Annotated in this window: 50 protein-coding genes, 1 other RNA gene and 1 riboswitch; of the genes, 22 read left to right on the plus strand and 29 right to left on the minus strand. The window is 62.4% G+C overall.

Annotated elements, in window-relative coordinates; translation table 11 throughout:
- Positions 1-94: 94 nt before the first annotated feature.
- The 7 genes from ASG77_RS21745 to ASG77_RS07360 all read right to left on the minus strand — a co-directional run bounded on the left by ASG77_RS21745 (position 95) and on the right by ASG77_RS07360 (position 7,736).
- Positions 95-805 (minus strand): hypothetical protein, encoded by a 711-nt coding sequence (locus ASG77_RS21745; protein ID WP_156380216.1) that lies wholly within the window; start codon positions 803-805, stop codon positions 95-97.
- 129 nt (positions 806-934) lie between these two features.
- Positions 935-2,359, minus strand: a complete 1,425-nt coding sequence (locus ASG77_RS07350; protein ID WP_156380217.1) for a hypothetical protein — start codon at positions 2,357-2,359, stop codon at positions 935-937.
- Positions 2,360-3,415: 1,056 nt separating this feature from the next.
- Entirely contained in the window at positions 3,416-5,059 is a 1,644-nt protein-coding gene (locus tag ASG77_RS21175) for a DUF5906 domain-containing protein (protein ID WP_162254921.1), read from the minus strand.
- Between the two features lie 209 nt (positions 5,060-5,268).
- Entirely contained in the window at positions 5,269-5,508 is a 240-nt protein-coding gene (locus tag ASG77_RS21750) for a hypothetical protein (protein ID WP_156380219.1), read from the minus strand.
- The gene (locus tag ASG77_RS07355; RefSeq protein WP_056343233.1) at positions 5,509-5,787 is read right to left on the minus strand and encodes a hypothetical protein; all 279 of its coding nucleotides are present in this window, start codon (positions 5,785-5,787) and stop codon (positions 5,509-5,511) included.
- Positions 5,787-6,149 carry a hypothetical protein gene (locus tag ASG77_RS21755; protein WP_156380220.1) on the minus strand — a complete coding sequence of 121 codons (363 nt, stop codon included), beginning with the start codon at positions 6,147-6,149 and terminating at the stop codon, positions 5,787-5,789. The genes ASG77_RS07355 and ASG77_RS21755 overlap by 1 nt, the downstream gene beginning before the upstream one ends.
- Positions 6,150-6,299: 150 nt before the next feature.
- Positions 6,300-7,736 carry a recombinase family protein gene (locus tag ASG77_RS07360; RefSeq protein WP_162254922.1) on the minus strand — a complete coding sequence of 479 codons (1,437 nt, stop codon included), beginning with the start codon at positions 7,734-7,736 and terminating at the stop codon, positions 6,300-6,302.
- Positions 7,737-7,903: 167 nt separating this feature from the next.
- Between ASG77_RS07360 and ASG77_RS07370 the strand changes: the two genes are divergently transcribed.
- The 10 genes from ASG77_RS07370 (at position 7,904) to ASG77_RS07410 (ending at position 15,966) form a co-directional block, all read left to right on the plus strand.
- Entirely contained in the window at positions 7,904-8,326 is a 423-nt protein-coding gene (locus ASG77_RS07370; protein WP_056343356.1) for a TadE family protein, read from the plus strand.
- Between the two features lie 73 nt (positions 8,327-8,399).
- Positions 8,400-8,792, plus strand: a complete 393-nt coding sequence (locus ASG77_RS07375) for a hypothetical protein (protein WP_056343240.1) — start codon at positions 8,400-8,402, stop codon at positions 8,790-8,792.
- Between the two features lie 76 nt (positions 8,793-8,868).
- Positions 8,869-9,282, plus strand: a complete 414-nt coding sequence (locus ASG77_RS07380; protein WP_056343242.1) for a pilus assembly protein TadG-related protein — start codon at positions 8,869-8,871, stop codon at positions 9,280-9,282.
- A gap of 52 nt (positions 9,283-9,334) precedes the next feature.
- Complete coding sequence (prfB, locus tag ASG77_RS07385; protein ID WP_056343245.1) at positions 9,335-10,450, plus strand: peptide chain release factor 2; 1,116 nt, start codon at positions 9,335-9,337, stop codon at positions 10,448-10,450.
- Positions 10,451-10,629: 179 nt separating this feature from the next.
- Entirely contained in the window at positions 10,630-11,424 is a 795-nt protein-coding gene (gene ftsE, locus ASG77_RS07390) for a cell division ATP-binding protein FtsE (protein WP_056343249.1), read from the plus strand.
- On the plus strand, positions 11,421-12,335 hold the full coding sequence (gene ftsX / locus ASG77_RS07395) for a permease-like cell division protein FtsX (protein ID WP_056343252.1): 915 nt from the start codon (positions 11,421-11,423) through the stop codon (positions 12,333-12,335). The genes ftsE and ftsX overlap by 4 nt, the downstream gene beginning before the upstream one ends.
- A gap of 27 nt (positions 12,336-12,362) precedes the next feature.
- Positions 12,363-13,769, plus strand: a complete 1,407-nt coding sequence (locus ASG77_RS07400) for a peptidoglycan DD-metalloendopeptidase family protein (protein WP_056343255.1) — start codon at positions 12,363-12,365, stop codon at positions 13,767-13,769.
- 87 nt (positions 13,770-13,856) lie between these two features.
- The gene (gene smpB / locus ASG77_RS07405; RefSeq protein ID WP_056343258.1) at positions 13,857-14,327 is read left to right on the plus strand and encodes an SsrA-binding protein SmpB; all 471 of its coding nucleotides are present in this window, start codon (positions 13,857-13,859) and stop codon (positions 14,325-14,327) included.
- A gap of 87 nt (positions 14,328-14,414) precedes the next feature.
- Positions 14,415-14,783, plus strand: a transfer-messenger RNA (tmRNA) gene (gene ssrA / locus ASG77_RS21180).
- A 202-nt stretch (positions 14,784-14,985) separates the two neighbouring features.
- Entirely contained in the window at positions 14,986-15,966 is a 981-nt protein-coding gene (locus ASG77_RS07410; RefSeq protein ID WP_056343261.1) for a S1C family serine protease, read from the plus strand.
- Between the two features lie 4 nt (positions 15,967-15,970).
- On the opposite strand, the gene ASG77_RS22205 is transcribed toward ASG77_RS07410, so the two are convergent.
- From ASG77_RS22205 to ASG77_RS07460, 11 genes are all read right to left on the minus strand, one after another.
- Positions 15,971-16,108 carry a hypothetical protein gene (locus tag ASG77_RS22205; protein WP_167349845.1) on the minus strand — a complete coding sequence of 46 codons (138 nt, stop codon included), beginning with the start codon at positions 16,106-16,108 and terminating at the stop codon, positions 15,971-15,973.
- Positions 16,109-16,189: 81 nt separating this feature from the next.
- Positions 16,190-16,558: a hypothetical protein gene (locus ASG77_RS07415; RefSeq protein ID WP_056343264.1), complete on the minus strand. Its 369-nt coding sequence runs from the start codon at positions 16,556-16,558 to the stop codon at positions 16,190-16,192.
- 43 nt (positions 16,559-16,601) lie between these two features.
- Positions 16,602-16,997 carry a fluoride efflux transporter FluC gene (locus ASG77_RS07420; RefSeq protein WP_056343266.1) on the minus strand — a complete coding sequence of 132 codons (396 nt, stop codon included), beginning with the start codon at positions 16,995-16,997 and terminating at the stop codon, positions 16,602-16,604.
- Complete coding sequence (locus tag ASG77_RS07425) at positions 16,997-17,431, minus strand: fluoride efflux transporter FluC (protein WP_056343270.1); 435 nt, start codon at positions 17,429-17,431, stop codon at positions 16,997-16,999. The genes ASG77_RS07420 and ASG77_RS07425 overlap by 1 nt, the downstream gene beginning before the upstream one ends.
- A complete protein-coding gene (locus tag ASG77_RS07430) occupies positions 17,432-18,145 on the minus strand; it encodes a metal-dependent transcriptional regulator (protein WP_056343273.1) in 714 nt (237 codons plus the stop codon).
- Between the two features lie 31 nt (positions 18,146-18,176).
- Positions 18,177-18,935, minus strand: a complete 759-nt coding sequence (locus ASG77_RS07435; protein WP_056343277.1) for a class I SAM-dependent methyltransferase — start codon at positions 18,933-18,935, stop codon at positions 18,177-18,179.
- Positions 18,936-19,041: 106 nt separating this feature from the next.
- Entirely contained in the window at positions 19,042-20,481 is a 1,440-nt protein-coding gene (locus ASG77_RS07440) for an aminotransferase class V-fold PLP-dependent enzyme (protein ID WP_056343279.1), read from the minus strand.
- 35 nt (positions 20,482-20,516) lie between these two features.
- Positions 20,517-20,630, minus strand: a riboswitch (SAM riboswitch).
- 156 nt (positions 20,631-20,786) lie between these two features.
- Positions 20,787-21,599 carry a histidinol-phosphatase gene (hisN, locus tag ASG77_RS07445; RefSeq protein WP_056343282.1) on the minus strand — a complete coding sequence of 271 codons (813 nt, stop codon included), beginning with the start codon at positions 21,597-21,599 and terminating at the stop codon, positions 20,787-20,789.
- 54 nt (positions 21,600-21,653) lie between these two features.
- Positions 21,654-22,769 carry a ribosome small subunit-dependent GTPase A gene (gene rsgA / locus ASG77_RS07450; protein WP_056343286.1) on the minus strand — a complete coding sequence of 372 codons (1,116 nt, stop codon included), beginning with the start codon at positions 22,767-22,769 and terminating at the stop codon, positions 21,654-21,656.
- Positions 22,753-24,153 (minus strand): 3-phosphoshikimate 1-carboxyvinyltransferase, encoded by a 1,401-nt coding sequence (gene aroA / locus ASG77_RS07455; protein ID WP_056343289.1) that lies wholly within the window; start codon positions 24,151-24,153, stop codon positions 22,753-22,755. Before aroA ends, rsgA begins: the two co-directional genes overlap by 17 nt.
- A 6-nt stretch (positions 24,154-24,159) precedes the next feature.
- On the minus strand, positions 24,160-24,696 hold the full coding sequence (locus tag ASG77_RS07460) for a DoxX family protein (RefSeq protein WP_056343291.1): 537 nt from the start codon (positions 24,694-24,696) through the stop codon (positions 24,160-24,162).
- 313 nt (positions 24,697-25,009) lie between these two features.
- Between ASG77_RS07460 and ASG77_RS07465 the strand changes: the two genes are divergently transcribed.
- Complete coding sequence (locus ASG77_RS07465; protein WP_082575889.1) at positions 25,010-25,819, plus strand: sigma-70 family RNA polymerase sigma factor; 810 nt, start codon at positions 25,010-25,012, stop codon at positions 25,817-25,819.
- Positions 25,816-26,076 carry a mycothiol system anti-sigma-R factor gene (gene rsrA / locus ASG77_RS07470; RefSeq protein ID WP_056343299.1) on the plus strand — a complete coding sequence of 87 codons (261 nt, stop codon included), beginning with the start codon at positions 25,816-25,818 and terminating at the stop codon, positions 26,074-26,076. The genes ASG77_RS07465 and rsrA overlap by 4 nt, the downstream gene beginning before the upstream one ends.
- A 180-nt stretch (positions 26,077-26,256) precedes the next feature.
- Here rsrA and ASG77_RS23000 read toward each other — a convergent pair whose 3' ends face one another.
- From ASG77_RS23000 to ASG77_RS07490, 5 genes are all read right to left on the minus strand, one after another.
- Positions 26,257-26,331, minus strand: a complete 75-nt coding sequence (locus ASG77_RS23000) for a 50S ribosomal protein bL37 (protein WP_104061284.1) — start codon at positions 26,329-26,331, stop codon at positions 26,257-26,259.
- A 141-nt stretch (positions 26,332-26,472) separates the two neighbouring features.
- Positions 26,473-27,084 (minus strand): PadR family transcriptional regulator, encoded by a 612-nt coding sequence (locus tag ASG77_RS07475; protein ID WP_056343302.1) that lies wholly within the window; start codon positions 27,082-27,084, stop codon positions 26,473-26,475.
- A complete protein-coding gene (locus ASG77_RS07480) occupies positions 27,084-27,926 on the minus strand; it encodes a DUF4097 family beta strand repeat-containing protein (RefSeq protein ID WP_056343305.1) in 843 nt (280 codons plus the stop codon). Before ASG77_RS07480 ends, ASG77_RS07475 begins: the two co-directional genes overlap by 1 nt.
- A 102-nt stretch (positions 27,927-28,028) precedes the next feature.
- On the minus strand, positions 28,029-28,628 hold the full coding sequence (locus tag ASG77_RS07485) for a GDSL-type esterase/lipase family protein (RefSeq protein ID WP_156380222.1): 600 nt from the start codon (positions 28,626-28,628) through the stop codon (positions 28,029-28,031).
- A gap of 121 nt (positions 28,629-28,749) precedes the next feature.
- Positions 28,750-32,550: a multifunctional oxoglutarate decarboxylase/oxoglutarate dehydrogenase thiamine pyrophosphate-binding subunit/dihydrolipoyllysine-residue succinyltransferase subunit gene (locus tag ASG77_RS07490; RefSeq protein ID WP_056343313.1), complete on the minus strand. Its 3,801-nt coding sequence runs from the start codon at positions 32,548-32,550 to the stop codon at positions 28,750-28,752.
- A gap of 500 nt (positions 32,551-33,050) precedes the next feature.
- Here ASG77_RS07490 and ASG77_RS07495 point away from each other — a divergent pair, with 500 nt between their 5' ends.
- From ASG77_RS07495 to ASG77_RS07515, 5 genes are all read left to right on the plus strand, one after another.
- A complete protein-coding gene (locus tag ASG77_RS07495; RefSeq protein ID WP_056343316.1) occupies positions 33,051-34,385 on the plus strand; it encodes a hemolysin family protein in 1,335 nt (444 codons plus the stop codon).
- On the plus strand, positions 34,382-35,452 hold the full coding sequence (locus tag ASG77_RS07500; protein WP_056343319.1) for a hemolysin family protein: 1,071 nt from the start codon (positions 34,382-34,384) through the stop codon (positions 35,450-35,452). The genes ASG77_RS07495 and ASG77_RS07500 overlap by 4 nt, the downstream gene beginning before the upstream one ends.
- Before the next feature lie 116 nt (positions 35,453-35,568).
- Positions 35,569-36,573 carry a metal ABC transporter solute-binding protein, Zn/Mn family gene (locus ASG77_RS07505; protein ID WP_056343321.1) on the plus strand — a complete coding sequence of 335 codons (1,005 nt, stop codon included), beginning with the start codon at positions 35,569-35,571 and terminating at the stop codon, positions 36,571-36,573.
- Positions 36,570-37,385, plus strand: a complete 816-nt coding sequence (locus ASG77_RS07510) for a metal ABC transporter ATP-binding protein (protein WP_056343324.1) — start codon at positions 36,570-36,572, stop codon at positions 37,383-37,385. Before ASG77_RS07505 ends, ASG77_RS07510 begins: the two co-directional genes overlap by 4 nt.
- Positions 37,385-38,260: a metal ABC transporter permease gene (locus tag ASG77_RS07515; protein ID WP_056343327.1), complete on the plus strand. Its 876-nt coding sequence runs from the start codon at positions 37,385-37,387 to the stop codon at positions 38,258-38,260. The genes ASG77_RS07510 and ASG77_RS07515 overlap by 1 nt, the downstream gene beginning before the upstream one ends.
- 41 nt (positions 38,261-38,301) lie before the next feature.
- Here the strand turns inward: ASG77_RS07515 and ASG77_RS07520 are convergent, their stop codons facing one another.
- A complete protein-coding gene (locus ASG77_RS07520; protein ID WP_056343330.1) occupies positions 38,302-38,784 on the minus strand; it encodes a Fur family transcriptional regulator in 483 nt (160 codons plus the stop codon).
- A 110-nt stretch (positions 38,785-38,894) separates the two neighbouring features.
- Between ASG77_RS07520 and ASG77_RS07525 the strand changes: the two genes are divergently transcribed.
- Positions 38,895-39,551: an MBL fold metallo-hydrolase gene (locus tag ASG77_RS07525; protein ID WP_056343332.1), complete on the plus strand. Its 657-nt coding sequence runs from the start codon at positions 38,895-38,897 to the stop codon at positions 39,549-39,551.
- 4 nt (positions 39,552-39,555) lie between these two features.
- On the opposite strand, the gene ASG77_RS07530 is transcribed toward ASG77_RS07525, so the two are convergent.
- A complete protein-coding gene (locus ASG77_RS07530; protein WP_056343335.1) occupies positions 39,556-40,635 on the minus strand; it encodes a PLP-dependent cysteine synthase family protein in 1,080 nt (359 codons plus the stop codon).
- A gap of 110 nt (positions 40,636-40,745) precedes the next feature.
- On the opposite strand from ASG77_RS07530, the gene ASG77_RS07535 reads away from it, so the two are divergent.
- The 3 genes from ASG77_RS07535 to ASG77_RS07545 are packed head-to-tail and all read left to right on the plus strand — an operon-like array spanning position 40,746 to position 43,246.
- Entirely contained in the window at positions 40,746-41,633 is an 888-nt protein-coding gene (locus tag ASG77_RS07535) for a sulfurtransferase (protein ID WP_056343338.1), read from the plus strand.
- 42 nt (positions 41,634-41,675) lie between these two features.
- The gene (locus ASG77_RS07540) at positions 41,676-42,821 is read left to right on the plus strand and encodes an NAD(P)-dependent alcohol dehydrogenase (RefSeq protein ID WP_056343340.1); all 1,146 of its coding nucleotides are present in this window, start codon (positions 41,676-41,678) and stop codon (positions 42,819-42,821) included.
- Positions 42,818-43,246 carry an HIT family protein gene (locus ASG77_RS07545; RefSeq protein WP_056343343.1) on the plus strand — a complete coding sequence of 143 codons (429 nt, stop codon included), beginning with the start codon at positions 42,818-42,820 and terminating at the stop codon, positions 43,244-43,246. The genes ASG77_RS07540 and ASG77_RS07545 overlap by 4 nt, the downstream gene beginning before the upstream one ends.
- A gap of 8 nt (positions 43,247-43,254) precedes the next feature.
- Here ASG77_RS07545 and hrpA read toward each other — a convergent pair whose 3' ends face one another.
- Positions 43,255-47,208, minus strand: coding sequence for an ATP-dependent RNA helicase HrpA (hrpA, locus tag ASG77_RS07550; protein ID WP_056343346.1), 3,954 nt, complete (start codon positions 47,206-47,208; stop codon positions 43,255-43,257).
- Positions 47,209-47,433: 225 nt separating this feature from the next.
- The gene (locus ASG77_RS22210) at positions 47,434-47,601 is read right to left on the minus strand and encodes a hypothetical protein (protein ID WP_200950692.1); all 168 of its coding nucleotides are present in this window, start codon (positions 47,599-47,601) and stop codon (positions 47,434-47,436) included.
- A gap of 81 nt (positions 47,602-47,682) precedes the next feature.
- On the opposite strand from ASG77_RS22210, the gene ASG77_RS07555 reads away from it, so the two are divergent.
- A complete protein-coding gene (locus ASG77_RS07555; protein ID WP_056343347.1) occupies positions 47,683-48,651 on the plus strand; it encodes a GlxA family transcriptional regulator in 969 nt (322 codons plus the stop codon).
- A 12-nt stretch (positions 48,652-48,663) separates the two neighbouring features.
- Here the strand turns inward: ASG77_RS07555 and ASG77_RS07560 are convergent, their stop codons facing one another.
- Both ASG77_RS07560 and ASG77_RS07565 read right to left on the minus strand, forming a co-directional pair.
- Entirely contained in the window at positions 48,664-48,987 is a 324-nt protein-coding gene (locus ASG77_RS07560; protein ID WP_056343351.1) for a protealysin inhibitor emfourin, read from the minus strand.
- 60 nt (positions 48,988-49,047) lie between these two features.
- A complete protein-coding gene (locus ASG77_RS07565; RefSeq protein ID WP_056343354.1) occupies positions 49,048-50,106 on the minus strand; it encodes a M4 family metallopeptidase in 1,059 nt (352 codons plus the stop codon).
- Positions 50,107-50,399 lie beyond the last annotated feature (293 nt).

Raw genomic sequence — 50,399 nt, forward strand, 5'->3', positions numbered from 1 at the left:
GCCAGTGGCTCCCAGGCACACCACCACTGGCTCTCTTCCGCACGATCGGTGGCTCTGAAGCGCAAGATTGGGTGGCTCTCAAGGCATCAAATACTCACTTGGACTGGAGGGCGCTTGTGAGGCTCACAATGGCGTCGTCAATCTCCTGTTCAGTAGGAGATACATCCTCAGTCTCAGCAACAATGATTACTGGCTCTGGTGTGGCCGTGCGGTTGTTGATTGTCTGCGTGATGTTTCGGTACTGACGTACTGAGTCCCTGGCAACTTCTAAGAAGCCGGCTGGCAGAAGTGAAGGAATGTAAATGAACTTGCCTGTAGGAGTGTCTTTGCCTTCGACGAGAATGTCACCCTTGGAACTAACGGACCATAACCAAATAGGCACGTGGCTGAATGACTGGACATAACCATTCGCATCACGTTCTACTTCAACAACAGCGTGGTTATAGAAGATGAGGTCCTGAATGATCGAAGCTGTTCTCTTCTGTGGAGTAATCGCACCCTGGGTACGGTTGAGTAATGGCAGCTCAAACGCATTTCCTTCGTTATCCGTAGCAACGAGTGGTAAGCGTGAACCCACAGAAGAGAAGATTTGAATACCGCGAGCGACTGCTGGAACAGTTAATGCGGTGCCTGCATCGACCGGGAAAAGACTTGTGTCTACATCCGGAAAGACGGCTAAGGCAAGAGTTGATGGTGAGAAAAGATTTGTGAAAGGTGTTACTGGGTAACCCGTAGCTGCGTTATAGCTGAGCTTACTAAAAATTCCCAATGTGACTCCATGACAAATAGTGATTGTTATCATCATTCGTCATTTGGAACGTGGGAACCGAAGCAGCTTATGGATTAAATCGGTTCCCACGCTAATGGTTTTCGTCGCATGTCAGTGTTACTAAACCATTAATTCAATTATATCTTGTTATTTAGTAAGGACTGTTTATAGAAGAATAACCTGGCGCTTCTTGTAGGCACCTGAATGGCTCTTTCCGGCTGCTAGGAACAAAGCATTAGAAGCGGCAATCAACGGTGAGATATCCGTACTGGACTGTCTACGTCCGAAGAGACGGCTATCTGAGACGTAGCGGAATGCAACCTCAGCTGCGGCAGTGTCCAAGGATGGGTCCTTTGCATGGACCAAGGCATGATCTGAAATGTGAGAAGTCATGAGCGCGACACCACTCGAAACTTCCTTCATCGTCATTGCACGGAGACCCTGCTTAGGGACCTGCTTCATTCTCTGGATCGTTTGGAAGACCGAAAGGTTATTACCGATTGAATCAAAGCCAACTTCAAGTCCCTTTTGGCTGGTCAAAAGCTTGCCCAAGTACATTGGCATCCAGCTGAAAGAGGCTTTGTGCTGGAGAACCTGCACGTGAGGTTGTCCGTCTGAGGTGTACCAAGCAACCGCAACAGCTGCTGAGGAACCATCCTGGGCAATATCGAAGGCCACAGCGTAGTTATCTTTAGGCAGTTCAAGCAGATTCTCTACCTGTGTTGCTAGCCAGTCCTCTTCAGGGATTGCTCTAATGGATGCGGCTACAGGATCAAGGCACAAGAACTCTCGGCTAAAGGACAACAGTCCCTGAGTTTCGAAAGCCTTACGAAGGAAGCTGAGCTTGACCAGTCCTGAGCTCAGACCAGGGTAAATCTCCCACCACAACGATTCATCTGTTGCGTCCTGGTCTGGTCGCATCGAGTAATCGAGGATTCCGAGCTCGTCTGTACCTTTACGGCCTGCTTGTAGGTAGTCCCAGAGGATGCCATCTCGCACCTTTGGGGGAGTACCAGTGATGATTATCTGCGCGTTTGGTCTGGTAGCGAGTACAGGAAGGGCGCCGGCGACCAAGTCTTCAGACGTTTTAGGGTCCAGTTCTCCAGCTTCATCGATCAGAATGCAGTCGGCGTAGCTGCCTCGGAAGCCATCAGCGAGAGGTTTAGTGCACTTCCACTGACTCCCGTTCTCAAAGACAATGCGAATATTTCCGTTTGATTTGTAAAACTTGAATGGGCGTGAGTTCTCATCAGGCCATGTGCTTTCCAAAGTGCTGCCGAGCTCGGCGAGGAACTGTGACGCCATGGAACCGTTTTGGGCAGTTGAGATAATTCGGTAACCAGGGATCGTGAGACAGCGGCCTAACAGTGTTGCCTGGATGCTTGAAGTCTTTGTAGCTCGACGACCCATCATGATCACGGCCGCGGGATAAAGCGGAGTGCCGTCTTCATTTTTGGCTTCAAGGAGGCTCGCGACCTGCTCACCCTGGGGGAAGAGAAAGATGTTCATCTTCTCGGCTGCCATATGGGCCGCAGAGATGTCCGTTTCTGGTACGGCTGAGAAGTATCTAGGTTCGGCTCTATACGTCATCAGAGGTGCCTTCAGACGCTTCTAGAGGGAGATTCTGTGGGGCAGCAGCCGGGGTATTGGTCGCTTCCTCAGAAAAACTAAGTTGAGGTCGCTCGACTCGCTGAATTATTTTTGATTCAGCTTTGACTGCTGCCTTACGTTGGTTGCTGAGTACCGCTCCGGCTTTATGATTACAACTTGCGTGAGCGGGTAGGACACTGCGGTCCTGGTCTTCAGCTGAGATACCCAGCTGGTCTGCTACTACTCGGGATATGGGATGGTCTGCTTCCCACTTCATATCCTTGGTTACTACTCGGCCGCATCTATAACACGGTGCTGGAAGCATTGCCTCAACAGTCTTACGTGCGGATGCTGCGCGCTTACTGGTATACGTACTGTAATTACTGGGTGACATAACGATGCCTATCTAATTCAGCGTCGTTATGTCGTCGTGCGTTTCTCCTGTCGCTTCAGGTTGCACATCGTGTGCGGGTACTACTTATTGATTGTCTTAAGGTACATCAATACGATGATCTGCAGTCCTATGATCCACAACATTATCTGTATGTGGTCCGGCATTGTTATCAGGTAGATGATCAACTGCATGTCTACCTCGTATCTGTTTCACATTATGTATCTCCCGTATGATTTCTTGTGCGAGATATAGGCCTGCTGTTATTATTATGTACTCCACTTATTTTACCGTTCCATTGGTCTTGGCATGATCAGGGTAGTTGATCACAAACCCCATCCATATGATTTGTAGCTGTGCCTTGATCAATGCTTCTTTTGTCGCTCTTAGTTCTTCCATGATGACTCCTGTTTGAGATGTGTATGATAAGCATCTTTTGTCTAGAGTCATTTAAGTCTTTTTTAGTGGAGTGCCAAAGTGCCAACTTTTTTCAGTTAAGCTACACCATATATATATGTAATCTAATAGGTACTTTGTTATTTATGTATTTATTTATTAAATACTTGGCACTTTGGCACTTTTCTTATCTTTATCCCTTTATTTGTAAGGAATTTGAGAGTGCCATCTTTCAAAATAGTTGTCACTTGCTAGGCACTTTAGTGCCATTAATTTGAGTTTCCAACAGGAACTTTGATATACCCATTGGCTGCAAATTTATCTGCATCAAGTGCATGCTCACACCAGGTGCCAGTTTTGGCACTTTTAGTGACCTTCCAGATGTATCTCTTACCATCAGACTTGGCATTGATTTTGTCTTCAGGTGTGCAGAGGTATCTATTGATTTCCTTCTTCCACTTGATTGTGGAGATGCTGTGTTTCTCATTCTGCTTCTCCATCCAGTTAGAGAAGCTGGCATATGCATCCTTAGGTTCAACCCAAGTGTTAGCTGGCCCATCCTCATTCATGTGGAAGCATCCACACTCTAGGACTTCAAGTAACCAAGTAATAGGAAGTGAGTCACTATTGGCATTGTCCAGACCTCTAGCTCTTACTGAGTCAGGGACAATGATTGCACCCTGGTCTCGGTATCTCTTAGCTCCCTCAAGAATCCAGAGAAGTATACCCACACCCTCAGTATTGAAGAGTTCATCTTCTAGACTGTCTACTGTTCCTTCAGCACCAGGGACAAACACATGATTGAATTTGATGATGTTTACTCGGTTCACGATGGCATCATCTTTGGTCTGAATCTTTGGAACATGGTTAGCTCCGATATGTAGTACACACTGAGCTCTCCATTCAATAGCATTCTTATTCTTCTCCTGTGTGGAGACTAAACCACCACCACCAGCAAGGTTCTTGAAGAATGAATCATCTGTCTTTGACTCATAGGGTTCTTCAAGATAAAGGAATCTTTTGCCTCTGGCCTTGAACTGATCAAAGTTAGTTCCTTGCTTTAGGACTATGGCACCTGCGGGGAGTGATCCTGCATAGTGACCAAAGACCTTCTCAAGTGTTCTGAGGTATGTAGATTTACCAGTGTTACTGATACCAACCAGGGTAGGAATGTTCTTGGCCTTGCCTTGTCCCATGAGTGCAGCACCAGCACAGGTCTGCAAGTATTCATGCTCGTCTTCAAGACCAGGCAACCACTCGGCTAAGGACTGTAACCATCTGACAGGCTTCTTGTTTTCTAAGGTATCTCCATCTTTAAGAGCAACAGCAAGGTGCTTGGTTACTGGTCTCTTAGGATCAGGAGCTTCTAAATCAAATCCTGGTGTACTGAGGTCAATCACTTGTCCATCTGAAAAGACTATGTAGTCCTTGTCCTGGTCATAGTGGTTGTCCTGTACATCTACTTCAGTCTTGAGGTTGGCAACTAAGCTCTTGTAACCTGATGTTTTAGATAATGAATCTCTAAACCACTTGTAGTCCTTGAGCTTAAAGTTCATATCTTTTCGGATCTTTTCACTATCTTCAATTTTGATTATTGTCTCGAGTATCTGAATAGCTGCAACAGTGGCATCATAATAATCTTTAATGATCTTGATAACTAATCCATCTCCTGTGCAAGGCATGTGGACAACACCATTCCAGAAGTACCATTGCTCAAGGTTTTTATCATAAGTTAAATAGTTCTTGAACATCCTTGCAATAGCTCTTGCAGCCCAGACCTCAGACTTAGGTAGATGCTTTAGTCCATGATTGAAGTCAGTTTCTTTACCTTGTTTATCAATTAGATGGTACGCCCACGTACTGATTGGAAGCTTCTTGTTAGCCTGCTCCAAGGCTTGTGTTTCTGGATTCATATTAGCCATTATCGGCCTTTCACATCGTATTATTTTATAGGATATAATTATCCTATAGTTGTTTTCGTATCGCAAGGGTCTTCTTTCGAACTTTCTACCCCCTGATATGTTGCCTTCTTATCCTCTCCAAGGTGAATATAGTGATCTAATCAATCACAACCCCCGGAAAAGCCCTCGTTTGTTACGGCGAGGGCTTTTCTATGCCCCAATTACTTTTCCCCTAGTATTACTAGCTTAGTACAACTCTCGGCAATACTCTTATCTACTTTGTGTTCATACTTTGAGTATTCATCATTGCCGTATTTGATGATATATCTAAGAGTTTTATCAGCAACACATTCTTTATACTGCTTATCATTAAAACCGGTGGGTTCTTCTTGAACCTTCTCTACTGGAGCACAGCCTGTAAGGAGTAGCCCCGCGATTGCCAATACAATGAACTTCTTCATTTACTTTTCTTCCTCTTCTTTCGGCTTACGGACTTGATGGAGTTTAGTAGAATAACCATCGGTGAAGATTAATGTCTCGCCACCATCTTCGTCTTCCCTTACTTCCACGAGTGGGAGTAGATCGGACTTTCTAGTCTTTAACAACTTCTCCGGCTCTATCTCGCTAAGTTCTTTCTTGAGGTCTTTTAGTAGCTCTTGTGTGACTTTGGTATCTTCAATTAATTTGGCAAGCTTCGCTTCTTCAAAATCAATTCGTTCTTGGATTGGTTCGTAACTCATTATTTGTTGTCCTGTTCTTTGAGGAATTTTTCATAGTTCACTTGTGCTACTGCGATTCTGTCGTGCTGTACTTCTAATTCACGTTGGTGACGAGCTGCCATTTTGTCTAAGCCAACTATTAGCTGTGAGATATTTCCTTTAATCCCAGCTTCAACTCGATCCGTTATGTCTTTTGGTGCTTTTAGTGTGCCAAGCTTTTTATATGATTCCTTGAGTTTGACAATTCGTGCATGATGACCTTCAACTTCACGTATGTGACGTGCTTTCATTCGGTCTAGACCAGTGATTAATTGAGTCACTCGTCCTCTAAGTATTGATTCTTTTGGCTTTGGTATTCCCACAAGCTGTCCTTTAAGTGCCATTTCAATTCTCCTGTTTATATAAGTTGTTTTGCTTATAAGTTAATATTATGCTACTAAAACAGATAAACCGTAAATGCACCTGTATTTTAGACATGAAAAAGCCCCCAAATCCCTTTGTTTATAAGGAATTCGAGGGCCTTTAGTTTTTACTTAGAAAGTTCTTAGCTTCTCCCCAAGCTCTGTTCTGGTCAGTTCTACAAGGTTTGAATCGAACCTTTTACCTTGCGTTCCCTTATGAATAACGATCTTGGAGTAGATAGCAGAGACGATCCGTCGCTTACGTTCAGTCGTAATGACATCCCATCGCTTCCTTACTTCCAGATTGAAGGCTTGCAGGCCTTGAGCTAACTCAAATATCGATTCACCCTTAGGATCCCAGACCAGTCCTGAGAATAGGTTCTCTGCTTCGTATTCCATAATCTGGGTACCAATTCCATGCATCTCACGTTCATGGTTGGCTTCCTTAGCTTTGATGATCGAAGGGCTCAGTGACTCTGTGAGAGCTTCTGTAATCCATTGCTCATGCTTATTAACCATCTGGATTCTGAGAGCTCGTAGGCCTGCTAATGCGTCACTGGTGCCTGCTGGATTGAGTAGAGCATCCGTCTCAGGAGTGAAGTCCATCAGGAAGTCATTCAGGATGAACTCTTCGAGCTTGTCCGCCTGCCTGCTGAGGTGTCCCGGAGTAACGCACTTATATGCCCGCGCTCCGCCCTGCCTTTGCCCTCTATACGAGATGTTCATCTTTCGCCCGCAAACCCCACATTCAGCTATGCCTGACAGCAGGTGTTGGAAGGAGGTTGTTCTGACCCCTCTAGCTCCAGTCCGCAGACTGTCTATATAGGTCTGAACCTGAGTCCACGTCTCTTCATCAAGGATCGGTTCCCATCCTTCAAGGGTGTAAGTCACGCCTTCATACGTTCGCTTACCTATCAACCGCTCAGACAGGAAGAAGTTTCTGACAGTTCCAGGAGTCCATTCACCCTGGGTCTGTGGAGTGAGAAGACCACGAGTGTTCCAGTCCTTGGCTGTGAGGAAGAACGTCGATGTTCCATCAGCTATCTTCTTGGCTGCTTCCCTGATAGCCGAAGCTTCAGCTTCTATCAGTGCACCTGTCTTACGGTCATTCCCGAAGACTGGGCGGGCGAAGTGCCAGAGACCTTTCTCAGCGTCAGCCTTACTCCTTAGCTTCTGCCTTGCTGCCTTCTGTTCACCCTCATAGGTGTTCCAAGCGGTGACGGTTCGAGCGACTGCCCTGCCTTGAGGGGTTGAGAGGTCCAGTGAGCCTGCCACAACTGAGTAGACAGTCATCTCTGTGTCTAGGACTCGTTCTAGGTCCTTGCTGATCCTCAACAGTCGGTCCTGATGCCAGACGACCACAGCTTTGGGCTTGTCTAGTAGCAACTGCTCAAAGGCTGGTCTGACCTTGCCTGAGGTAGCGGACAGGTCGTTGTCCTTATATACCGTGCCTAGTTGATGGTTGTGCTTCTCGGCCCAGGACTTGATGGCGGCTAGCTGGTTCTCAACAGCCATGCCGGCGCCTGTCTTGTCTTGGCTGATCCTCGCGTATACAGCAATCTTGTCCATAAGACAAATGTAGCACTGAAACATCCATACGTGGGTGATGATCACCTTAATGTCCGCAGTCTTGGTGGCGGCGTTGCTGGCTCTCGCCGGCCCGGCCCTCGAAACGATGTTCAACCAGGCCATGGACAAGGTCGGAAAGTAAGACCATGCAGGGTGCCGGCCAGTGCATGCCCAGCCGGGAACCGTGCCGGTCCAGAGACGGCGCCAATCCGGGCTGGCACACGAATGAACGTGGCTCCGCCGTAGTGGACTTCGTCATGGTTGGCGGGCTGCTCACCATGTTTTTCCTGGCGATAATCCAGCTCACGCTGGTTCTACACGTCCGCAACACACTGATCGACGCCGCCGCCTCAGGTGCACGCTATGGAACGCTCGCAGACCGGGGAGCGTCAGATGCCCAAGAACGGGCGGCGACCCTCATCGACACTGCCCTGAACGCTGAGTTCGGGCAGGACATCACAACTGCCGAAGTGACGTTCCAAGGCTTGCGGACCTTGGAAGTGACCATCAAGGCTCCCATGCCCGTCATCGGGCTGATCGGACCCCGCGACCTGCTGGAGGTGAAAGGCCATGCGGCCATCCAGCCATAACGCCTGGCGTTCCGGCCTCCGCCGAAAATGCCGAGAGGCACTTAGCGAGGGATCGAGGGAAGAGGGGAGCGCGGTGGTCGAATTCACGTTCCTCGCACTGCTCCTGATGGTCCCGCTCGTCTACTTCATCATCACCGTGGGCCAGATCCAGGGCGGGTCCTTTGCCGTGGTCGGCGCCGCTGACCAGGCCGCGAAGGTGTTCGTGGCCCAGCCGGATGCACCGTCGGCGCAGGCGGCCGCCGAACAGGCGGCCCTCATCGCCCTCGCGGACTTCGGTCACGATGCCGGGCAGGCACGCGTATCCACCCGCTGCGACCCTGCCGACTGCCAGGCTGCGGGCACGGCCGTCACCGTCACCGTCAACCTCACTGTGACGCTGCCCTTCGTGCCGTTCAACGAGGACTTCAGGCTCAAGGCCAGCGAAGTCGAGGCCTCGTCCACGCAACTGGTGGGCAGGTTCCGGTGACCCGAAGGTGACGCACAAAGCGATACCCAAAGAGATCCCCGAAGCCACGCCCAGCGATTCAGGTGAGGACGGACAGATGATCGTCATGATCGTCGGCTACGTCGCCCTGGCACTGCTGGTGGTCACGGTGGTCATCGGCATCTCCAGCGTCTACCTCGAACACAAGCGGCTGTTGTCACTGGCCGACGGCGCCTCGCTGGCCGCCGCCGGCAGCTACACGTTGGGCGAGGTCGGGGGAGAGGGCGGAAGTCCCTCAGCCGTACTGGGTTCTGGCCGCGTCCGCACCGTCGCGGCCGACTTTATCGCCCGGAGCCCCTCGTCGGTCAGGTTCGATGGGCTAGCCGTTTCAGCGGCGACCGGCAGCCCTGACGGGTCCACCGCCGTCGTGGTTCTCAGCGCAGTTGTCCACCCGCCGATGGTGAACTTTCTGGTGCCTGATGGCATCAGGATTGAAGCGGCCTCCACGGCCCGTTCCAGGCTCACCCGATGAGCGGAAACAGGGAAGTCCGGCACTCTGCCGGATAGCGTAGGCTTAAACAACCATGGCCAATATTGATTTTTCCGCAGAAATCCGCGCTCTTCGCGCCACCTACACCTCCATCGAGCAAGTCAGCGATGTTGAGGCTCTGAAGGAAGACATCGCCGAACTGAGCGAACGTGCCGGCGAACCGGACCTGTGGGATGACCCCGCCGCGGCGCAGAAGATCACCTCCCGCCTGTCGCACCGCCAGACCGAGCTGGAGCGGCTGAACAAGCTGGTGTCGCGGATCGATGACCTGGAAGTGCTGGTGGAGCTTGGCCAGGACGAGGACGACGCCGATTCCATGGGCGAAGCCGCAACGGAGCTGGAGTCCATCCGGAAAGCCCTGAAGGAACTCGAAGTGGTGACCTTGCTTTCCGGTGAGTACGACGAACGTGAAGCCGTGGTGTCCATCAGGGCAGGAGCCGGCGGCGTTGACGCTGCAGACTTCGCCGAAATGCTGATGCGTATGTACCTGCGCTGGGCCGAACGCCACGGGTACCCCACCACCGTCATGGACACCTCCTACGCCGAGGAGGCGGGACTGAAGTCCGCAACGTTCGAAGTCAAGGCACCGTATGCGTTCGGCACTCTCAGCGTCGAAGCCGGAACCCACCGCCTGGTGCGGATCAGCCCGTTCGACAACCAGGGCCGCCGCCAGACGTCCTTCGCCGCCGTCGAGGTCATTCCTCTTATCGAGTCAACGGACTCCATCGACATCCCGGACAACGAGATCCGGGTGGACGTGTTCAGGTCCTCCGGCCCCGGCGGGCAGTCCGTTAACACTACAGACTCCGCCGTGCGCCTCACCCACATCCCCACCGGCACGGTGGTGTCCATGCAGAACGAAAAGTCGCAGCTCCAGAACCGGGCAGCAGCCCTGCGGGTCCTGCAGTCCCGGCTCCTTCTCCTGAAGAAGGAGCAGGAGGACGCCGAAAAGAAGGCGTTCGCCGGCGATGTCAAGGCATCCTGGGGCGATCAGATGCGCTCCTACGTCCTGAACCCGTACCAGATGGTCAAGGATCTCCGTACCGAACACGAGGTGGGCAACACCTCCGCGGTATTCGACGGCGAAATTGACGACTTCATCGACGCCGGGATCCGCTGGCGCACCGACAACCGGAACGCCGCAAAGTAAGCACCTGCTGCGCCTGCCCGGTAGGCCTGATCGCGCGACACACCCCCGAAGCCCCCAAAAACCGGCCAAAAGACTGTGTATGGTCGAGGAGCCGGAGCTCAACTTCCCCCAAACGAATGCCCGTGCGCCGGCTGCAGATCTGGGCTGTATCAGCCCTGCCCTGCAGGGTAATTAGGGCCATGATCCGATTCGAAAATGTCACCAAGGTCTACGACCAGACGGCCCGGCCTGCGCTGGACGATGTCAGCCTTGAGATTGACCGTGGTGAATTTGCCTTCCTCGTCGGCGCTTCCGGATCCGGAAAGTCCACCTTCCTGCGGCTCGTGCTGAAGGAAGACCGGGCCTCCTCGGGCGCAGTGTACGTCGCCGGGCAAAACGTCGCCAAGATCTCCAGCTGGCGCGTGCCCAGGCTCCGCCGCGGCATCGGCGTGGTCTTCCAGGACTTCCGGCTCCTTCCGCAGAAGAGCGTGTTCGCCAACGTAGCCTTCGCGATGCAGGTCATCGGCAAGAGCCGCAGCGTCATCCGCGACACCGTCCCCGAAGTCCTGAAGACCGTGGGCCTGGAAGGCAAGGAAAACCGCCTTCCGCATGAGCTTTCCGGCGGCGAGCAGCAGCGTGTGGCCATCGCCCGTGCGGTAGTCAACCGCCCCGGCATCCTCCTCGCCGATGAACCCACCGGCAACCTGGACCCCACCACCTCCATGGGCATCATGGGCGTGCTGGACAAGATCAACCAGAACGGCACCACGGTGGTCATGGCCACGCACGACGACGACATCGTCAACGAGATGCGCAAGCGCGTTGTAGAGCTCAGGAACGGCATCGTCATCCGCGACGAGGCCAAAGCTTTGTATACCTCCATGATCCCCGTGGTGGGCCAGTCCCGCCGGCTCAGGGACGCCAGCGGCCGGGACGAATCCCAGCCGCCCGCATCAGGGGAACGCAATCCGGGCGTAGGGGAGGAGCAGCGATGAGGATCGCCTTTGTCCTCGGCGAAATCGGCAGCGGACTGCGCCGCAACGTTTCCATGGTGGTCTCGGTCATCCTGGTCACCTTTGTCTCACTGACATTCGTGGGTGCCGCAGGCATGCTGCAGCTCCAGATCAACCAGATGAAGGGCTACTGGTACGACAAAGTCCAGGTTGCCATCTTCCTCTGCAGTGACGGTTCGACGGCGGCCGGTTGCGCCACCGGGCCGGTCACGCCGGAGCAGCAGGACAACCTGCAGACCCTGCTCGAATCACCCGCCGTGGCCCAATACGTCAACGATTTCCAGTTCGAGTCCAAGGAAGACGCCTACAAGCACTTCAAGGAACAGTTCTCGAATTCTCCGATCGTGGATTCCGTCACGCCGGACCAGCTCCCTTCATCGTTCCGCATCAACATGAAGGATCCGGAAAAATACCAGATCATCAGCGAGACGTTCTCCTCGCAGCCGGGCGTCGAAACCGTCATTGACCAGCGCCAGCTGCTGGAGCGGCTCTTCTCGGCCATGAATGCCGCCTCCCTGGTTGCGGTCAGCATCGCCGGCGTGATGATTATCTGTGCCATTCTCCTGATCGCCACCACCATCCGGCTCTCGGCCTTCAGCCGCCGCCGCGAAACCGGGATCATGCGCCTGGTGGGCGCGTCCAAGATCGTGATCCAGCTGCCGTTCATCCTTGAAGGGGTGATTGCGGCGGTGATCGGCGCCGCCCTGGCATCCGGCACGCTGTGGGCGGTGGCGCACTTCTTCCTGGGCGAGTACCTGTCCAAGCAGTATCCGGATACGGCGTTTATCTCGCCGGGCCAGACGCTCATTCTTGCGCCGGCCTTGCTGATCCTTGGCGGATCTTTGGCAGGAATTTCGTCGCTCTTGACCTTACGCAGATATTTGAAGGTCTAGGCTGTGCAAACCGAACAAGGAATCCTGATGAACGAATTGCACCGAACTGCGCCCCGACACCGGGCCGAACGCCGGCGACCTGCGGGCCGCCGCGCCGGCCTGATCAGCGGCGTCCTGGCCCTGCTCCTCGCCGCCAGCATGGGTGCGTCAGCCCCGGTGGCGCACGCCGATGAGCTCGATGACAAGCGTGCCGCGCTCGAAGCTGAGGCGGCCCGGGTTCAGCAGTCCCTGGAATTCGTGGACTCCCGCATCGCGAAGGCCGCCGGCGACCTGGTGATCTATCAAGGCCAGCTGCCGGGCGCCCAGCAGGCACTCCTGGAGGCCCAGGGGCGCGTGGCCAGTGCGGTCAAGGAAGTCGAAGCCCTGACGGCGCGGGTTGACCTTGCACAGCAGAATAAGGCCAAAATCACCCAGCAGCTTGAGGCTGACAAGCAGAAGATCGCGGACACCAAGAAACTGATCGGCCAGATCGCCACACAGGCCTACAAGTCCGGAGGCGTGCCGTCGAACCTGACCCTCTTCTTCGGGGCAAACAACGGCGGCAGCCTGACCGACACCATGGACCTCGCAGACCAGGCCATGCGCAGCCAGAACGCCGCCATGGACAAGCTGTCCCAGCAAAGCGCCACCAATGTGAACTCGCAGGCCCGGCTCGAAGCCGTTGAGGCAGAAATCAGGGACCTCAAAGCCAAGGCAGACGCCGCCTTGGAACGGGAAAAGGCTGCCCGTGACGAGGCGGCTGCCAAGAAGGCCCAGGTTGACCAGCTAATCGCCGACACCGTGCGCCTTGATGCCGAACTCCAGGCAGCGAAACCAGGCATCCAGTCCCAAATGGCGGCGGTTGCAGCGAGCCAGAACTCCGTTGCCAACGAAATCGCCGAACGTGACCGCCGGCTCCGCGAGGCCTGGGAGGCCGAACAGCGCCGGCTGGCGGAGGCGGCCGCTGCCGCCGCACGGGCGCAGGGCCAGGCCGAGCAGCCGTACGCCCCGGTGACCGGATCGCCGTCGGCCTTTGGCCTGCGGTCCCCGTTCTCCGGTGACGTTCCGATCACGTCCGGCTTCGGCTGGCGGTCAACCCCGCCGGGAACCATCGATTTCTACGGGCAGGGCGGATATGTCCACACCGGCATCGACTTCGGCGCAGCCTGCGGCACCCCCGTCTACGCCGCGGCCGCCGGCGAGGTCTTCTCCTCAGGCTGGAACTCCGCTGACGGCGGCGGCTGGCGGGTGAAGCTCTCCCATGGAGTGGTGCAGGGCAACTCGCTGACCACCATCGTTTACCACAACAGCAGCATCGTGGTCTCCAACGGCCAGCAGGTTTCCGCCGGGCAGCTCATCGCCTACTCGGGCAGCACCGGCAACTCAACGGGCTGCCACGCGCACTTTGAAACCTGGCTCAACGGGGCCGCAGTCGACCCGATGCGCCTGCTGTAACGCCGGTCCGCACCTGCCGTACACTGGTATGACTCCGCGCAGGAACGGCCGGAGCCAACCAGGATCCACGAACTGAGGAGTTCCACCGTGCCCAAAGAAAGTGGCCGTAAAGTTGTGGCCACCAACCGCAAGGCCCGGCATGACTACCACGTGCTCGACACGTACGAGGCTGGCATCGCCCTGATGGGGACCGAAGTCAAGTCCCTGCGCGAAGGCCACGCCTCCATGGTGGACGGCTTCTGCACGTTCTACAACGACGAGCTGTGGATGGAGGGCATCCATATCCCCGAGTACAACCAGGGGAGCTGGACCAACCACTCCGCACGCCGCCGTCGGAAGCTTTTGCTGCACCGTGAGGAACTCAACAAGATCTCCGTGAAGATCCGGGAGTCCGGCTTCACAGTGGTGCCGCTGCAGCTGTACTTCCTCGATGGCCGGGCCAAGGTGGAGATAGGTGTCGCACGCGGTAAGCGGGAGTACGACAAACGCCAGACCCTGCGTGAGCAGCAGGACAACCGCGAAGCCCTTCGCGAGGTCCGGGAACGCAACCGCCGGTAGGAATGATTTCCGCCGGGCATGCGTTATGATAGGTAGTCCGGCAGGGATTTGTGCGTGCACAGCCCGGCCGGTTTGAAAACAAAATACGGGGATGATCGGTTTCGACGATGTTAGTCGCGACAGGTGAAGCGGGCCGAGGATGCAGAATTATCTCGTAAACGCTGTCTGCAAACCAATAAGTGCCAAATCAAACCGCACTGACTTCGCTCTCGCTGCCTAAGCAGTAAGACAGTCCGTCAGCCCGAGGTTGCTATTGCCCCGGATCCTGGCGTCATTTAGATAGCCACTGCTGCTTGCCTCCGTCATCGGGGCAAACGGGACTCTTAGATGACTGGGCCCGGATCAGCCACCTGTTTGCAGGAGGGCTGGGGCCGAGAAAATCCGACGCAAACTGCGCCCGGAGAAGCCCTGTTAACACAACATCGGACGGGGGTTCAATTCCCCCCATCTCCACATTTTGAATGTCGCAAGACATTGCCAGAAGGCCCGGACCCCGCATCCGGGTCTTCTGGCATTTAAGCGCCGTGTTGAGCCCTGTTCACCCACGGCGTAGCCGTTCCGGGACTACCGGGCGCCACCGTGTGGTTGTCCCCAGTAGGCTCCGGCGCAGCAGCAGATATGGAAGCCGGAGGCAGCAACACCAGCCAGGAGGTGCGCCATGGAACAGGCGCAGGAACCCAACATTGCAGCGGCCGACGACGGTCCGCTGGACTCGTATTCGGAGACCGTCATGCGCGTGGCTGAGACGGTCACCCCGCACGTTGCGGCCATTGAAATGACCGGCAACCGACGCAACGGCCGTTTCCACATGGGTGCCGGCTCGGCGGTGCTCTTCACGGAAGACGGCTACCTCCTCACCAATTCACACGTCGTAGCCGGCACACACCAAGGGCATGCCGCCTTTGCTGACGGCAGCAGGACCGATCTTGAACTGGTGGGGGCGGATCCTTTGTCCGACCTCGCCGTGGTCCACGGCAGGGCACCGAAAGTGGCCCCGGCGCAGTTCGGCGATGCCGAGACGTTGCGCGTGGGCCAGCTGGTCATTGCGGTGGGAAATCCGCTGGGCTTGGCCGGATCAGTTACAGCGGGTGTGGTCAGCGGCCTGGGCCGTGCCATTCCGGTGTGGTCCAGTGGCAACCGGCGCGTGATCGAGGACGTCATCCAAACCGACGCAGCACTCAATGCCGGCAGTTCCGGCGGAGCACTGGCCGATACGCGCGGCCGCATCGTGGGAATTAACACCGCAGTGGCCGGAGCGGGGCTGGGCCTGGCCGTGCCCATCAACACCACCACGCGGCGCATCATCTCAGCGCTGCTGAAGGACGGCCGTGTCAGGCGGGCTTATCTCGGCGTGGTCAGCACACCTTTCCGGCTCAATGCCAGCGCGGTGATCAGGACGGGACAACGGGACGGGCTGCGCGTGGTGGAGGTTCTGGCCGGTTCGCCTGCAGACCGCGGGGGCCTGCGGGCGGGTGACGTCATCCTGACAGCCGGAAGCCGCCCCGTCAGCAACGCCGAGAGCCTGCAGAAGCTGCTGTTCGCCGATGCGATCGGCCAGCCGCTGCCGATTCGAGTGCTGAGGGACGGCCAGGAAGTGGACATTGTGGCAGTGCCCGAAGAGATGGCCGGGAGCGGGTAAACCGCTACCGGCGCTTCTTCAGGTGCGCTACTGGGTCCTGCGGGCCTTCAACCGGGCTCTTGGCCTTCTTTTCCGCGCGTTTTTCCTTGATGGTTTTGACCGGCTTCTTGTGCAGCTGCTGGTGTGGTGACTTGTCCGGCATGGCGTGCTCCTTACAACGGGGGACGGGCTGCGTCCCACTTCGTAAAATACGCCTGTTCAGCCCCGAATGTAATGCCCCGGATCAGTCCGGAACTGCAACGTCCGCGATGCCCACGAAACGGGTCCCGACGCCGTCGAACTCGCTCCTGATGAGGCCCGGCCGCAGCGGCGGCACCTCATCCGGGGCATGGTGCTCGCACACCACATACGTGAATTCCGGCCACCATTTTTTGGGCCGGGCCGCTTCCTCGTAGCCGCAGACGGCACATTCCAGGTGCACCCAGACCGGACGCTTGCCGGTCCGGTTGGCCCGCGACTGGATCAACCATGCCGGTGGGTTGTCCAGGATTTCGCCCAGCTCCGCCTCGGTCAGTCGTTTCGGGATGCCATGGCGCTGGGCCATTTCCATCGGTACATCAAGGGCAATTGCCGCGTCGCGTCTGCTAATCATCAGAGTCAACGATACGGGACCGGGACAAACCTGTTTGAGTCCCTTACGACGCCAGTGCGATGCCCACAGCCGCCGCGGCAAATCCGGCGGCCAGGTTGGCGCCGATGTTCAGGGCGGCGGCACCGAACCGCGACTCGCTCAGGAGCCGCACCGTGGCGGTGGTCCAGGAGCTGAACGTGGTGAGCCCTCCCGCCAGGCCGGTGGCGACAGCGGTCTGCCACTCGGGGGCAAGGCCGAGCCGTCCGGTGATGCCGATGGACAGCCCGATGATCAGGCACCCCGTGACGTTGACTGTCAGCGTGGCCCACGGCCAGTGCCGCGGCCTGCCGCTCGGGCTGACGGCCGTGCGGTGCCCCTCGCGGTGGGCGAACCAGCTGTCGACGGCGAAGCGCAGCAGGGCGCCCGCCATGCCGAACACTCCCACCAGGACAGCGCCCATCACGGCGCTGTCCCCGCCCGGTCGCCCTGCAGCCGGTCGGTGAGCAGCCGTCCGGTCCGCCAGCCTCCGGCCGCGGCGCCCAGGCCCAGCAGCAGGGACAGACCCAGGTACGCAATCCACACGGGATGCCCGCCGGCCCTGGCCAGCTGGTCAATCGAGAAAACCACCGCCGAGAACGTGGTGAACGAGCCCAGAAGTCCTGGCCCGAGGCCGGCGCGGAGCCAGAACGCCGTCCGCGGCCGGGCCATCCAGACCGTGGTCAGGGTGGCCAGCACAAAACTTCCGGCGACGTTGATGCCCAGGGTGGTCCAAGGCATGGTCCCCGCGGATTCAGGAAACGCCAGGCCCAGTCCGTAGCGCAGTTCCGTACCCGCCAGACCGCCCACCGCCACGGCCAGCCAGGCCCGCCAATGCGGGGCGCGGGTGTTCGTCATTCAGCTGTCGCTGAGGGTGCAGCCGGTGTGGGGGAAGTCGCTGTGGACCCAGAGGGCAGCAGTGACTTCATCCGCGAGATCGTAGTCCCGCTTCCTGCCGGCGTTGCTGATCCGCACCACCAGCGCGCCGCCGAACGGCTTGCGGCCCACGACCTCCACCTCGGCGTCAAGATCGATTTCCTCGGCCGAAAGATACCGCAGCAGATCCGGGTTCTCGTCGCTGATGCGCGTGATCCGGCCGGTGTGCCCGGGATCGAGTTCGCCGAGCAGATGGGCTTCTGGCAGCAGCACCGTGCCGTCCGCAGCGGGGATCGGGTCGCCGTGCGGGTCGCGTTGCGGGTTGCCCAGTTTCGCCGCCATGCGCTCGATAAACGTGTCCGACACCGCATGCTCCAGCAATTCGGCTTCGTCGTGGACTTCGTCCCAGCTGTAGCCGAGCTCCTGCACGAGGTAAGTCTCAATAAGCCGGTGCCGGCGCACCATGGACAGAGCAAGCCGGACTCCGGAGTCCGTGAGGGTGATAGCGCTGTACGGCTTATGGTCCACCAGGCCCTGGTCCTTGAGCTTGCGGACCATTTCCGAGACCGAGGAATTGGCCACCCCCAGGCGCTGCGCGAGCTGGGAGGACGTAATTGGTTTGTCCTGCCACTCCGTGAAGCCGTAGATGACCTTGACGTAGTCCTCGATCGAGGAGGAGGGCGCGCTGGTCTTCACGCCTCCAAGCCTACCCGGTGGTCCGCGCCCGTCACGCCTTCGTGGCCCGCCACGTCAGTGTCAGGTACGGCAGGCTGATGTCCTCTTCCACGGCGTGCCCCAAGTGCTCGTGAAGGTACCAGTCCAGGTTGGCCAGGACTTTGCTGCGCGTGGCTTCGCTGGCCCGCAGGTAATAGCTGCGGGACTTCGTCAGCTCCATGATGTCCGCCGTGCTGAGGCTGTCCTCCCACCGCGTCACATGGCTCTCGAGGCCTTCAAACTCCGGCCCCACCACCGGGCGGAACCCGGGCTTGTAGACGTCGCCCGCGTGCATGATGCGGGACAACCGGTGGACCCACGGCACGGATGTGTCCAGCTGGTTCCAGATCAGCCCCAGCGTTCCGCCGGGACGCAGGATCCGCGCCAGTTCGGTGCTCGCCGGCAGCGGATCGCACCAATGCCAGGCCTGCGCAACGCTCACGACGTCGAATGAGGAGTCCGCGAGGCCGGTAGCCTCTGCCGTCCCTTGGGTCGCTAAGGCCGCAGGGTAGTGGGCCTGCAGCTGGTCAAGCATGTCCGGCGACGGGTCCACGGCGGAAACCGCCAAGCCTCGTTCCAGGAGAAGGGCGGTGAATTTGCCGGTCCCGGCGCCCACGTCCACAGCGTCACTGGCCCCGGCAGGGATCAGCCAGTCCGCTGATTCGGCCGGGTAACCAGGGCGTACACGCTGGTAATGTTCGCCGCCGTCCTGGAAACTCTGTCCGAGTTCCAGGCGGCGTCCGTGCTCAAGCCTGGGGCCATCCCGTGCCACGTGCGGTCTCCTTCAACTGTGCCCATCGGTATCCTTCGAATTTACCGCATGGGCCGGCGCCCGGTGGGCAGCCGTCAGGTCAGGAGCCAGGGGACGAAAGCGTCAGTCAGTCGTCAAGGCACGGAGCCGCACCGGCAGTGCCCGGGGTATTGGGAGCCCAGTGCGGGTAGATGCGGGTGTCGTTGGCCGGGACCCAACGGCCCGCGTCCACCACGTAGTCCCAGCCGAGCCCCGTGCGGCGGAGTTGCTCCAGGCCGGCAAGGAGCCGCTGGGCATCCTCCAGGCGGGAGCCCACGCCGAAGCTGGCCCGCAATGAACCGGAGGGAAGGCCGAGACGTTTAAGCAGCGGGTGCGCGCAGAACCGGCCGTCCCGGAGGCCGACGCCGTGCTCGGCCGACAGATAGGCGGCCACGAGACCGGCGTCGTACCCTGCCACGGAGAAGTTCACTACGCCGATGGTGCCCGTCTCGGCGTCCGTATCCGAGAAGATCTGGTGCACAGTGACGCCGTCGATCTTCCCGAGCCCGTCCACCAGGAATGACCTGATGGCCGCTTCGTGGGCGTGCCAGCGGTCGTGGTCCAGGGACGCGATGACCTGGGTGGCGCGCGCCAGGGTAGCCGCGCCGAGGACGTTGGGGGAGCCGCCCTCGTGCCGGGCCGGACCGGTGGCCCAGCTGACGCCGTCGAGCCTGGCCTCGCGGACGGCGCCGCCGCCGGCCAGGTGGGGAGTTCCGGCGTCGAGCCAGTCGGTCCGGCCCACCAGGACCCCGGAGCCGAAGGGCGCGTAGAGCTTGTGGCCGGAGAAGGCGAGGTAGTCGACGTCGTCGGTGCTGATATTGATGCGCCGGTGCGGCGCCAACTGCGCGGCGTCCACCACGATCCGCGCCCCGTACTCATGGGCGAGTGCGGCCAAGGCCTTGACTGGGAGGATCTCGCCCGTGACGTTGGAGGCGCCCGTAACCGCGAGGAGGCTCACGTTGCCCTGCTCAAGTTCGGCGCGGAGGACCTCAAGGGTCCCCACGATGGTGTCCGCGGCGACGACGCTGCGGTGCGGGACGCCCTGCCACGGCAGGAGGTTGGCGTGGTGCTCGATGTCCAGGTAGAGGACATCGCCGTTGGGCCGTCCGTCCGTCGCCGGCAGGCAGCCCGCCAGCAGGTTCAGCGAGTCGGTGGTGTTCCGGGTGAAGATGACGGAGTCGTCCGGGCGTCCGCCCACAAAGTCGCGCACGATGTTCCGGGCGTTCTCATAGACGGAGGTGCTGATCTGCGAGGCAAAGCCGGCGCCGCGGTGGACGCTGGCGTAGAAGGGCAGGATCTCGTTGAGGTAGGCGGACACCACGGAGAGGGCAGGAGCGGATGCGCCGTAGTCCAGGTTTGCGTAGCGGACATGGCCGCCCTGGATCAGCGGTGCCTGGATTTCCGCGCCGGTGACGGCCGAAAGGGGGCGCCCGGCGTTGGCGGCGGCCTCGGTGAACAGCACAGCGGCGGTGGCGGGGGCGGCGTTGTTGGGAGAAACACTGTTGGGGGAGACGGTGGCAGTTGTCACGGAGACCTCACTCTAAAAGGACTCCCGGTAACGGGAATCCGCGCTTGCCGTGTCCGTTCCGGACCGGCCTGGTCGTCACCCGGGGCACCCCACCGCGAATGGAGGGTTGCCGGCCAGCAAACCGGGGTTTAGCGCTGGCACTCGTGACCTGTTAAGAGCGTAGAACATGCGCCGGGGCGAGAAGGAAGCCCGGCCCAATGTTAAGGGCTTTGTTACGTGCGTTTGAGGAAAGGAACATTTGTCGAAGATACGACGGCGGACGCCCCCATCAGGAGACGTCCGCCGTCGATAATTCGAAAAATGACCTAAAGGAGGTCGTCCAGATCCGGGTTCAGCCGTTTGAGGACCTCTGAGTGCAGGATGGAGTTCGTGGCCAGGGCGTTGCCGCCGAATGGCCCGTCCTCGCCCTCCAGGGAGGTGAAGCGGCCGCCGGCTTCCACGACGATGGGCACCAGGGCAGCCATGTCGTACAGGTTCAGTTCCGGCTCGCAGGCGATGTCCACGGACCCTTCGGCCACCATGCAGTAGGACCAGAAATCACCGTAGGCGCGCGTGCGCCACACGTCCTCGGTCAGGCCCAGGAATTCATCCAGGTTGCCGCGTTCCTTCCAGCCGCCCAGGCTGGAATAGGACAGGGAGGCATCCGAAAGTTTGGAGACGTCCGAGACCCGGAGCCGCGTTGCGGCGGCGAGGGACTTGCCCATGTACGCGCCGGAACCCTTGGCGGCCCACCAGCGCTTGCCCAGTGCGGGCGCGCTGACCACTCCCACCACGGGTTCGCCTTCGTCCACGAGGGCGATCAGGGTGGCCCAGACCGGGACGCCGCGGATAAAGTTCTTGGTGCCGTCGATGGGATCAATGATCCAGCGGCGGGAGCCGTGGCCGGAGCTGCCGAATTCCTCGCCCAGCACGGCGTCGCGCGGACGCGAGCGGGAGAGCTGGCCGCGGATGGCTTCCTCCGCGGCCTTGTCCGCGTCCGTGACCGGTGTCAGATCCGGCTTGGTCTCGATGCGGAGGTCCAATGCCTTGAATCGGCTCATGGTCTGGTCATCCACGGAATCGGCCAGCACATGGGCAAGGCGCAGGTCATCGTTGTAGCTCGAAGCGGGTTGGATCATGGTTACAAACTACCGTCTCAGGGCCGTAGGGTTGGGGACGTCGGCCTTAGACCGCTAGCCTATGCTGCCCAGTTCCTTGGTTTCCTGGCCCACCAGGCGGGGATCAGTGCCCAGCAGCCGCCGCAGTGACGCGAGCCGGGCCGGGCCGGTGGGGCCCGCTTGACCGGCAACCACCCAGGCATCCACTCCGCAGTTGACGGCCGCGGTGTTGTGCTTGCAGCCTCGCTCGCAGGCATCCGTGCCGGGCTCCAGGTCTGGGAAGGACCGCAGGATCCGGTCCGGGTCCACGTGGGCCAGCCCGAAGGAGCGGATGCCAGGGGTGTCGATGATCCAGCTGCCGGCGGGAGCTCCGGTCAGCTTCAGGGCAAGGGCCGACGACGACGTGTGGCGGCCGCGGCCCGTCACCGCGTTCACGCCGCCGGTAGCCCGTTCGGCCCCGGTGAGCGCATTGACCATGGTGGACTTGCCCACGCCGGAATGACCCAGCATCACCGAGACCTTGCCCTCGAGGTACGCGCGGAGCTGCGACACTGCGTTACTGTCCAGGCGGGCCGAGAGGCCGTCATCGGAGCGGGCATCGATGCCTGAGGCTTCGGAGTCCGACGTGCGGCTGATGATCACCGGGAAGTCCAGGTGTTCATAGTTGGACAGCAGTTCCGCGGGATCCTTGACATCCGCCTTGGTGACGAGCAGCAACGGCTCGATGCCGGCGTCGTAAGCGGCCACCAGGGCGCGGTCAATGAACCCGGTGCGCGGCTCCGGGTTTGCGGCGGCAACTACCACCACCAGCTGATCGGCGTTGGCCACCACCGCACGCTCGATCGGATCAGTGTCATCGGCGCTGCGGCGCAGCAGGGTCCTGCGGTCCTGGATCCGGACCAGCCGTGCCAGGGTGTCGGGCTCCCCGGAGACATCGCCTACAAGGGAGACGAAATCGCCGGCCACCACGGGGGAGCGGCGCAGTTCGCGGGCCCTCGCTGCGATGATGATCCGTTCGTCGCCCGAGTCCTCACCGACGACGGCGGTGTACCGGCCGCGGTCCACGGTGATGATGCGGCCCGTGACGGCGTCGTCGTGGCTGGGGCGGTCCTTGGTGCGCGGCCGGGAGCCTTTTTTGCTGGGCCGGATCCGGACATCGGACTCGTCCCAGGAATCAGTGCTGCGTGCCACCAGCGGGACCTTCCGTGGCGTCATTGGTAACCGCGCCCTGGGCCAGCATGGCGGCCCACATCTGAGGGAATTCCGGCATGGTCTTGGCCGTGGTGGCGATGTCCTGGACCTCGATGCCCGGGACGGCGAGGCCGAGGATGGCGCCGGCGGTGGCCATCCGGTGGTCCGCGTAGCTGTGGACGACGCCGGCGTGCAGCTTTGCCGGGCGGATCACCAGGCCGTCGCTGGTTTCCTCGGCGTCGCCACCGAGGCGGTTGATTTCGGTGACAAGCGCGGCCAGCCGGTCCGTTTCGTGGCCGCGCAGGTGCGCGATGCCGGTCAGCCGTGAAGGACCGCTGGCCAGGGCGCAGAGGGCCGCCACGGTGGGGGCGAGCTCGCTGGTTTCGTCAAAATCGGCACCCTTGATCTCTGGGCCGCCGGTGACGGTCAGGACGCCGTCAGCCAGGCTGACGTCCGCGCCCATGTCCGCCAGGATGCTGCGCCAGAGGTCTCCCACCTGGGTGGTGCCGGTGGGCCAGTCCGGGATCCGGACGGTGCCGCCGGAGGCCAGCGCGGCGGCCAGGAACGGGCCGGCGTTGGAAAGGTCCTGCTCGATGCGCTGGTCAAAGGCGCTGATGGGACCGGGTGCCACCACCCAGTGGTTCGGCACGGAATCGTCAACTGACACTCCCACGCCGCGGAGCACGGCAACGGTCATGTTGATGTGGTCCAGGCTCGGCACCGGCTTGCCCACGTGCTCCAGGTGGAGTCCGTCGGTAAACCGGGCGCCCACCAGCAGGAGGGCCGAGACGAACTGGGATGACGCGCTGGCGTCGATCACCAGGTGGCCGCCCCGGACTTCCCCGGTGCCCGCAACGGTGAACGGCAGCGACGAGGGGGTCCCGCCGTCGTCCGCGGTCAGGGCCACCCCGAGGGCCTTCAGGGCCTCGATGATGGTGCCCATGGGGCGCTTCCGGGCGTGAGGGTCGCCGTCGAACACGCTCACGCCGTTGCGCAGCGCCGCCAGCGGCGGAACAAAGCGCATCACTGTTCCGGCGAGGCCGCAATCGATGTGCGTCTTCGACGACGGCGCCTCCTGGCTCAGGGGCGTGACCTCAAGGTCCGGCCCGAAGGCGCCGTCGCCGGGCACCTCCGTGATGGTGGCCCCCAGCTGGCGGAGGGCCTCAATCATCAGGGCGGAGTCCCGGGAATGCAGGGGGGCACGGAGGCGGGACGGCCCGTCAGCCAGCGCGGCCAGGACCAGGAACCTGTTGGTCAGGGACTTTGAACCGGGCACCGTGACGGTGGCGTTGATGGGCCTGCTGGCGAAAGGTGCCGGCCAGTGCGGAACGGTGTCGGTGGAGCTGTGGGAGTGCGTGGCTGCGGGCGGGGTGGAACCGGTCATCCGTCCTTACGCCCCCGTTGCGTGTTCGACGGCGCGGCGCACGGCCTTGTCTGCCTTGTGAAGCTTTTGGCCGGTGGTCTTGCGGGCGCCGGCGGCGCTCTTCCGGGCGTCCGCGGCGAGGTGCTCGGCACGCCAGGCCAGGCCCGGCTTGCCGGCGGTGTCCACCGAGGCCAGCAAGGCGCCGCCGCTGAGGGAAATGTTCTTGAGCAGCTGGTTCCGGCGGGCTTCTCGGCCTTCCTTGGTGCTGATGTCTGCGCTGCGCCATTCCACAAAGGTGTTCAGGAGCGAGATGACGGTCAGCAATGTTGCCGAGAGGCGGCTGAACTTGCCCAGGCCGAACAGCACGCCGGCACCCACCTGCGTTCCGCCGATCACGCGTGCCAGCATCTTTTCGTCGGCCTGGAAGGGCAGCGACGCGGCTGCCTTCTGCAGGAGCGGCGAGAGCTGGGTGGCGGTGTCATCGGCGTTCTTCAGCTTGTCCAGTCCGGCGACGACGAAACTGGAAGCCAGCATGGGGCGGGCGAGAGTACGGACAAAGGACATGGGTTTCCTCCTGGCTGGACGAACCGCACCGAATGCGGCGGAGTCCGTTCTAGTCTTGCACTTTTGGGGAATATTTGCCTGCCGCCAGCGGTTATGGTTTGCGGGTCCGAACACCGGACGATTTGACTCATCATGGATTGCCCGGCAGGTATTTGCCTGGAACACCATGGCCTGACACAGACTGGAGTTGCCCTTGAGGTTACTGAAGGACGGGACGGAGCCCGCCGGACCCGTAGCACTGCAGACTCTGGAATCCGATTCTCCGGAGTACGGATCGCCGCGTTCCAAGGCCGTCACAGTAGACTTGAACGCAATGAGCACCCTGGATCCGGCCCTCGAGGCCATGTATGAGGCCTCCGAACGCGAAGCCAAAACAAGCAGCGACGCCAATCCTGGCAGCGATGCGCCGGCAGGCAGCGACGCGCAGCCTGCAGGGGATGTACCTGTGCCCGCTGAGACGGTGCCTGCCGCGCCTGCGCCCGCTGAGCAACCCGTGGATGTGGCCACCGAATCAGCGGAAGAACGCCGGGTCCGTTTTGAGCGTGATGCCATGCAGTACGTGGACCAGCTCTACTCGGCCGCCATGCGGATGGCCAGGAACCCCGCGGATGCGGAAGACCTGGTCCAGGAGGCCTACACCAAGGCTTTCTCAGCGTTCCACCAATACAAGCCCGGTACCAACCTCAAGGCGTGGCTGTACCGGATCCTGACCAACACGTACATCAACCTCTACCGCAAGCGGCAGCGCGAACCGCTGCAGTCGAACTCGGACACCATCGAGGACTGGCAGCTGGCCAGGGCGGAGTCGCACACGTCCCGTGGCCTGCGCTCGGCCGAGGCTGAGGCGCTGGACCACCTGCCGGACTCGGACGTCAAACGGGCGCTCCAGGCCATCCCCGAAGAGTTCCGGCTGGCCGTGTACTTCGCCGACGTCGAAGGCTTCGCGTACAAGGAAATCTCAGACATCATGAACACGCCCATCGGGACGGTGATGTCCCGGCTCCACCGCGGCCGGAAAATGTTGCGGGACATGCTGGCGGACTATGCCGCCGAACGAGGATTCAAAGGCGCCGTCGAATCACAGGACACGGCCGCGACCACAAAACAGGAGAACAGGAAATGAGCGACTGCCAGGGATTGGGCGACTGCGATGACGCCCGGATGCAACGCATCTACGAATACCTCGACGGGGCATTGACCCGCGAGGACATCACGGAAATCAAGACCCACCTTGATGAGTGCCCTGAGTGCACGGAGGAGTACGACCTGGAGTGTGTGATCCGCACCATGGTGAAGCGCTCGTGCACCGAGGCCGCTCCGGAGAACCTGAAGAACGCCATCCTGGACCGGATCCACGCGATCCGCCCGGTGGACGCCTGACGCAAGCGATACCCGCCAGGAAGTACACGTGGCCGCGTGGACGACTGACGGCGGGGATGCGTAACTGAGGGGATGCCCGCCAGCATTACTCCAGGCGCAAAGACCATCGTAAAGACGAAGGACCCCGGAAGCCGTCTGGCTTCCGGGGTCCTTCGCTTAAACCGTTTTCCAAGCTTTAGCTTAGGCGTTGGGGCGCTTCCCGTGGTTCGCGCCGCCACGCTTACGGTCACGACGTTTACGTGCACGCTTGCTCATAGCTGGCCTCCTTAAATGTTGGTACTCAAAAGAGCTGCCCTCAAGTCTCCCACACCATGGGACACGCCGCGAAACCGAAACGGGCTGTGACCGGGGGCAACACCGATCCGGCGGCGCAGTCCGTCGGCTCAGCCGGGCGGCTCAGCCGGGCAGTGAGTTCCGGATGGAGATGCGCGCCTGATCCAGCACGGTCCTGACAGTTTCCAGCGTGACGGCGCTGAGCGGTTGCCGGGTGGCCTGCAGCCGCAGTTCCACGCGCAGGTCGTCCCGGAACGCCTGCAGCAGCATCTCCGCTTCCTTCAGCTCCCGGAACCCTTCCGAAGACTGGCGGCCTGCTTTCCTGAAATCGGCGGCGCGTGCCGTGGAACGGGCCGCCTCGGCCGTGGCCGCCAGGTCTGCCCGCAACCCGCGCATGTTGGCGCGGATATCCGCCCGCAGGTTGTCCGCCAGCCGGCGGACGGACGCCGAAATGTCGTTTTCGACTCCGGCGAGTTCCTCCCGGCGCTTGTTGAGTTCGGCAAGCCCCGCCGCCGTGATGCGGTAGTTGGTGCGGCGGCCTTCTGATTCAGTGGCGACGAGCCCTTCTTCCTCCAGCTTCCCAAGCCGGGGATAGATGGTTCCCGCGCTGGGGGAGTAGGTGCCGCCGAACCGTTCGCTGAGGGCTTTGATCAGTTCATAGCCGTGTTTGGGCCCCGACTCCAGCAACGCGAGCAAGTACAGCCGGAGCGCACCATGGGCGAACACCGGAGGCATCAGTGCCCCGCTTCCGGGCTACTTGCGTCGTCATGGCGGGCCGGCTGGCCATGGAAGATGGACGTTTTTCCGGACACGGAGTTGGTCCGGACCAGCATCAGCTTGCCGTCCGGTCCGGCAATGGTTTCCACCTTGCCGCCGGGCTGCGAGTACTGCTGGTCATCAATCACCACAACGCCGCTGGCAGATTTCGCCACGATGTCCACCCCGACGTCGTGCGGCAGCCTGATGGTGAGGTCGCCGGAGACTGAATTGGCACCGAAGTCGTGGGTAAAGCCGAGCAAGTCAAAACTCATGTCGCCGCTGACCGTGTGAGCCCGGATGTTGCTGAACCGGCCGGATGCGGTGACCTCGCCGGAGACGCTCTTGGCGGTCAGGACGCCGTCGTGATTTCGCGCGATGACCTCGCCGCTGACGGTGTTGACGTGAAGTTCCCCGGACGTTCCGTCCGCCATTACGGAACCTGAGACGGTATTGAGCCGGGTGTGTCCGCTGATTCCGGAGACGAGGCCATCGCCGCTGACCGTACCGGCTTCCACGTCGACGCCGGCCGGCAGGGCAATACTGATAACCGCTGAGTTGTTGCTGTTGTGGTTGACGGTGCCCATCAGGTTCTTGAACCAGCCCTGGGGGCCGTGCAGCTGATGGCGGACCTCGAGCCGGCCGTCTGTCAGTGTCACCGACACGGGATCGCCCTGGACGTCGTTGATCTCCACGCGTGCGACGGCGTCGGAGTGGGTGACGACGTCGAACCGGCCGCGGACCATGCCCAACTTTAGAGACCTGACGTGGTCAACGTCGATGGTTTGCGGACCGGTGACGGTCCAGCTGTCCTCTGTCATGAAATCCTCCAAAACCGCGATATATCGTGACTGATAGTCCAAGTTATAACGGACCACCGGGAGCAGTCAAGATATATCGCGACTGGAAGGGGTTGGGGAAGCCTACTCGGGGGCGTCCATGCCCAGCCATTGGAACCAGCCACGGTGGAGGACCAGCCAGGCCATCAGGCCATAGCCAGCCTGCCCGGGCGTGCCGGTGTTGGCCGCAAGGTCCTGGCGCCACTGTTCGTGGTTCAGCAGCGGGGAGAACGTGTCCACATAGAGGTGCTTGCGCCTGGTGGTGACGTCAGCGAAGGCTGTGTTCAGATCGGCGAGCCGGCGGTTCTGTACCGGGTCCAGCGTGGGCGGAGGGCCCACCACAAACACCTCGATCCGGTTCTGCGTGGCCGTATCCAGGATGTTGGCCAGGTTCAGGCGGCTCCGGGCGGTGGAAAGGCCGAACTCGATGTCCCGGCCCGAGAGGCCGATGACCAGGCGGTTCTCGTGCTGGTCGCCGAACCGCCGCGCCGCCTCCTCCTGCCAGCGGGCAGCCAGCCCCTCCGTTCCTTCCTGGGGACAGGGGAGGGCATACGCTTCCATGACCATGCCGTCTTGCGGAGTGCGGGCCAACACGCGGCCCAGCCAGCCGAGGGCCCTGGGATCGCCCAGCCCGGCCAGCAGTTCATCTCCAACAGCTGCGATCCGCAGCTTCCTGTCTTCCACAAGTCCCTCTTTACGTCCGTGCCGATTCAGGCCAATCGGCGTGGCTATGATCCATCTTCATTAAACAGAACTGCCCGGCCGGAGTCTGGTATTTCGACGTCCGGCCGGGCAGCCACTGGGACTACTTCCGTGCAAATGCCTGCTTCAGCAGTGAATCCTGCTCAGCTGCGTGTCGCTTCATGGAGCCGGCCGCCGTGGACGCCGATGCGGGACGCGACACCAGGCGGACGCGCCGGTCCAGCGCATCCGGGAGGTTCAGGCCCATAAACGGCCACGGTCCCTGGTTGGCGGGCTCGTCCTGTGCCCAGACAACCTCCGCGTTCGGGTACTTGGCCAGTTCCGCTGCGATTTCCTCGTGTGGCAGCGGGTAGAGCTGCTCCACGCGGACAATCGCGGTGGTCTTGTCGCCGGTCTTCTGCCGGGTGGACAGGAGATCGTAGTACAGGCGGCCGGAGACCAGCAGTACGCGTTCGACGGCGTCTGCCGCCAGCTGCTCGTGGTCACCGATGACGGGGCGGAAGGCGCCGGTGGTGAAGTCCTCGACGGACGACGCGGCTGCCTTGAGGCGCAGCAGCTGCTTCGGCGTGAAGATGATCAGCGGCTTCCGCGGCCGGCTGTACGCCTGGCGGCGCAGCAGGTGGAAGTGTGATGCCGCCGTGGTGGGGTTGGCGACGATCATGTTCTCTTCGGCGCACATCAGCAGGAAGCGTTCGATGCGTGCCGACGAGTGGTCCGGGCCCTGGCCTTCGTAACCGTGCGGCAGCATCAGGACCAGGGAGGAGCGCTGGCCCCACTTCTGCTCGGCCGAGGAGATGAACTCATCGATGATGGTCTGCGCGCCGTTGACGAAGTCACCGAACTGCGCTTCCCACAGCACCAGGGCATCCGGGCGTTCCACCGAGTAGCCGTATTCGAAGCCCATGGCCGCGTATTCGGACAGCAGGGAGTCGTAGATCCACAGCTTCGCCTGGTCATCCGAGAGGTGGCCCAGGGGCAGCCACTCGCCGCCGTTGGCGCGGTCGTGGAACACTGCGTGGCGCTGCACAAACGTGCCGCGGCGCGAGTCCTGGCCGGCAAGCCGGACGGGAACGCCTTCCATGATCAGGGAACCGAAGGCCGCGATCTCGCCGAAGCCCCAGTCGATGCCGCCTTCGCGGGACATCTGCTCGCGCTTTTCGAGGAGCTGCTTGAGCTTGGCGTGGACGGTGAAGCCCTCGGGGATCTGGACGTGGGCCTTGCCGATGTGTGCCAGGGTCTCCGGCGAAATGGCAGTGGACGCCGGGGCGTTGGTGCCGAAGTCAGCCTGCTGGGCGATGGGACGCTCAATGTCGGAGACGGCGGCGGAGTCCGCGGTGATGATCGGGATAGGCGAGGTCTGGGCCGCGTGTGTTTCGGCGAAGACCCGCTCCAGCCGTTCCTGGTAGTCGCGGAGCAGCTGCTCCGCTTCTTCCTCGGTGATGTCGCCACGGCCGATGAGTGCCTCGGTGTACAGCTTGCGGACGGAGCGCTTGGCTTCGATCAGGTTGTACATCATGGGCTGGGTCATCGAGGGGTCGTCACCCTCGTTGTGGCCACGGCGGCGGTAGCACACCATATCGATCACAACGTCCTTGTGGAACCGCTGGCGGAACGCGTAGGCGAGCTGGGCGATGCGCACCACTGCCTCGGGATCGTCACCGTTCACGTGGAACACCGGTGCCTGGATCATCTTGGCGACGTCCGTGGAGTACGTGGACGATCGCGACGACGACGGAGCCGTGGTGAAGCCCACCTGGTTGTTGACCACCACGTGGATGGTGCCGCCGGTCCGGTAGCCGCGGAGCTGGGACAGGTTCAGTGTCTCGGCAACCACGCCCTGGCCTGCGAACGCAGCGTCGCCGTGGACCATCAGGGGCAGGACCGGGAAGGCCTCGCCCTGGTCCAGGCGGTCCTGCTTGGCGCGGACGATGCCTTCGAGCACCGAGTCCACGGCTTCGAGGTGGGACGGGTTGGCGGCGAGATAGACCTTGGTCTCGTTGCCGCTTTCCGAGGTGAACGTGCCTTCGGTGCCGAGGTGGTACTTCACGTCGCCGGAGCCCTGCACGGAGCGGGGATCCTGGGTGCCTTCGAATTCGCGGAACACCTGGGCGTAGGTCTTGCCGGCGATGTTGGTGAGGACGTTCAGGCGGCCGCGGTGGGCCATGCCGATTGCAACCTCGTCCAGTCCGTCGTCGGCGGCATCGGAAATGATGGCGTCCAGCAGCGGAATCAGGGATTCGCCGCCTTCCAGGGAGAAGCGCTTCTGGCCGACGAACTTGGTCTGCAGGAAGGTTTCAAACGCTTCGGCCGCGTTGAGGCGTGACACGATGCGCAGCTGCTCTTCGCGGCTCGGCTTCGAGTAGGGGTGCTCCAGCTGGTCCTGGAACCACTTGCGTTCCTCGGGCTCCTGGATGTGCATGTATTCGATGCCCGTGGTGCGGCAGTAGGCGTCACGGAGGACACCGAGGATGTCGCGGAACTTGAGCATCGGCGCGCCGCCGAAGCCGCCGGTGGGCCACTGTCGGTCCAGGTCCCAGAGGGTCAGCCCATAGGTGAGGACGTCAAGGTCCGGGTGCTTGCGCTGGACGTACTCCAGGGGATCGGTGTCAGCCATCAGGTGGCCGCGCACACGGTAGGAGTGGATCAGCTGCTGGATCCGGGCAACCTTGTTGATCTCGTCGGCAGGGTCCACCTGCAGGTCCGGGCTCCAGCGAACGGGCTCGTACGGGATGCGGAGGGACTCGAAGATTTCGTCGTAGAAGTTCTGGGCACCGAGCAGCAGCTGGTGCACAAGCTTCAGGAACTCGCCGCTGCCGGCTCCCTGGATGACGCGGTGGTCATAGGTGGACGTCAGCGTGAGGACCTTGCTGATGGCGTTCTGCGCAATGATCTTTTCGCTGGCGCCCTGGAACTCGGCCGGGTAGTCCAGCGCGCCGACGCCGATGATGGCAGCCTGCCCCTTGGACAGACGCGGCACGGAGTGAACAGTGCCGATGCCGCCAGGGTTTGTCAGGGACACCGTGGTGCCGGAGTGGTCATCAGCGGTCAGCTTGCCGGCGCGGGCACGCTTGATCAGATCTTCATAGGTGTGCCAGAACTCGGAGAAGTTGAGGGTCTCCGCCTTCTTGATGTTGGGCACCATGAGCAGGCGGGTGCCGTCCGGCTTGGGCATGTCAATGGCGATGCCGAAGTTGACGTGGGCCGGCTGGACAGCGCTGGGCTTGCCGTCAATTTCGTCGTAGTAGACGTTCATCGAGGGGAACTGGGCGAGTGCCCGGATCACGGCGTAGCCGATGAGGTGCGTGAAGGACACCTTGCCGCCGCGTGCACGGGCCAGGTTGGAGTTGATGACCACGCGGTTATCGATCAACAGCTTGGCCGGAATAGCCCGGACGCTGGTGGCCGTAGGGACCTCAAGGCTGGTGACCATGTTGGTGGCGATGGCCTTGGCCGGGCCTCGAAGAACGGAGACCACGTCCTCTTCCGGAGCCGTGGGTGCCTTGACGTTCTTGGGAAGCTGGGCGGGAATCGGCTGGGCGCCGGTTCCGGGCTCGGTCTTCTTCGCGCCATCGCGGGCGACCGTAGCGGGAGCTTTCTTTGCCGCCGCGGGGGCGGTGGCCGGTGCGGCGGGCTGTGCGGCCGGCGACGTTGCCGGTGCAGCAGTTGCAGAAGCCGGAGGCGCCGGCGGTACAGCCGGCATTTCGCGGGTTGCTGGGTGGGCCACGGCTACCGCCGTGCTTCCGTTGGAAGAAGAACCGCTGCCTGAATCGAAGGACTCGAAAAGGGGCCACCACTTGGTATCCACCGTGTTCTTGTCTTTCTGATACTGCTCGTACAGTTCGTCAACGAGCCACTCGTTTCCGCCAAATTCCTCTGGTAGACGGTGGCTAGGCTGCTCTGGCACTTGAAATACGCCTCTTCCATGAGTTTGATTTCTCTCTGGCCGCCACGGTGCCGCAGCACAACATTCGAACCAGTCTCTGCGTCCTGAACCCGGACCGTTGCCAGTCTAATGAGCATTCTGTGTTAACTGCCAATAACGGTGACCCAAATCATGGCGATGACGCGGAGATCACGGATTGTGGCGTCCGGAAACCGTCCCGGCGCGGGTGCGCCGTGACCTCAGTGCGGCCATCCGAAAGGCGCAATCTGCTCCTGTAGACTGAAATTCTTATGGACAGTAAATCTAGGTGCCGGCCTGGGGGCTGTCAGCGGAGCATGAAGTACAGCACCGCGCAGTCCACCCGCAGAGCCGGCAAACCCCGAACACGCGCCCATCATTCTCCGTCAGCCCACCCCGGCGGAGCCCCTATGGAAACAGCGTCGGCTTCGGCCGATCATCCTCCGCCGGTCCGTTTCCCCCGGCTTCACACAAATTCTCCCGGTTTTCGGGCGGGATGCTGAATGGAGTGGTTGCTCCTCGCGGCAGGCCTCCTGCTGATCGCCGGCACCGGCTTTTTCGTCGCCGTCGAATTTTCCCTGATTGCCCTTGACCAGGCCACGGTCCAACGTGCCATCGATAACGGTGACACCGGTGCCGTGCCGCTGCTCAAGTGCCTGAAATCCCTCTCAACCCAGCTCTCCAGCTGCCAGCTCGGCATCACCCTCACCACCCTTTTGACCGGCTACGTGATGGAACCGTCAGTAGGGCAGCTTCTCGAAGGCCCGTTGGCCGCCGTCGGAATTCCCGAAGTGGCGGCGGCATCCGTTTCCCTGGTCATTGCCATGGCGCTGGCCACGCTGCTGTCCATGCTGCTTGGCGAACTGGTGCCCAAGAACATGGCCATTGCGCTGTCCTTCCAAGTGGGCAAGGCGCTGGCCCGGCCGCAGCTGGTCTTTACCGCCATCTTCAAACCCGCCATCGTGGTGCTCAACGGCTTTTCGAACAAGGTACTGAACGTCTTTGGCCTGGAGGCCAAGGAAGAGATTTCCGGTGCCCGGACGCCGGCCGAGCTCGCATCCCTGGTGCGGCGCTCCGCTGCCATGGGAACGCTGGACGCCGGGACGGCCAACTTTGTGGCCCGCACACTGAACTTCTCGGCCCGGACGGCCGCCGACGTTATGACGCCCCGGATCCGGATGGAAACCATCGACGCCGACCAGCCTGTCTCGGACATCCTGGACGCAGCCCGGCGCACCGGCTACTCCCGCTTCCCCGTCATCGGGGAGTCCTCCGACGACATCAAGGGCCTGGTCCACGTCAAGAAGGCCGTTGCCGTGCCGTGGGACCGGCGGGCCAACCTGGAGGCCGGAGCCATCATGACCGATGTCCTCCGCGTGCCGGAAACCATCCACCTGGATGCCCTCCTGGCCGAACTGCGCGAGGGAAACCTCCAGCTCGCCATTGTCCTGGACGAATACGGTGGAACCGCAGGCATCGCCACCCTTGAGGACCTGGTGGAGGAAATCGTCGGTGAAGTGTCCGACGAGCACGACAAGGTACGCCCGGGACTGCTCCAGAGCGCCTCCGGGGACTGGTACTTCCCCGGGCTGCTGCGCCCCGACGAGCTTTCCGAACAGATCCCGGGGCTGACCGTTCCGGACGAAGCCGCCTACGAAACCGTGGGCGGGTACGTCATGAGTGAACTGGGTCGGATCGCCGCAGTGGGGGACACCGTCGACGTAGGCGGAGGCACGCTGAGCGTGACCAGGATGGATGGCCGAAGGATCGAGCGGATCTCCTTCCATCCGGCGGCGCCTGAAGCGGAGCCTGCTCCGGAAGACGGGAGTGAACGATGAGTGACTGGGCCGGAATTGCCTGGCTGGTTGTCCTCCTGCTGGGTAACGCGTTTTTTGTCGGCGCCGAGTTCGCCGTGATGTCGGCCAGGCGCAGCCAGATCGAACCCCTCGCCGAGGCCGGTTCCAAGCGGGCACAGACCACGTTGCGCGCCATGGAAAACGTCTCATTGATGCTGGCCTGTGCGCAGTTGGGCATCACCGTGTGCTCGCTGCTGATCCTGCAGGTGGCCGAACCGGCCATCCACCACCTGATGGCGGCTCCCCTGGAAGCTGTCGGGCTGCCGGTGGAAGTTGCCGACGTCGCAGCGTTCGCCATTGCCCTGATGGTGGTGACCTTCCTCCACGTGACGTTCGGCGAGATGGTGCCGAAGAACATCTCGGTATCGGTGGCGGACAAGGCTGCCTTGCTTCTGGCGCCGCCGCTGATGTTCGTTGCGAAGCTGGTCAACCCGGCCATCGTCGCGCTGAACTGGTCCGCCAACCACATCCTCAAGCTCCTGCGGATTGAGCCCAAGGATGAGGTGAATTCGTCCTTTACGCTCGAAGAAGTCCAGTCGATCGTGCAGGAATCCACCCGTCACGGGCTGGTGGATGATGACGCGGGCCTGATCACCGGCGCCCTGGAATTTTCCGAATACACGGCCTCGGACATCATGGTTCCGCTGGACGACCTGGTCATGCTGAAGGCGGCCACCACGCCGGTGGAGTTTGAAAAAGCCGTCAGCAGGACCGGTTTTTCGAGGTTCCCGATGCTGGACGATGACGGCATGCTGTCCGGGTACCTCCACGTGAAGGATGTGCTGTCCATTCCCGAGTCGGACTACCAGCACCCCATCGCCGAGAGCAGGATCCGCTCGCTGGCCAACCTTGCGCTGGACGACGAAGTTGAAACGGCCATGTCCGTCATGCAGCGCACGGGCTCACACCTGGCCCGCGTGATCGGCGCGGACGGGCAGACCCATGGGGTCCTGTTCCTGGAAGACGTGATCGAGCAGCTGGTGGGAGAGATCCGGGACGCCACGCAGGCCACCGGCATCAGGAGGCTGGGCGAGCCGAACGGTGACTGAGCCCGCCAGGGTCCGCAAGGGACCGGCACGGCTATCCTAAATAGGAATCATTCACATTTAGGGGTAAGCTTTTTGGAGACGCAAAAGTCCACCCCTGTACTGAACTGAGGTTTTCCGTGCGCCACCCCGCTGCCATCCGAACGTCCCTCGCAGCCCTCGCCGGCGTGAGCCTGCTGCTCACCGCCTGCGGCTCCGGGGGCGGTGCACCGTCGGCGACGTCCGGCCCGGAGTCATCCGCCGGCGTCGTCGAGGTGGTGGCGTCCACCAACGTGTACGGGGACATCGCCGCGATCATCGGCGGGGACAAGGTCAACGTCACCTCCATCATCACCAAGACGAGCCAGGACCCGCATTCGTACGAGGCCACCGCGCAGGACCGGCTGCTGGTGTCCAAAGCGGAATTGGTGATCGAGAACGGCGGCGGCTACGACGCCTTCCTCCACAAGATGGCCGATGACAGCAATGTCGCGCATGCCAATATCGTCACTGCCGTGGAGGCAGGCGGCCTGGCGCCGGAGGAAGCCCACGCTGATTCGTCGTCGTCGTCGTCGTCGTCGGCGAGCGAGTCAGCCGACGCGCACGCGCACGGGGAGTTCAACGAACACGCCTGGTACAGCCTGGATGCCATGGGCAAGCTCGCTGATGCCTTGGCGGCCAAACTGGGTGAACTCGAACCGGACTCAGCCGCCCTGTTCACCTCCAATGCCGCAACCTTCAAGGCCGAGGTGGACGCCCTGGCCAGCAAACTCGCCGCACTGAAGGCCAGCGGAGCAGGCACAGCCGTGGCCGTGACCGAGCCCGTCCCGCTGTACCTGCTTGAGGCGGCAGGGCTGGAGAACTTGACTCCGGCCGACTACACGGCCGCGATCGAGGAAGGTTCGGACGTTCCGCCAGCCGTGCTGAAGGCCGCCACGGACCTGGCCGGATCCAAGGACATCAGATTCCTCGCCTACAACGCCCAGACAGAGGGACCGCAGACGCAGGCGCTGAAAAAGGCAGCCGAATCGGCCGGCGTTCCAGTCATTGACTTCAGCGAAACCCTGCCCGAAGGCAAGACGTACCTGCAGTGGATGACGGACAATGTTGACAACGTCAGCAAAGTTTTGGAGAAAAATAGTTGAAACCGGTGGTCAGCCTCCGCGGGGCGTCCCTGCAGTTCGGCAAACGCTTGCTCTGGGAGGATCTCGACCTGGACATCAGGCCCGGTGAGTTCTTCGCCGTCCTGGGACCCAACGGCAGCGGAAAGACCAGCTTCCTTAAAGTTCTCCTGGGCCTTCAGGAACTGCAGTCCGGCCGGGCCACTTTGGGCGACCGTCCCGTGGAGCGGGGCAGCAAGCTGATCGGCTACATTCCGCAGCAGAAATCCTTTGCTCCGGACACGCCCATGCGTGCCCGGGACCTGGTGGGGCTCGGCGTGGACGGCCACCGCTGGGGGCTGCGGCTGGGCATGTCCCGCGCAAACCAGAGGATCGATGAGCTTCTGGAACTGGTGGGCGCCAGTGACTACGCCAAAGTCCCGGTTGGCCAGCTCTCCGGCGGCGAGCAGCAGCGCCTCCGGGTGGCCCAGGCGCTCGCCACGGACCCCAGGGTCCTCCTCTGCGACGAACCGCTGCTGTCCCTGGACCTGCACCACCAGCAGGCCGTCAGCGCGCTGATCAACAAGCAGTGCCACGCCCAGAACAGCGCGGTGGTTTTTGTCACCCACGAAATCAACCCCATCATCGATTACGTTGACCGCGTGCTGTACCTGGCCGGCGGGCGCTTCAGGGTGGGGACCCCGGAAGATGTCATGACCACCGCGGTCCTGTCCGAGCTCTACGGCAGCCACGTGGAAGTCATCCACGCGAACGGGCGCATCGTCGTCGTCGGCCTGCCTGACGCGACCACGCACCACCATGCCGATGTCCACGCAACGGTGGGGGAGGTGGCCTGATGGATGCGGACAGCATCATCGGAGCGATCTTCAGTTTCGAGAACTACGGCGAGCTGCTGGTGCTGGTCCAGAACTCGATCTGGGCCGGGGCTGTGCTGGGCCTGCTGGGCGGGCTGGTGGGCACCTTCGTGATGAAACGGGACTTGGCCTTCGCCGTCCACGGCATTTCCGAGCTCTCTTTCGCCGGGGCGGCCTTTGCACTTCTGATCGGCGCTGACATCGTCTTCGGCTCGCTGATCGGCTCGGTGGCGGCCGCGCTGCTCCTGGGCCTGATGGGGGTCCGGGCCAGGGACAAAAACTCCATCATTGGGGTGATCATGCCCTTCGGACTGGGGCTCGGCATCCTTTTCCTGTCGCTCTACGAAGGCCGTGCCGCCAACAAATTCGGGCTGCTCACGGGGCAGATCGTCTCCGTGGACACCGTCCAGCTCCAGGTCCTCGCCGGCGCCGCCGTGCTGGTCATCGCGGCCCTGGCAGCCATCTGGCGTCCGCTGAACTTTGCCAGCGTTGATCCCGAACTGGCCGAAGCCCGCGGGGTGCCCGTGCGGACGCTCGCGCTGATCTTTATGGTCCTGCTGGGAGTCAGCGTAGCGCTGTCCATCCAGGTGGTGGGGGCGCTCCTGGTGCTCGCATTGCTGATCACCCCGGCAGCGGCCGCACTTCGCGTGACGTCCGCTCCCGTGGCGGTGGTGGCGCTCAGCGTTGTTTTCGCCGTCACGGCCACGGTGGGCGGAATCCTGCTGGCCCTGGGTGGGCGGATCCCCATCAGCCCCTATGTCACCACGCTGTCATTCCTGATCTACGTGGTATGCCGCATCGTCGGCAGCGTCCGGGCCAAGAAAGGCATCAACGGCCGGCTGCTGCACGCCCGCTGACACGGTCAAACGGGATGCGTCAGTTGCGGCGGCGTAGGCTGTCAGAGCTTGCCGGCGTCCCTGAGGGCTGTGCAGTCCGGGCATAGGCCGAAGATCTCCACGGTGTGAGCCACCTCTGTGTAGCCGTGTTCGGTGGCGATCCGGGCCGCCCAGGTTTCCACCGCCGGAGCCTCTACTTCCACGGCCTTCCCGCAGTTGCGGCACAGCAGATGGTGGTGGTGTCCGGTCACGGCGCAGCGCCGATATACGGCTTCGCCCTCGCCGTTGCGCAGCACGTCCACGAGGCCGTCGTCGGCGAGGGACTGCAGGATCCGGTATGCCGTTGCCAGGGAAACTGAGACGCCCTTGTTCTGCAGGATGCGGTAGAGCTCCTGTGTGCTGACGAAGTCATCCAGCTCGTCAAGGGCAGCGCTGACCGCTACACGCTGTTTGGTGACGCGCTGCTCCTTGCCGGGCACACTGACAGTGCCTGCGCCGGATGCAGCGTTCGACGGCGTCGCGTCAGCTTTGGTGCCGAACGGCATGAAGGTACTCGCTTCCCTGAGGGACGGTGGCAATCATCAAGATTACCAGCCGGGAGCGCGCCGCCAGACGTGCCTTGGACAGGTTTGGGGCCGGACCCTAGGCTGGCGCTATGAAGCTGACAAAATACACCCACTCGTGCGTCCGGCTTGAGCAGGACGGCCGCGTGCTGGTGCTGGATCCGGGAACATTCTCCGAGACGGCAGAAGCCCTGGCCGGGGCGCAGGCCGTGCTCATCACCCACGAGCACGGCGATCATGTGGATGTGCCGGCCATGGTCAAGGCACTGCGCGGCTCGGACGTCCTGGCGGTCTTCGCGCCGGCCGGCGTGGCTGCCCATCTGCGGGAGGAGGCGCCGCAGGCTGCAGCCCGGATCCATGCGGTCGAACCCGGTTCCAGTTTTGACGCGGCCGGCTTCAACGTCCGCAGCTTCGGCGGACAGCATGCGCTGATCCACCCGCAGGTTCCCCTCGTCGCCAACATCGCCTACCTGGTGGACGGCAACGTGTACCACCCGGGGGACTCCTTCATCGTCCCGGACGGCCTCAGCGTGCAGACGCTGCTGGTTCCGATCCACGCGCCGTGGAGCAAGGTCAGCGAGGTGGTGGATTTTGTCATCGCCGTCCGTGCTCCGCGTGCGTTCCAGATCCACGATGGTTTGCTGAACGAAACGGGCCTGAAGGTCGCGGAATCCCATGTTGCCCGGCTGGGCCGGAAATACGGTACCGAGTACACCCGCCTTGCCACGCGGGAATCGGTGGAGGTCTGACCATCTACGCGTTCCAGCTGCCGGTCTCGAAAAACCGGCGGATGACTTCCTCGTGCGGCTCGGGGTCCAGGCCCTGGGCTGAGAGCCACGCCGGATTGTAGTAGTTCCCCGCGTAGCGGTCGCCGCCGTCGCACATCAACGACACGATGCTGCCGCGCTGTCCCTCGGCGACCATTTCCGCGACGAGTTGCCAGACGCCCCACAGGTTGGTGCCCGTAGACGGTCCGGCATGCAGGTTGGCGACCGTGCGCAGGTGCCGCATGGCCGCGATGGAGGCGGCATCGGGCACCTGGATCATGTGGTCGATGACGGCGGGCACAAAACTCGGTTCCATCCGCGGCCGGCCGATGCCTTCGATCCGTGACGGCAGGCCGGTGCTGGCCTCACCCGCACCGCTCAGCCAGCCCGGGTAAAACGCGGAATTCTCCGGGTCTACCACCGCAAGGCGCGTGTTGTGGCCGCGGTAGCGCAGGTAGCGGCCAATGGTCGCACTCGTGCCTCCGGTCCCCGCACCCACCACGATCCAGCGGGGGACGGGGTGTTCCTCCAGCGCCAGCTGCCCGAAGATGGACTCCGCGATGTTGTTGTTGCCACGCCAGTCCGTGGCCCGCTCCGCGTACGTGAACTGGTCCATGTAGTGGCCGTTGGACGTGGCAGCGACGTCCGCCGCCGCAGCATAAACCTCCGAGGCGTGGTCAACCAACAGGCACGAGCCGCCGAACTGTTCGATCAGCGCGATCTTCTCCCGGCTCGTCGTGCGGGTCATGACCGCTACGAACGGCAGGCCCAGGAGCTGCGCGAAATATGCCTCCGAAACCGCCGTACTGCCACTGGAAGCCTCCACGATGGTGGTATCTTCGCGGATCCAGCCGTTGACCAGGCCAAAGAGGAACAGCGAGCGGGCCAGCCGGTGCTTGAGGCTCCCCGAACGGTGCGTGGATTCGTCCTTGAGGTAAAGCTGGACGCCCCAGTGCTGCGGGAGCGGCACCGAGTAGAGATGGGTATCGGCGGACCGGTTGTTTTCTGCATTGACTTTTCTGATGGCCTCGTCAGCCCAGGCCCGGTCCGCACTCGCGTTCTTCACCGGACCAACTCTAGCTGCGACAGAGCGCCTGGCCCTCGGTGCCAGGCGCTCCGCCGCAGCTAGAGTTGGATGAGCGACTGAATCTCACAAGCACAATTGCAAGGAGAACCATGGGGCCACTGATGGCTGTCCCGGCTTTGGCAGCGCGTTTCTACGCCGGCCAGCGAACGGTGGTGCTGGACGTCCGCTGGGCGCTGGGGGACCCGCACGGCCGGGAACACTACCTTGAGGGGCACCTCCCCGGGGCAGTTTTTGTGGACCTCGCCACCGAGTTGGCGACGCCGGCCACTCCGACCCGCGGCAGGCACCCGCTGCCCACCGACGCGGAATTCCAGGAAACTGCCCGGCGCTGGGGGATCAACAACGGCGACGTTGTGGTGGCTTATGACAACAGCGGCAACATGGCTGCCGCCCGGCTCTGGTGGATGCTCCGCAACGCCGGGCTACAGGACGTGTACCTGCTCGACGGCGGACTGGCCGCCTGGCGGGACGCCGGACTGCCGCTGGACAGTGGACCGGTGGACGCCGCCGTCGGGCGTGTTTCCTTTGATGTTTCCCCTGCCGGAGGCAGGATGCCCAGCATCGACGCGGCCGGAGCGGCGGACTGGCCGGCAACGGGCGTCCTCCTGGACGCCCGGGCCGGCGAAAGGTACCGGGGCGAATTTGAACCCGTCGACCCGCGCGCCGGCCACATTCCCGGCGCCCGGAGCGCACCCACAACGGAGAACGTCGACGGGGCCGGGCATTTCCTGCCTGCGGACGAGCTGCGGCGCCGGTTCGAGGACCTCGGCGTCCGCGACGACGTCCCGGTGGCCGTCTACTGCGGCTCGGGCGTGACCGCCGCCCATGAGGTGGCCGCCCTCGAAATCGCAGGATTCCGGGCCTCCCTCTATCCGGGATCCTTCTCGGAATGGTCCAACAATCCCGCGCTGCCGGTGGCGACGGGCAGCCGGCCGAATGGCCATGCGGCGGCCCGCGGGGGTAGCGTCGAAGGATGACCCCCAGGACGCCCCGTACCGCCGCCCCTTGCCCGCCCCGTATTGCCGAATGGCGCTGTCGCCGATCCTGCTGCTCATCCTGCGACGGACCTGGACACTGATCCGGGCACCGGCCTGCTGGCAGCCGCCTATGGCGCGGCTTCCGCTGACAGCGGCTTGGTGCCCCTGACGCTTGCCCGGCGTGCCCCGAAGGAAGATGACGTCGAGATTGCCATCGAATTCTGCGGCCTGTGCCACTCGGACGTGCACGCCACGCGCGGCGAATGGGGCAGCCAGAAATATCCGCTGGTCCCCGGCCATGAGATCGTCGGAACCGTCAGCCGCGTCGGCTCGGCCGTGACTGACTTCATCCCGGGGGACCGCGTGGGCGTCGGGTGCATGGTTGATTCCTGCCGCGAATGCGAGAGCTGCCTGGACGGCCTGGAACAGTACTGTGAAAACGGGCTGATCGGGACCTACGGCGCCAAGGATCCACGCAACGGCGATGCCATCACGCAGGGCGGATACTCGTCCGCCGTGGTGGTCGACCGGCGATACGTGGTCCGAGTGCCCGGGAACCTGGACCCGGCCGCCGTCGCCCCCTTGCTCTGCGCCGGTGTCACCACGTTCTCTCCCTTGCGGCACTTCGACGTGGAGGAAGGCGACGTGGTGGGCGTGGTGGGGCTCGGCGGGCTCGGACACATGGCCGTGAAGCTCGCCAAGGCCATGGGGGCTGTGGTGAAAGTCTTCACCACCTCCGAAGGAAAGGTGCCCGCCGCGCTGGAACTCGGGGCCGACGAAGTGATCCTGTCCCGGGACAAGGATGCCATGGCCGCCGCGGACCGCACCATCGACCTCATTATCGACACCGTGGCTGCTCCGCACGACCTGAATCCGTTCTTCCGTACCCTGCGCGTGGACGGAGCCCTGTTCCAGCTGGGCCTGCCCTCCGCCGCCATGCCGCCGGTGAATCCGGGGGCCCTGATCAGGCGGCGGATCGCGTATGCGGGCTCGCTGATCGGTGGCATCGCCGAAACTCAGGAGATGCTCGACTTCTGCGCCGAGCATGGAGTAGTGGCGGATATCGAACTGGTGCGCGCAGACCAGCTGAATGAGGCCTACGACCGCATGGTGGCAGGCGACGTGAAGTACCGGTTTGTGCTGGACACCAGCACCCTGCAGGCTCCGGCCGAGAAGGCAGACGCATGAGCACCCTCTTTACCAAAATCATCAATGGCGAGATCCCCGGACGCTTCGTCTGGCGGGAGGCTGACGTTGCGGCCTTCCTGACCACGGGTCCCCTGGCAGACGGGCACACCCTGGTGGTCCCCACCGAGGAGGTGGACCGCTGGACCGATGCGTCCCCGGAAACCCTCGCGAAGGTGATGGAAGTGGCCCGGCGGATCGGTGCGGTGCAGCTGGACGTCTTCCCCGCCGAGCGGGCTGGACTGATTGTGGCCGGGTACGAGATCAACCACCTGCACGTCCACGTGTGGCCGTCCAGGACCATGGCTGATTTCGATTTCGCCTCGGCCGACCAGAACCCGGATCCTGCGGTGCTGGACGCGAACGCCGAGAAGCTGCGTGCCGGGCTCAGGGCCGCTGGCTACGCGGAGTTCGTTCCGGCAAGCTGAACGCGGCGCTAGGCCGGCGCGAGCGCCTTGTTAAGGACAGCCCTGATCCGCTTTTCGGAGACGGAATAGGCCGTTCCGAGTTCGACGGCGAAGAGGCTCACGCGCAGCTCTTCGATCATCCAGCGGACCTGCGTCAGTTCTGCACCGACCCGACGCCCGGGCAGCAGCGCCGACACGGCGTCGTCGTAATCGTCTTCCAGCCGCTGGACCGCGGCCATGCTCAGGCCATCCCGCTGGACGTTGCCGGGGAGCTTTTCGAGGCGTTTCTCGATGGCGGCAAGGTAGCGGGGGAGCTGGCTCAGCTGCTTATAGCCGGTGCGGGCCACGAATCCCGGGAACACGAGCTGCTCGAGCTGGCTCCTGACATCGTTCAGGGCACTGATCAATGCCAGACTGGTGGTGCCCTTCAGCATTTTCTCAATCCGCCGGGTGCTGGCCAGGACGCGCTCCACCACGGCCGTCACACTAAAGACGGTATCGATGAGTTCCGCCCGGACCTGCTCGTAGAGGGCGTCGAAGGACGCGCGGTCCCACGGGAGTTCCGCCGGGGTCAGTTTGTCCACGGCAGCCAGGGCGCAATCGGCAATAAGGGCTGACACCGAACCATGCGGGTTCTGGCTGAACGTCAGTTTTTCGGTGTTGTTGAGGTGCTCCAGGACGTAACGGTCCGGCGCCGGTACCCTGAGGGCGAGGAGCCGGATCACGCCGCCGCGCATGGCCTCGAGCTGCTCCGACGAGGTCTGGAAGACGCGCAGCGCCACGGATGTTCCTTCATCCACCAACGCCGGATAGCCGGTGACCATGTGGCCGTTGACGGTGTTGCTGACCTGCCGCTGGACTGTGCCGAAGGCCCACTCGGTCAGGCCGGTCTGTTCCTGGAAGCCTGGGCCGCTGCCGGCTGCATTTCCGCCAGTAGATGACGCGGGTGCCGTCCCGCCGGACTTTCCGGGTGTCTTCGAATTTCCCCGAGACTGCGGCGCTGTGGTTCCCGGCGTCGCGCCCAGGGATTCAGCAATGGCGCGGCGTGTTGCCGGGGCCAGCCGCTCCTGCAGGGCCGTGAGGTCCTTCCCCTCATCCAGCACCTTGCCCTGGGTATCGACAACCTTGAAGCTCACCCGCAGGTGGGACGGCACAGCGTGCCAGTTCCAGGAACCGGGCGGGATGACGTGGCCGCGGATCCGGCGCAGGGCCAGTTCCAGCGAGGCTTCCAGCTCATCGTGGGCCGGATCAAAGTCTGATTCCAGGGCGGCAACGGCCTGCCGGGCCACATCGGGAGCGGGGACGAAGTTCTTGCGGACCTGCTTGGGGAGGGACTTGATCAGGGCAGCCACGAGCTCGGCACGCTGGCCGGGGATCAGCCAACGGAAGGCGGCATCATCGAGCTGGTTCAGGAAGAGCACCGGGACTTCGGCTGTGACGCCGTCGGACGGGTTGGGCGGTGACCCGGGCGCCACAGGGTGGAACTCGTAGCTGAGTGGCAGCTCGAAGCCCTTGTGCAACAGCGTCTTCGGATAAGCGGCCTCGTCCAGGTCATCGGCGTCGTTGTTGAGCAGCAATGACTTGTCGTAGTCGAGGAGGTCCGGATTCTGCTGCCGGGCCTCCTTCCACCATTTGTCGAAGTGCCGTTCGGATACAACATCGGGGCCGATCCTGGCGTCGTAGAACTCAAACAGCGTTTCGTCGTCCACCAGCAGGTCGCGGCGGCGCATCCTGGCCTCGAGCTCTTCGACTTCCAGAAGCAGGGCGCGGTTGCGGTGGAAGAACTTGTGGTGCGTTTTCCAATCGCCTTCCACCAGGGCGTGCCGGATGAACAGCTCGCGGGCCAGCACAGGATCCACTCGGCTGTAGTTGACCCGGCGCTGCGGGATGATGGGCACGCCGTACAGGGTGACCTTCTCGTACGCCATGACTGCGCCCATTTTGGTGGACCAGTGCGGCTCGCTGTAGCTGCGCTTAACGAGGTCCGGCGCCACCTGTTCTGCCCAGGCGGGATCGAACTTGGCTGCGACCCGGGCCCAGAGGCGGCTCGTCTCCACGAGTTCGGCAGCCATCACAAACGTGGGGGACTTCTTGAAGAGCGACGAACCGGGGAAGATCGCGAACCGGCTGCCGCGGGCGCCCGCGTATTCGCGCTTGCGCTCGTCCAGGATGCCGATGTGGCTGAGGAGGCCCGACAGCAGGCTCATGTGGATGCCCTCGTGGTTGCCCACAGGATCGGCAAGGCGCTTGTTGTCCAGGCTGATCCCGAGCGGGCGGGCCATCTGGCGGAGCTGGGCGACGAGATCCTGCCACTCCCGGACTCGAAGGTAGTTGATGAACTCGGTCCGGCACAGGCGGCGGAACTGGGTGGACGAGAGTTCCTGCTGTTTCTCCTGCAGGTAGTTCCACAGGTTCAGGAAGCCGGTGAAATCCGAGTTTTCATCACGGAACCGGGCATGCTTCTCGGCGGCGAGCTGCTGCTTGTCCGTTGGACGTTCGCGCGGGTCCTGGATGGTCAGTGCTGCGGCCAGGATCATTACCTCGCGGACGCAGCCGCGCTTGCCGGCCTCCACGATCATCCTGCCGAGGCGGGGATCTACCGGCAGCTGGGCAAGCTGCTGTCCGACGGCGGTGAGTCCGCCGCTCTTGGCGTCACCTGGCCGGACGGCATTCAGGGCGCCGAGCTCGCGCAGGAGCGTAACGCCGTCGTTGATTGCCCGCGAGTCCGGCGGCTCGACGAACGGGAAGTTCTCCACGTCCTTGGGCCCACGCGCAACGCCCATGGCGGTCATCTGCAGGATGACTGCCGCCAGGTTGGTGCGCAGGATTTCCGGATCCGTGAACAGCGGCCGGGACCCGAAGTCCTCTTCCGAATAGAGGCGGATGGCGATGCCGTCCGACACGCGGCCGCACCTGCCGGAGCGCTGGTTCGCCGAAGCCTGCGACACCCGTTCGATGGGCAGCCGCTGGACCTTGGTGCGGTGCGAGTAGCGGGAGATGCGGGCCGTGCCGGTGTCGATGACGTACTTGATGCCGGGGACCGTCAGCGACGTCTCGGCCACGTTGGTAGCCAGCACAATCCGGCGGTTTTTGCCGGGGTGGAACACCTTGTGCTGTTCCTGCAGGCTCAGGCGGGCGAACAGCGGCAGCACCTCGGTGCCGGCCAGGCGCCGGTTGGACTGGATCCTGGCGTTCAGTGCCTCGGCTGCGTCGCGGATTTCGCGCTCACCGGAGAAGAAGATCAGGATGTCGCCGGGCGCCTCGGTGGCGAGTTCATCGACGGCGTCGCAGACGGCGTCGAGCGGATCGCGGTCCTCTTCGAGTTCGTCATCGGAGGCGTCTGCATCTTCGCCATCGGCGGGTCCGCCGGCTGGCTGGGACAACGGCCTGTACCGGATCTCCACCGGGAACGTGCGCCCGGATACCTCGATGATGGGGGAGGGCTCGTCGTCGGACCCGAAGTGCTTGGCGAAGCGCTCCGGATCGATCGTGGCCGAGGTGATGATGATTTTCAGGTCCGGCCGCTGCGGCAGGATGCGCTTGAGGTAGCCCAGGATGAAGTCGATATTGAGGCTGCGCTCGTGCGCTTCGTCAATGATGATGGCGTTGTATTTGCGCAGCAGCTTGTCCCGCTGGATCTCTGCGAGCAGGATGCCGTCGGTCATGAGCTTGACCTTGGTGGCGCGGCTGACTTCGCCCGTGAACCGCACCTGGAAGCCGACTTCCTGGCCGATCTCCACACCGAGTTCCTCGGCGATGCGCTCAGCCACCGTGCGGGCTGCGAGCCGGCGCGGCTGCGTGTGCCCGATCAGGCCGTTGTCGCCCAGGCCCAGTTCCAGGCACATTTTGGGGATCTGGGTGGTTTTACCGGAGCCGGTCTCGCCGGCAATGATGGTCACCTGGTTGGCGGCGATGGCGGCCATCAGGTCCTCGCGGCGCTCGGAAACGGGCAGCTCTGCGGGGTAGGAGATGTGAAAGGTCATGGCTCGAACCAGTCTACTGTGGGCCGCGCCGGCCGTTGTGACGGTGTTACGCCCGGCACCCGGGCGCCGATGACGCCGTCGTAACCTGCTTGCAAATATGCTGCGCAGGCACCGTGCCCCCGCCCCCGGGTGTCGCCGACCGCCGTACACCGCCGCACATAAAAGGACCCGGCTCTGGCGAGCCGGGTCCTTGCCGGTTGGATGGTCCTTGCGGTGCTGTGATGATCAGAAGATACGGAGTGTGTAGCTGATGCTGGGCAGGTCCAGGGCGGACCAAGGCTGGTCGGAGGTGACGGGCGGGGTGTGGCCGCGGCCATCACGCAGGAGCGCTGAGACGGTGGCGGCGAGAACAACGAGGAGCAGGACCACTAGGGCGATTCCGAAGATTTCCATGACTCAATGCTGCTCTCGACGCCGACCAACTAACAGTGGCAGAAATGCCCAAAAAGCTATAATTTCTGCCATAATGGAAGCATGCTGAAATCAGTGGCAGTCATCGTGGTTCCCAACTTCTCGATCTTCGAATTCGCCACCGCTTGTGAGGTGTTTGGCATCGACAGATCTGAACGCGGCGGCAACGTGCCGGCATTCGACTTCCGTGTCTGCACGCCTGAGCCTGGCGACGTCAGGCTCAAGTCGGGCCTGTCCATGAACGTCCCCTTAGGCCTGGAGGCTACTTCGGACGCGGACCTCGTGATCATGGCGCCGTACGGGCGGGACAATGACGTTCCCGAGTCGGTGATGGAGGCGCTGCGCGCGGCGGATGCCCGGGGGGCCTGGGTCATGTCCATCTGCTCGGGAGCATTTGCGCTGGCCCGCGCGGGCCTGCTCAACGGCCGGCGCTGCACCACGCACTGGCACTACTCGCATGAGCTCGCGAGCCGGTACCCGGACGTGCAGGTTGACGAAAACGTCCTCTACGTCCAGGACGGGAACATCATCTCCAGCGCAGGCACGGCCGCGGGGATCGACGCCTGCCTCCATCTGGTACGCGTGGAGCTGGGCGCGAACGTGGCGGCCACCATTGCGCGGGACATGGTGGTGCCGCCGCACCGCGACGGAGGCCAGGCACAGTTCATCGACCGGCCCATGCCCACCTGCGGATCCGCGCCGATGGAGGAGCTGCTGCGCTGGATGGTGCAGAACCTGGAGCAGGAGCACACCGTCGTTGAGTTGGCGTCCCGCGTCCACATGTCAGCCAGGACCTTCGCCCGCCGCTTCCGGTCCGAAACCGGGGCCACACCCGCTGCCTGGCTGAACTCGCAGCGGGTCCTCCGGGCGCAGGAGCTGTTGGAATCCACTGACCTGAACATCGACGAAGTTGCGCGGGAATCCGGCTTTGGGCACCCCGTCCTGCTCCGGCATCACTTTGCCAAGGTGCTGGACACCAGCCCGCAGTCCTACCGCCGGGCGTTCCGGGGGCAACTGGTAGCAGCAGGCTGACTGGAGACGCAGCTAAGCCTGCACAGGACCCCGCCGGTCGGGGCTGTCCTCGGCTGCCGCCCGGGTGGTGTCCACCAGTACACGCCATGGTCCGGTGACAGCCTGCTCCGGCAGCGCCGCCCGCCGCTGGCCCGCCCGGATCGAATAGATAAATCGGTCCGGCTGGTTGTCCTGCACCTCCGCGGCTGCGGCCCGGACGGTCTTGGGCACCGCGTCCCAAGGGCATGCTTCCACAATGGGTTGCCATTGGCTTTTGGCGCTCGCGGTCTGGGCGTGCACTGTCCATACGCGGGTCAGGGCTGCGATGCCGCCGCTGCGCTCCACACTGATCTTCATGGCCTGGGTCCTGGGCTTTCCTGCAGCCTGGCCGCCAGCTCGCGGCGGGCAGGCGTTCAACTAAAGCTTGACCTTCACAGTTTCCCACGCCTGCCGCACGGCGTCATGCTCCGGCGAATCGGTGCCGAACAGGTCGACGGCAGATGCCGCCGTCGCCCTCGCGAAGACGCGGAAGGTGGCGGTGGCAGGCAGCGAGCCTCCCGTCAGTGCGTCGTACCAGATCCGTCCCGGCGCCTCCCAGGCGTTGCCGCGCAGGGTCTCCGCCGTGAGGTAGAAGGCCCTGTTGGGGATCCCGGAGTTGATGTGGACGCCGCCGTTGTCCGCGCTGGTCCGCACGTACGAGTCCATCGAATCCGGCTGGGGGTCCTTACCCAGCACGTCGTCGTCGTACGCTGTGCCCGGGGCCTTCAGGGATCGGAGAGCCGATCCCTCAACCTGGGGCGTGAAAAGTCCTTCGCCGATCAGCCAGCTGGCGTCGGTCACGGACTGGCTGTTCAGGTACTGCTCCACGAGCGTGCCGAAAACGTCGGACATGGATTCGTTGATGGCACCGGCCTGGTTGCGGTAAGCCAACCCCGCCGAGTACTGCGTGACGCCGTGCGTGAGTTCGTGCCCGATGACGCTCAGCGACCGCGTAAATCGTTCGAAGACTTCGCCGTCGCCGTCGCCGAAGACCATCTGGCGGCCGTCCCAGAAAGCATTGTCGTAGAGCTTGCCAAAGTGCACCGTGGCATCGAGCGGCAGTCCTTCGCCGTCGATGGAGTTACGGCCGAAGATGTCGGCAAACAGGCGATGCGTGTGCCCAAGGCCGTCGTACGCCTCGTCAGCGGACTGATCGCCGGAAGCCGGGTCGCCTTCCTTGCGCACGAGCTTTCCGGGCAGGTTCTCGGATCCGCCGGCATCGTAGATGCTCCTGTTGGGCGGGCCCGGACGGACGTCGCGCAGTGCTGGGGGAGCGGCCGGAGCCGGCTGGGTGCGGGCTGACTGGACTGACCGGACGTGGCTTAGCGCTTCCTTGGCGGCCCGCGCGGCGGCAGAAAACCGAGGCTCGTCCAGGCGGGCCAAACGCCGCAGTATGTAAGGCGGAATGATGGAACAGAATGTAGCTGGAATGTGCATGGCCTACCCCCTCGAGTTCGTTCAATCAGCCTACGAGGGGGTGCTGACAATCTGGTGACGGCGCACTCAATCCAGCGCGAACGGACAGTTGGGGCCCCGTTCATGGCGCGAAACGGACACTTAAGCCCCGACCTTTGGCGCGAAGGGATTTAGGCTCCTCCGCACCCTTCACACCAAAAATGACGTCGCCAGGGTTATCCACATAGGCGTTTGTCCTCGCTGTTTTTGTCGGACCCTGCTGGGATGCTGTGGGTATGGATAGCAGAGCGGCTGTGGCGTCGGCGGAGGCCCTT

The sequence above is a fragment of the Arthrobacter sp. Soil762 genome (assembly GCF_001428335.1).
Classification (GTDB): Bacteria; Actinomycetota; Actinomycetes; order Actinomycetales; family Micrococcaceae; genus Arthrobacter.

Coding starts and splice junctions, on each gene's coding strand:
- ASG77_RS21745 (WP_156380216.1), bottom strand. CDS start 805: ATGATGATAACAATCACTATTTGTCATGGAGTCACATTGGGAATTTTT.
- ASG77_RS07350 (WP_156380217.1), bottom strand. CDS start 2,359: ATGACGTATAGAGCCGAACCTAGATACTTCTCAGCCGTACCAGAAACG.
- ASG77_RS21175 (WP_162254921.1), bottom strand. CDS start 5,059: ATGAATCCAGAAACACAAGCCTTGGAGCAGGCTAACAAGAAGCTTCCA.
- ASG77_RS21750 (WP_156380219.1), bottom strand. CDS start 5,508: ATGAAGAAGTTCATTGTATTGGCAATCGCGGGGCTACTCCTTACAGGC.
- ASG77_RS07355 (WP_056343233.1), bottom strand. CDS start 5,787: ATGAGTTACGAACCAATCCAAGAACGAATTGATTTTGAAGAAGCGAAG.
- ASG77_RS21755 (WP_156380220.1), bottom strand. CDS start 6,149: ATGGCACTTAAAGGACAGCTTGTGGGAATACCAAAGCCAAAAGAATCA.
- ASG77_RS07360 (WP_162254922.1), bottom strand. CDS start 7,736: ATGGACAAGATTGCTGTATACGCGAGGATCAGCCAAGACAAGACAGGC.
- ASG77_RS07370 (WP_056343356.1), top strand. CDS start 7,904: ATGCCCAGCCGGGAACCGTGCCGGTCCAGAGACGGCGCCAATCCGGGC.
- ASG77_RS07380 (WP_056343242.1), top strand. CDS start 8,869: ATGATCGTCATGATCGTCGGCTACGTCGCCCTGGCACTGCTGGTGGTC.
- prfB (WP_056343245.1), top strand. CDS start 9,335: ATGGCCAATATTGATTTTTCCGCAGAAATCCGCGCTCTTCGCGCCACC.
- ftsE (WP_056343249.1), top strand. CDS start 10,630: ATGATCCGATTCGAAAATGTCACCAAGGTCTACGACCAGACGGCCCGG.
- ftsX (WP_056343252.1), top strand. CDS start 11,421: ATGAGGATCGCCTTTGTCCTCGGCGAAATCGGCAGCGGACTGCGCCGC.
- ASG77_RS07400 (WP_056343255.1), top strand. CDS start 12,363: ATGAACGAATTGCACCGAACTGCGCCCCGACACCGGGCCGAACGCCGG.
- ASG77_RS07410 (WP_056343261.1), top strand. CDS start 14,986: ATGGAACAGGCGCAGGAACCCAACATTGCAGCGGCCGACGACGGTCCG.
- ASG77_RS22205 (WP_167349845.1), bottom strand. CDS start 16,108: ATGCCGGACAAGTCACCACACCAGCAGCTGCACAAGAAGCCGGTCAAA.
- ASG77_RS07415 (WP_056343264.1), bottom strand. CDS start 16,558: ATGATTAGCAGACGCGACGCGGCAATTGCCCTTGATGTACCGATGGAA.
- ASG77_RS07420 (WP_056343266.1), bottom strand. CDS start 16,997: ATGGGCGCTGTCCTGGTGGGAGTGTTCGGCATGGCGGGCGCCCTGCTG.
- ASG77_RS07425 (WP_056343270.1), bottom strand. CDS start 17,431: ATGACGAACACCCGCGCCCCGCATTGGCGGGCCTGGCTGGCCGTGGCG.
- hisN (WP_056343282.1), bottom strand. CDS start 21,599: ATGATCCAACCCGCTTCGAGCTACAACGATGACCTGCGCCTTGCCCAT.
- aroA (WP_056343289.1), bottom strand. CDS start 24,153: ATGACCGGTTCCACCCCGCCCGCAGCCACGCACTCCCACAGCTCCACC.
- ASG77_RS07460 (WP_056343291.1), bottom strand. CDS start 24,696: ATGTCCTTTGTCCGTACTCTCGCCCGCCCCATGCTGGCTTCCAGTTTC.
- ASG77_RS07465 (WP_082575889.1), top strand. CDS start 25,010: ATGAGCACCCTGGATCCGGCCCTCGAGGCCATGTATGAGGCCTCCGAA.
- rsrA (WP_056343299.1), top strand. CDS start 25,816: ATGAGCGACTGCCAGGGATTGGGCGACTGCGATGACGCCCGGATGCAA.
- ASG77_RS07475 (WP_056343302.1), bottom strand. CDS start 27,084: ATGCCTCCGGTGTTCGCCCATGGTGCGCTCCGGCTGTACTTGCTCGCG.
- ASG77_RS07480 (WP_056343305.1), bottom strand. CDS start 27,926: ATGACAGAGGACAGCTGGACCGTCACCGGTCCGCAAACCATCGACGTT.
- ASG77_RS07495 (WP_056343316.1), top strand. CDS start 33,051: ATGGAGTGGTTGCTCCTCGCGGCAGGCCTCCTGCTGATCGCCGGCACC.
- ASG77_RS07500 (WP_056343319.1), top strand. CDS start 34,382: ATGAGTGACTGGGCCGGAATTGCCTGGCTGGTTGTCCTCCTGCTGGGT.
- ASG77_RS07515 (WP_056343327.1), top strand. CDS start 37,385: ATGGATGCGGACAGCATCATCGGAGCGATCTTCAGTTTCGAGAACTAC.
- ASG77_RS07520 (WP_056343330.1), bottom strand. CDS start 38,784: ATGCCGTTCGGCACCAAAGCTGACGCGACGCCGTCGAACGCTGCATCC.
- ASG77_RS07525 (WP_056343332.1), top strand. CDS start 38,895: ATGAAGCTGACAAAATACACCCACTCGTGCGTCCGGCTTGAGCAGGAC.
- ASG77_RS07535 (WP_056343338.1), top strand. CDS start 40,746: ATGGGGCCACTGATGGCTGTCCCGGCTTTGGCAGCGCGTTTCTACGCC.
- ASG77_RS07545 (WP_056343343.1), top strand. CDS start 42,818: ATGAGCACCCTCTTTACCAAAATCATCAATGGCGAGATCCCCGGACGC.
- hrpA (WP_056343346.1), bottom strand. CDS start 47,208: ATGACCTTTCACATCTCCTACCCCGCAGAGCTGCCCGTTTCCGAGCGC.
- ASG77_RS22210 (WP_200950692.1), bottom strand. CDS start 47,601: ATGGAAATCTTCGGAATCGCCCTAGTGGTCCTGCTCCTCGTTGTTCTC.
- ASG77_RS07555 (WP_056343347.1), top strand. CDS start 47,683: ATGCTGAAATCAGTGGCAGTCATCGTGGTTCCCAACTTCTCGATCTTC.
- ASG77_RS07560 (WP_056343351.1), bottom strand. CDS start 48,987: ATGAAGATCAGTGTGGAGCGCAGCGGCGGCATCGCAGCCCTGACCCGC.
- ASG77_RS07565 (WP_056343354.1), bottom strand. CDS start 50,106: ATGCACATTCCAGCTACATTCTGTTCCATCATTCCGCCTTACATACTG.